General features: G+C 60.0%; 39 protein-coding genes. 27 read left to right on the forward strand and 12 right to left on the reverse strand.

All coding sequences use genetic code 11. The features are described 5' to 3' along the window. Positions 1-524: 524 nt before the first annotated feature. The 8 genes from P5540_01640 (at position 525) to P5540_01675 (ending at position 7,404) form a co-directional block, all read left to right on the forward strand. The gene (locus P5540_01640; GenBank protein HRT63502.1) at positions 525-1,553 is read left to right on the forward strand and encodes a hypothetical protein; all 1,029 of its coding nucleotides are present in this window, start codon (positions 525-527) and stop codon (positions 1,551-1,553) included. A gap of 259 nt (positions 1,554-1,812) precedes the next feature. Continuing rightward, a complete protein-coding gene (locus P5540_01645; protein HRT63503.1) occupies positions 1,813-2,520 on the forward strand; it encodes a hypothetical protein in 708 nt (235 codons plus the stop codon). Between the two features lie 15 nt (positions 2,521-2,535). Continuing rightward, positions 2,536-3,420 (forward strand): hypothetical protein, encoded by an 885-nt coding sequence (locus P5540_01650; GenBank protein ID HRT63504.1) that lies wholly within the window; start codon positions 2,536-2,538, stop codon positions 3,418-3,420. Between the two features lie 43 nt (positions 3,421-3,463). Then, positions 3,464-3,823: a PqqD family protein gene (locus P5540_01655; GenBank protein ID HRT63505.1), complete on the forward strand. Its 360-nt coding sequence runs from the start codon at positions 3,464-3,466 to the stop codon at positions 3,821-3,823. Continuing rightward, positions 3,813-4,448 carry an ABC transporter permease gene (locus P5540_01660; protein ID HRT63506.1) on the forward strand — a complete coding sequence of 212 codons (636 nt, stop codon included), beginning with the start codon at positions 3,813-3,815 and terminating at the stop codon, positions 4,446-4,448. Before P5540_01655 ends, P5540_01660 begins: the two co-directional genes overlap by 11 nt. A 10-nt stretch (positions 4,449-4,458) precedes the next feature. Further along, the gene (locus tag P5540_01665; protein HRT63507.1) at positions 4,459-5,217 is read left to right on the forward strand and encodes an ABC transporter ATP-binding protein; all 759 of its coding nucleotides are present in this window, start codon (positions 4,459-4,461) and stop codon (positions 5,215-5,217) included. Positions 5,218-5,287: 70 nt separating this feature from the next. Then, positions 5,288-6,019, forward strand: coding sequence for a platelet-activating factor acetylhydrolase IB subunit (locus P5540_01670; GenBank protein HRT63508.1), 732 nt, complete (start codon positions 5,288-5,290; stop codon positions 6,017-6,019). A gap of 14 nt (positions 6,020-6,033) precedes the next feature. Next, on the forward strand, positions 6,034-7,404 hold the full coding sequence (locus tag P5540_01675) for a hypothetical protein (GenBank protein HRT63509.1): 1,371 nt from the start codon (positions 6,034-6,036) through the stop codon (positions 7,402-7,404). A 58-nt stretch (positions 7,405-7,462) separates the two neighbouring features. Here the strand turns inward: P5540_01675 and P5540_01680 are convergent, their stop codons facing one another. The 4 genes from P5540_01680 to P5540_01695 all read right to left on the reverse strand — a co-directional run bounded on the left by P5540_01680 (position 7,463) and on the right by P5540_01695 (position 11,911). Beyond that, positions 7,463-8,404: a hypothetical protein gene (locus P5540_01680; GenBank protein ID HRT63510.1), complete on the reverse strand. Its 942-nt coding sequence runs from the start codon at positions 8,402-8,404 to the stop codon at positions 7,463-7,465. Then, positions 8,401-9,195 carry a glycerophosphodiester phosphodiesterase family protein gene (locus P5540_01685; GenBank protein ID HRT63511.1) on the reverse strand — a complete coding sequence of 265 codons (795 nt, stop codon included), beginning with the start codon at positions 9,193-9,195 and terminating at the stop codon, positions 8,401-8,403. The genes P5540_01680 and P5540_01685 overlap by 4 nt, the downstream gene beginning before the upstream one ends. Before the next feature lie 151 nt (positions 9,196-9,346). Next, entirely contained in the window at positions 9,347-10,528 is a 1,182-nt protein-coding gene (locus P5540_01690) for a Gfo/Idh/MocA family oxidoreductase (GenBank protein HRT63512.1), read from the reverse strand. A 102-nt stretch (positions 10,529-10,630) separates the two neighbouring features. Beyond that, positions 10,631-11,911 (reverse strand): cohesin domain-containing protein, encoded by a 1,281-nt coding sequence (locus tag P5540_01695; GenBank protein HRT63513.1) that lies wholly within the window; start codon positions 11,909-11,911, stop codon positions 10,631-10,633. A gap of 155 nt (positions 11,912-12,066) precedes the next feature. Here P5540_01695 and P5540_01700 point away from each other — a divergent pair, with 155 nt between their 5' ends. Next, positions 12,067-13,725, forward strand: coding sequence for a bifunctional serine/threonine-protein kinase/formylglycine-generating enzyme family protein (locus tag P5540_01700; protein HRT63514.1), 1,659 nt, complete (start codon positions 12,067-12,069; stop codon positions 13,723-13,725). A gap of 55 nt (positions 13,726-13,780) precedes the next feature. Here P5540_01700 and P5540_01705 read toward each other — a convergent pair whose 3' ends face one another. The 4 genes from P5540_01705 to P5540_01720 form a co-directional block, all read right to left on the reverse strand. Beyond that, positions 13,781-15,466 carry a hypothetical protein gene (locus P5540_01705; protein HRT63515.1) on the reverse strand — a complete coding sequence of 562 codons (1,686 nt, stop codon included), beginning with the start codon at positions 15,464-15,466 and terminating at the stop codon, positions 13,781-13,783. A 222-nt stretch (positions 15,467-15,688) separates the two neighbouring features. Beyond that, the gene (topA, locus tag P5540_01710; GenBank protein HRT63516.1) at positions 15,689-18,082 is read right to left on the reverse strand and encodes a type I DNA topoisomerase; all 2,394 of its coding nucleotides are present in this window, start codon (positions 18,080-18,082) and stop codon (positions 15,689-15,691) included. Positions 18,083-18,362: 280 nt separating this feature from the next. Continuing rightward, positions 18,363-18,821, reverse strand: coding sequence for a DUF494 family protein (locus P5540_01715; GenBank protein HRT63517.1), 459 nt, complete (start codon positions 18,819-18,821; stop codon positions 18,363-18,365). Between the two features lie 3 nt (positions 18,822-18,824). Beyond that, a complete protein-coding gene (locus P5540_01720; protein ID HRT63518.1) occupies positions 18,825-19,091 on the reverse strand; it encodes a hypothetical protein in 267 nt (88 codons plus the stop codon). A 229-nt stretch (positions 19,092-19,320) separates the two neighbouring features. Between P5540_01720 and P5540_01725 the strand changes: the two genes are divergently transcribed. The 13 genes from P5540_01725 (at position 19,321) to P5540_01785 (ending at position 38,905) form a co-directional block, all read left to right on the forward strand. Further along, on the forward strand, positions 19,321-21,726 hold the full coding sequence (locus tag P5540_01725) for a 3-hydroxyacyl-CoA dehydrogenase/enoyl-CoA hydratase family protein (GenBank protein HRT63519.1): 2,406 nt from the start codon (positions 19,321-19,323) through the stop codon (positions 21,724-21,726). Between the two features lie 67 nt (positions 21,727-21,793). Then, on the forward strand, positions 21,794-22,954 hold the full coding sequence (locus tag P5540_01730) for a thiolase family protein (protein ID HRT63520.1): 1,161 nt from the start codon (positions 21,794-21,796) through the stop codon (positions 22,952-22,954). 454 nt (positions 22,955-23,408) lie between these two features. Continuing rightward, positions 23,409-28,178, forward strand: a complete 4,770-nt coding sequence (locus tag P5540_01735) for an IPT/TIG domain-containing protein (GenBank protein HRT63521.1) — start codon at positions 23,409-23,411, stop codon at positions 28,176-28,178. 177 nt (positions 28,179-28,355) lie between these two features. Beyond that, positions 28,356-29,363: a uroporphyrinogen decarboxylase family protein gene (locus P5540_01740; GenBank protein HRT63522.1), complete on the forward strand. Its 1,008-nt coding sequence runs from the start codon at positions 28,356-28,358 to the stop codon at positions 29,361-29,363. Positions 29,364-29,492: 129 nt separating this feature from the next. Next, positions 29,493-30,317, forward strand: a complete 825-nt coding sequence (locus P5540_01745) for a glycosyltransferase family 9 protein (GenBank protein HRT63523.1) — start codon at positions 29,493-29,495, stop codon at positions 30,315-30,317. A 51-nt stretch (positions 30,318-30,368) separates the two neighbouring features. Further along, entirely contained in the window at positions 30,369-31,469 is a 1,101-nt protein-coding gene (locus tag P5540_01750; protein ID HRT63524.1) for a pyridoxal phosphate-dependent aminotransferase, read from the forward strand. 258 nt (positions 31,470-31,727) lie between these two features. Beyond that, positions 31,728-33,155 (forward strand): amidophosphoribosyltransferase, encoded by a 1,428-nt coding sequence (locus P5540_01755; protein ID HRT63525.1) that lies wholly within the window; start codon positions 31,728-31,730, stop codon positions 33,153-33,155. 216 nt (positions 33,156-33,371) lie between these two features. Beyond that, the gene (cysK, locus tag P5540_01760) at positions 33,372-34,259 is read left to right on the forward strand and encodes a cysteine synthase A (GenBank protein HRT63526.1); all 888 of its coding nucleotides are present in this window, start codon (positions 33,372-33,374) and stop codon (positions 34,257-34,259) included. Between the two features lie 19 nt (positions 34,260-34,278). Beyond that, complete coding sequence (locus P5540_01765; protein ID HRT63527.1) at positions 34,279-35,211, forward strand: carbon-nitrogen hydrolase family protein; 933 nt, start codon at positions 34,279-34,281, stop codon at positions 35,209-35,211. Between the two features lie 74 nt (positions 35,212-35,285). Continuing rightward, positions 35,286-35,585 (forward strand): ribosome assembly RNA-binding protein YhbY, encoded by a 300-nt coding sequence (gene yhbY / locus P5540_01770; GenBank protein ID HRT63528.1) that lies wholly within the window; start codon positions 35,286-35,288, stop codon positions 35,583-35,585. A gap of 104 nt (positions 35,586-35,689) precedes the next feature. Continuing rightward, positions 35,690-37,042 carry a hypothetical protein gene (locus P5540_01775; protein HRT63529.1) on the forward strand — a complete coding sequence of 451 codons (1,353 nt, stop codon included), beginning with the start codon at positions 35,690-35,692 and terminating at the stop codon, positions 37,040-37,042. Positions 37,043-37,115: 73 nt separating this feature from the next. Then, positions 37,116-38,048 (forward strand): 4-hydroxy-3-methylbut-2-enyl diphosphate reductase, encoded by a 933-nt coding sequence (gene ispH / locus P5540_01780; protein HRT63530.1) that lies wholly within the window; start codon positions 37,116-37,118, stop codon positions 38,046-38,048. Then, on the forward strand, positions 38,048-38,905 hold the full coding sequence (locus P5540_01785; GenBank protein HRT63531.1) for a hypothetical protein: 858 nt from the start codon (positions 38,048-38,050) through the stop codon (positions 38,903-38,905). Before ispH ends, P5540_01785 begins: the two co-directional genes overlap by 1 nt. Positions 38,906-38,934: 29 nt before the next feature. Here P5540_01785 and P5540_01790 read toward each other — a convergent pair whose 3' ends face one another. Next, complete coding sequence (locus P5540_01790) at positions 38,935-41,427, reverse strand: DUF4838 domain-containing protein (GenBank protein HRT63532.1); 2,493 nt, start codon at positions 41,425-41,427, stop codon at positions 38,935-38,937. A gap of 357 nt (positions 41,428-41,784) precedes the next feature. Here P5540_01790 and P5540_01795 point away from each other — a divergent pair, with 357 nt between their 5' ends. Continuing rightward, complete coding sequence (locus P5540_01795) at positions 41,785-42,513, forward strand: sugar phosphate nucleotidyltransferase (protein ID HRT63533.1); 729 nt, start codon at positions 41,785-41,787, stop codon at positions 42,511-42,513. Positions 42,514-42,600: 87 nt separating this feature from the next. After that, the gene (gene rpe, locus P5540_01800; protein HRT63534.1) at positions 42,601-43,245 is read left to right on the forward strand and encodes a ribulose-phosphate 3-epimerase; all 645 of its coding nucleotides are present in this window, start codon (positions 42,601-42,603) and stop codon (positions 43,243-43,245) included. 72 nt (positions 43,246-43,317) lie between these two features. Here the strand turns inward: rpe and P5540_01805 are convergent, their stop codons facing one another. Further along, positions 43,318-44,472 carry an MFS transporter gene (locus P5540_01805; GenBank protein HRT63535.1) on the reverse strand — a complete coding sequence of 385 codons (1,155 nt, stop codon included), beginning with the start codon at positions 44,470-44,472 and terminating at the stop codon, positions 43,318-43,320. Between the two features lie 126 nt (positions 44,473-44,598). Here P5540_01805 and P5540_01810 point away from each other — a divergent pair, with 126 nt between their 5' ends. Next, positions 44,599-45,117 carry a hypothetical protein gene (locus tag P5540_01810; GenBank protein ID HRT63536.1) on the forward strand — a complete coding sequence of 173 codons (519 nt, stop codon included), beginning with the start codon at positions 44,599-44,601 and terminating at the stop codon, positions 45,115-45,117. 69 nt (positions 45,118-45,186) lie between these two features. After that, positions 45,187-48,288: a glycoside hydrolase family 127 protein gene (locus P5540_01815; GenBank protein ID HRT63537.1), complete on the forward strand. Its 3,102-nt coding sequence runs from the start codon at positions 45,187-45,189 to the stop codon at positions 48,286-48,288. 116 nt (positions 48,289-48,404) lie between these two features. Here P5540_01815 and P5540_01820 read toward each other — a convergent pair whose 3' ends face one another. Next, positions 48,405-49,376: a DUF2804 domain-containing protein gene (locus P5540_01820; GenBank protein HRT63538.1), complete on the reverse strand. Its 972-nt coding sequence runs from the start codon at positions 49,374-49,376 to the stop codon at positions 48,405-48,407. A 772-nt stretch (positions 49,377-50,148) separates the two neighbouring features. Here P5540_01820 and P5540_01825 point away from each other — a divergent pair. Next, a complete protein-coding gene (locus P5540_01825; GenBank protein HRT63539.1) occupies positions 50,149-52,443 on the forward strand; it encodes a M20/M25/M40 family metallo-hydrolase in 2,295 nt (764 codons plus the stop codon). A gap of 186 nt (positions 52,444-52,629) precedes the next feature. On the opposite strand, the gene P5540_01830 is transcribed toward P5540_01825, so the two are convergent. Then, on the reverse strand, positions 52,630-57,561 hold the full coding sequence (locus P5540_01830) for a 2-oxoacid:acceptor oxidoreductase family protein (protein ID HRT63540.1): 4,932 nt from the start codon (positions 57,559-57,561) through the stop codon (positions 52,630-52,632). Between the last annotated feature and the right edge of the window lie 110 nt (positions 57,562-57,671).

Consider the following 57,671-nt stretch of genomic DNA (forward strand, 5'->3'; position numbering starts at 1 on the left):
TGTAACGCCGATTTCCAAATCGGCTTGCTGAAACACGATATGCCGATTTGGAAATTGGCGCTACAAAGCGGCCATTTTCAATTTCTCAACAAGATTTCGTTGCCCGATCCGACATGAAATGGCCCGGAAATGCCAATCTTCGTGGAAATTCTCATCTTTTTGTCTCAAGAATTCGCTACTCTCAAGAAATCAGGCTTCATAAAAAACAACAAGAAAGTCTTGGGCGATTTGTGCAACCAATTGAAGTTCCATGATTTAACGAGTGCGAAAATAGCGAGTTTTCAGTGCGAGCACGATGACGAGCAGGAAGAGAAACTGGGTTGTGGGCAAGGCCTACGTCAGTTTTTAGATTGCAACGTTCTCTCACTAAACGCAGATGCGTCTTGCAATTTTGGGAATAAAGCGGTAGTATGACATGCAAGGAAGTTGGGCGAGTTTGATTTGGGCACAAGGGAGGTATGCAGCAGGTGGATGCCCATCCACAAGATTTACGGGACAAGAGCCGGTTGTGTCCGGCGTGCCGCATGCCGATTAGCGCCCTGGCGACGAAATGCCGGTATTGCGGGGAGATGGTCACCCGCCCGATGGCGGAAGAGATTCGGCGCTTGAGCGTGTCGGATTTGGGCGGCGTTGAAGGCGCCCAGCCCGTTCTGAATGAATCCGTGGTGGACGCGCTCGACGCGTTTCGGCGGGAGGAACTCGAACGGGCGGCGGCCGAACGCCAGCAGCGCGAGGAGGAAATGTCCCGAAGTTGGTTCGCCCGCAAACATCCCACGGAAAAAACCGCGGCGCCCAAAGACGACATGCCGAAACTCGATGCGCGCAATCTCGAACTGTCCGAAATATCGCTGGCGCCGGCCCACAAGACGGTTCACAAGCGCCACGAACGGGTATGGACGAAAAAACTGGCGCTGGCCGCGTCGTTTGTGGCCGCAGTGCTGTTGATCTGGCTGGGCGGTGGTTTTGTAAAGGCGTACATAGACAGTTATTTGAATCGTGGCGCGCCCAAGCAGGAGGCCGCGTTGGAAAATCCGGCCGTAGCCCTGCTGTACCAGCCGGGGCGCACGCTCGACGCCTTGCAGGCGGCCGTGGATGCCGTGCGCAACGATCCGAACAACAGCGACAACCTCCGGGTGCTCGACCAGGCGCGCGAGCAGGTGCTGAAGGAAGCGGACGCATTGCTTACCGGCAATCCGTGGAGCCTGTCGCAGTTGGATCGCGCGTCCGCCCTGCTGGCAAGGGCTGTCGAAATTGACACCAAGAGTATGGCCATCAAGGAACTCAAAGCGGCGGTGGACGAGGAAGTCTATGCGTACAAAATGAATGTGCTGAGCGTCGATCCCGCCAGCGAATCGGCGACCATTCGCATCGTGTATCCCAACCGCCCCGAGGATCGCGTTATCAAGAAGAAAGACGAAATCGTCAATGGGCGGTTCAAAGTGAAACGGGTGGGGGAGCGCAGTGTCATCTTTGAGGACCCAAAGCGGAAGGACGCCGCCGGTCTGCCCCGCACCTTCTCGATTTCCCTTGACGGCATTGTCAGTGTACAATAGCCGTTCCCAATAGGATTTCCGAACGGGGATCACGGTGCAGCATGAGCAGCCGTGTTTTAGGCTGGAAGAGGGCTGGCGTTTGTTGGAAGGCGGTAAAGGCGGTTTTTGGGTTTCTTTGTCCGCAACTTCCGTGCAAGGCACACAGAAGCGGCGAACAATGAAATCATACCCTTGATTGGGACGTTGCGGCTGAGCCGCGTCAGGAATGGGTTTGTATTTCGGTATTGTGTTGTCGTCTCGGAGGATGATAGGAGCAGATATGCGCGCAATGAAGATAGCAGGGATATGGCTGTTTGCGGGGATTCTGTCGGTGAGTCTGTTGTCGTGCGCCCATGGCCGGGAATCCGCCGGGGCGCCGGTGTTCGAATCGAATGCCGCCGCCGATGCCGCCGGCAACGAGGCGATACTGCTTGATCTGGTGAAAGAGCATGTGGCCGCGACGGCCCGGAACGCCGGCGAACAAAAAAATCGCGTTGTCCGGCGCAAACCGTATTTCTTCAAACAATACGAGGTGTATCCGGAAGGGACAGAAGGCGCCAAGGCGATCGTGCAGGCCCAGGAATCGCGGAGCATTCCATGGGTGGGCGACGTCTCGCTGCCGAAACAGCGGTTTATTACCCGGTTTCACGCCAAACGCCGGGATGCGGAGAGCGACTCGAACTTTTTGCGCGAAACCGGCCGGGAGACGATCACATTCGAGTTGCGCAGCGGACGCTGGGTGCGCGTGGGAAGTCTGTTCTTGGCCGAAAAAAGCGAGGAAAATGTAAACGGCGAGTGGGTGCCCGTCAAGGAGACGGTGAAACGTACACCCGCGAGCGAAGATCGCCGCAAGGGATTCCTGGGCCGCACGTGGAACAAGCTTCTGGGGCGGCGTCCTTACGAGGAAGAACCCGCCAAGAAAGAAAAACCGGAGGAAAGCCCCGCAGCCCGACAGCAGCGAACCATCCAGCCCGGACGGGCTTTTTAGGTCCGGCGGCGCGCCATGGCCTTGACTCTGGCCCGATTCGGCTGGCAAGGCATCGAATTTTCCGTGCCTTCCGATTGGGAGCTCAACGCCTATCGCGGCGTTTACCCGGATGGGTTTGCCAGCCTCGACGACGGCCTTCACACGCGCCTGCGCGTCCGTTGGGAACCAGAAAAACGCCGGGCGGCCGATGTGAGGGCGGCGCGCGAGCTCTACATCCGCGCCCTTCAGAAGCGATTGGGCCGAAAAATGTCGTTGGAGAGTATCGGTCCGGAATTCCTGCCGAAACGATTCCGGGACAGGCACGACGCCTTGGTCTTTTCATGGCAGGCGCGGCAGGCCGCGATCGGCATGATTTGGCGCTGTCCCGAACGGCGCCTGCTGGGTTTGGTCGAAGTCCTTTTCCCCGGCGGGGACGTGGATCGCACCCTGTCTCGGCGGATTTTTTCGACCTTGGCCGACCATCGCGAGGATGGGCGGCAGTTATGGGCGGCATACGGGTTCCAATTTGAGATTCCCGGGCGATTCCGGCTTCAGCACGCCGAACTGGTTCCGGGCCGGCTGCGTTTTCATTTTCAAACGGGTCGCGACTGGCTACGGGTCGAACGATGGTCGGCCGCCTCGCAGTGGATGAAAGAAACGTCGTTGGATATCATGCCCGAAGAATGGCTCAAGACGTTGCGCACGGCGTTGTCCGTAACGCTTGAAAAGGCCGGGCACACGCTGCGCGCGCACGCCGCGGTGCGTTTCACATGCGAAACGCGGGAATATCTGCTGCGAAAATCGCATTTGAACGGTCTGATGTGGATATGCGCCGCCGAGGATCGCATGTATGTCGCCGCAGCCAACAATGCGTCCGAAAAAGAGGTCGAAGCCGTGGCCCGGACCATGGTTTGTGCGTGAGGCCGTTATGTTTTTCAGGCGAAAAAGACTGTCCCGATCCGACATGCTGGCATCGGCGCCGTGCGTCAATCCGGCCGTCCGCCTGACGGAATTGGACACGGGCGGGATCAGGATGGTATACGAGAAGGCCGGCGGGTTGCCGATTCGGGTGCTGCGGCATCTTTTTGCGATACCCCGGACGGCCGAGTTGGTGCTGGACGGCATCGGTTCGCGGATTGTGCGACAAATGGACGGCAAGCGGACCGTGCAGGATTTGATACGGTTTGTGTCCGGCGAATACAACCTGAGCCGCAAGGAAGCGGAAGTGGCGCTGCTTGCGTATCTGGACCGGTTGGGCCGCCGGAACCTGGTGGGATTTACAGTGGCTGCAAACATGGGTGAAACCGGCCGATATGACGAGTGAAATCAAGACGCGGGCGGGCATCAGGCGCCAGATCCGGCTGCCGAACCGGGAAGCCTTCAAGATTGCCCTGCGCAGCGTGCGGATACGCCTTTGGCGTTCGTGCATTACGATGGCGGGCATCGTGCTGACCATCGCGTTCCTTTCGAGTGTATTGACGTCGAATATCGCCGCGCAGGCGTTGCAGCCGTCCGGCGCCCAAACCATCATGGAGACGACCGGTAACCGCGCCACGCAGGTGTGGCTGGCCGCGATTTCGCTTCTGGTGTGCGTTGTCGGCATTACCAATGCCATGCTGATGAGCGTGACCGAGCGATACCGCGAGATCGGCACGATGAAATGCCTTGGCGCGTTGGACTGGTTCGTGGTCAAGTTGTTTCTTATCGAGGCGGGGGTGATTGGCCTGTTGGGGAGCCTGCTGGGCGCGGCGCTCGGTTTTATGTTTTCATTGCTGGCGTGGATGGCGCAATACGAGCACGTGTTTTCGGCCATGCCGTGGCGGGCGGTGTTCGCCCGGCTGGCGATGGCCGTTGTGGTCGGGGCTGTCCTGTCGGTGATTGGCGCCATTTATCCCGCGCGGCGGGCCGGCAAGATGCCCCCCGCCGACGCGATGCGAACCGAGGTGTAGGAGCCTGTCCATGACGGAAGCGGCGCTGCAAACCAGTCTCGAATACGCGGTCAAGACCCTCAACGTGACCAAAGAGTATGTCATGGGAAAACAAACCCTGATGGCGCTCAAGGGGGTCAGCATCGAAATCCGCGTCGGCGAGTATATTTCAATCATGGGACCGTCCGGTTCCGGGAAATCCACGCTGTTCAACATGATCGGCGGACTCGACAAGCCTTCGGGCGGCAAGGTGTTCATTGACGAGGTGGATATTTCGGGTTTGGACGCGTATGAACTGGCGTGGCTGCGCTGCCGCAAGATCGGCTATATTTTCCAGACCTTCAACCTGATCCCGGTGATGACCGCGCTCGAAAATTGCACGTTGCCGATGATCTTCGCCGGCATGAGCACGCAGGACGCCATGGACAAGGGCGCCGAACTCCTGAGCCTGGTCGGGCTTGGCGACCGCCTGCGCCACAAGCCGCTTGAACTGTCGGGCGGCCAGCAGCAGCGTGTCGCCATCGCGCGGTCGTTCGCGAACGATCCCACGATTATTCTCGCGGACGAACCGACCGGCAATCTCGACCTGAAAACCGGCAAGGAAATCATCGAACTGCTGCGTCGGCTCAACAAGGAAAAAAATGTCACCATCATCAGCGCCACGCACGACCTGAAAATGCTCGATGTGTCGGATCGCATTATCTGGATTCGCGACGGTTTGGTGGACAAGATCGAAAACCGCGCGGAGATTGACATAGATATTGGATCGCTCGAGGGCGAAGAGGCATAGCGCCGCCGGACGGCTGCCGTCCTGATACTCCGGCTGTCGAAAGGGCGCGAAAACGGATGGGAGACTTGAAATGAAGCACGTGGGCATGTGGCGCTTGCGCCGGGTTGTGTCGGGACTTTTCGTTGCGTTGTTCTGCGCGGGCGCGTTTGCGGAGAACGCCGCGATCAAGCCGGAACCGCGTCCCGACGATTGGTGGCAGACCCGCCACCGATCCATGAATGAACAGATCGCAAAGGGCGGGGTGGACATGATTCTCATCGGCGACTCCATCACCCATGGATGGGAAGGCGCCGGCAAGGCCGTGTGGGACAAATACTACGCGCCGCGCAAGGCCGTGAATCTCGGCATCAGCGGCGACCGGACTCAGCATGTGTTGTGGCGTTTGGACAACGGCAACATTGCCGGCATCTCGCCCAAATTGGCGGTCGTCATGATCGGCACCAATAATTGCGTCGCCAATACGCCGGAGGAAATCGCGGAAGGCATCGCGGCGATCGTGAAAAAACTACGCGATGGGCTTCCCTCCACCAAAATCCTGCTGCTGGCCGTTTTTCCGCGCGAGGAAAAGCCCGGCGAACTGCGCGCCAAACTGGGCAAGGTCAACGAAATCATCGCCCGGCTCGACGACGGCAAGATGATTCGTTTTCTCGATATCGGCCCGAAATTTCTTGAAGCGGACGGAACGCTGCCGAAATCCATCATGCCGGACGCGCTTCATCCCAATGAGAAGGGCTATGAGATTTGGGCGCAGGCCATCGAGCCGGTGGTTGCGGAACTGATGGGCGAGATTGAAAAGAAGTAACGGCGTGCGGACGCATGCCGTCATTGTGTAAGCGCGACATGAAACAGGATCCCCAGCCGAAAAAAGTTCCATCCCGTCGGGAACGCGAGTTCGCGGTGATGGAACTCATCATCCTGTGCGCGGCGGCGGTCAACGCCATGCTCGGCGCAGGCGACTACTCGAACAACGACGCGGAAAACAGCCGCCTCGCCACGGTGTACAGCCTTTCCAAATTCGGCTCGTGGAACATTGACCGCCCCGCGGGCGAGGCGCCCATACCATTCGAGCAGGGCACGATTGACAAAGTCATGGTCAACGGCCATCTATTGTCCAGCAAGCCGCCCATGATCACGCTGTGGATGACGGGGGAGTATCTGCTCCTGAACCGCGCCTTCGGCTGGGATCTCGACGACGACGAAAGCCTCGACAAGATCATGCGTTTTATGACGATGACCCTTGTCGGCGGCTCGTACCTGCTGGTGGGCCTTTTCTTCGCGAAGACGCAACGGCTGTTCAAGACGGATCCTCTGACCCGTGCGCTGTTGTTGTTTTGTGTCCTGTTTTGCACGCAGTTGTGGGGTTTTGCCACGCACCTGAACAACCATGTTCCCGCGGCGGCCATGCTGATGGTTGCGCTCTATTTTACGATAGGCCTGTTCAAAGGCATCCGCCGGCCCCGTCCCTGGCGGTTCGCCGCATTCGGTCTTGCGGGCGGACTCGTCCCTACGCTCGACATGCCCGCGACCATTTTCGTCGCCATCGCGGGGCTTTATCTGTTCGTGAAATTCCCCGCGAAAACGATCGCGATTGCAGGCATGGCGGCCGCGGCGCCGCTTTTGATTCACGCGGGCGCGATGTGGATGGCCACGGGCGATCTGCGTCCCGTGCAGATGCGCGACGACGTGTATTTGTACGAGGCGTCCTATTGGCGCAACCCGCAGGGGATTGACGCGCTGAACGAGCCCAAGGGAACGTACCTGTTTCACATGACGCTCGGCCGGTGCGGCCTTTTCTCGCTGTATCCCATCCTGTTGGCCGGGATGGCCGGGGCCGTGCGCGCGCTGGCCCGGCCGCGTATGCCCGCCCGTGAATTCATACTCGCGGGCGCGCTGGGCTTCGTAATACTCACCGCCTATTATGTGTTCAAAACCAACAACTACGGCGGCGAAGCCTACGGTTTTCGTTGGTACATCGTAGCCATGCCGCCGCTGCTGCTCATGGCCGAGCCGATTTTCGAGACCATGCGCGTTCGTTGGAAATGGTTGTTCGCCGGACTCATGATCGGCGTGTCGTTCTATTCCGCCTTTGAATGCGCACGGCAACCGTGGGGGGCGAATCGCGAGTGGACCTGCCGTCTCTTTTTGGGCCCCAGTTATGGCGTCGTCTGGCCGGAAAACCGAAAATAGCGGCATGCCGGGGGGGGAGGGGCAAACAATAGACTTGATGCGGATCGGAATCGAACTTTCACGATGCGCCCAATGCCGGCAGTAGAAGGGTGCGCGCCATGTGTTTGAAGCCCTCGTGGTTGAGGTGATCATGGTCGGCGAAGAACCGTGCCTCCTGCATCGTTTTCGACCAGTCGCAAAGCGTGAAGGGGTGCTGCGCGCGGCATTGTTCGAGAAATGCCAATGTTTTTCCGTGCCCCGGCTCCTCGCCAAGAAGCGTCGGCAGGATGACGACAAACGACCTGCTGCCATGACTCGCCGCCATGTCGAGAATCCGTACGACTTCCCGCGAGTACCGCTCGAAATTGGATGGATTTAGTCCTTCGGGATAGAGATTTTCCATGCGTTTGCGCAGCGCGGCGGGATCGGCGTGCGCCACGTCAACCACGCGGACGTCTCGATCCTTGACGAGCGGCCCGCGTTCGAACCAATAGCGCCCGAATTTCGAGCGGACATACGTCATGAGTCGTTCGGCGGGAAAACGATTGGCAATCAGTTTGGCCATGAAACGCATGCGGAACGGTTCGTAATAGACGAAGCGGTGCTCGCGGTTGAGGCGGTCCGAGAAGAGCACGAACGGATCGAGAAACAGCACGACGGCCTTGGCGCCGTTGCCGCGATCGAAAAAGTTTTCGAGAAAGAGGCGTTCGGGCAGGATGCCGCCGCCGAAGGGAATGGCCATGTTCAGAAAACGCAGGCCGAGATCGTTCACGATGAAATCATGATTGGCCTTGAATTCCGAAAAAATGCGCGTGCGCGAGGTCCCCAGCGACACAAAATCGAAAGGCGTGTTCCGTGGCGTCGCGTAGAGGATCGAATCGGTTTCCCATTGCGCGTAGGAACGATACGAACCGGTCGCCCACAGCGCCGCCCATGCCAGCGCAATGTTGACGATCGCGAGCATGCCCGCGCGGATGATGAATCGCCGCACATCGCGGCATTGGGCGGATTGTTCGCTCATGTTCGCTTCACTTTATTCGGGAAGAACGGCTCGAACACACTGTCAATCTGGAATCCCTCGATGCCTAGGGCGAGAAGGCGTTCAATGTCCTGCCGCGCGAGCGGCTCGACCGCATGCTTTGGATAGTGGAACGTATTGATGGATACGATGAGGAAGACGCCGAGCGCGTGCAGGCGCGCGACGGTCCGTTCGTCCAGTTCCGCGGCCCAGCCGAACCAGAATTCGCCCTTGACCGCCAGCGATTCGCCCGCCACGGCCAGCGCGACGTCGCCCTTGGGAATGGGAAACATGGCCACGCGCGCGAGATGTTTGCGGCGCCAGGACGAGTCCATGATGGATACCGTGGACGAAGCCAGAAAACGATCGCGCAGGAGCGTTTTCACGCGCTTCAGGCACGCTTCCGACATCTCGCCATTGGGCCTTGCGTCGTTGCCCAGTTTGTCGAGCATGACGCCGAGATTGCGTTCGGCGCAGACATCGAGCGCCTCTTCGAGGGTGATGATGTGCTCATCGCTGCCGCGATAACGGATGGCCGTCAGTTCCGCCGCTGTGAGATCCGCGATGCGCGCGCAAATGCCGCAGTTGATGTAGAGTCCGTCGTGCAGCAACACCGGAATGCCGTCGCGCGACTCGAACACGTCGAGTTCGACCATCGCATAACCGTGATCCGCCGCTTTTTCGATTGCGCGCCGTGAGTTTTCCGGCGCGTCCGCCTCGATGACGCCGCCGCGATGGGCCACGAGAAACGGCGCCCGCGCACGGACACTCTCTATATCATTTACGTCAAACATGGTTATTTTCTCTTAGAACGAGCACGGAAAAATTGTAGGACAGGCTGTCCAGCCTGTCAGGCGTTGTGCGTTTTGCGGTTCCACAAAGGAGACGCGACAGGCTGTCTCGCGAAATGCGATCAAGTGACCTTTCGTAAATGCTCTTATCCATTCAAAATGTCTGTACCGGCATTTCGGCGCCGCCGCGCTCGGCGGAGACGTAGGCGCTGTAGATGGTTGAGATGCTGTCTGCGGCGAGCCGGCTGTCGCTTTCGAGCGGCTCGCCGAAGGCGATGGTCCGATAGAACGCCTCGATTTCCTGGGGATAACCGGTGGACCAGTCCTCGTCGGCGGGCATGGCGGTCCAGCCCTGTTTCGTGCCGATTTTCTCGACGGTGTAGATGTCGGCGAAATTGGCGTCGATCGGGTTATACACTTGCATCGAAGTGTTCGGATTGATGTTGCAGAGGGTTCGGTGGTTGTTCGCGCAGACTTCGAGCCAGTTGTGAATGCCGCCGAGAACGATGTCGGAGGCGAATACGGTGGCAAGCGTGCCATCCTCGAATGTGACGTGCATCACCGAGAAGTCGTCAATATCGTGGTAGTCTCGGCGGATATGGCCCTCGTCGCGGAAATTGGGCATCCGTGTGATGGCATGCGTCCGTGCGCTTACGCTTTTCGGTCGGATGGGCTGTCCGTCGCGCGCACGGCCCTCGACGCGTTTCAGGTACAGGGCCGCCGTCAAGGGGTGGCAGCCTTTGCCGATCATCACGCCACCGCCGGAGTATTTCCAGTAGGCATAGGTCGGATTGTGCGATCCGGAATGCGATTCCTCGCCGTGGATCCATAGGATCTGCGCGCCGGTCTTTTCGATGATTTCGCGTTCTTTCTGGACAGAGGGCGCATAGACCCAGTTTTCCGCGTAGAGGATTCGGCCCGCGCTCTTCGCCTCGGCGTCGAGCATGCGTTCGACGCTGGCCATGCCGTGCCGGAGCGCGTCTTCCTTCGGGAAGCGATCGCCGTGAAAGCCTTCGGATCCGTCGCCGCAATACCCCGTCAACGGTTTTTCGACTATCGCGAACTTGTCCTGCTTCAGCGCCGCAACGGCCACTTCCTCGTGGGCGGCCACGAGCACGCAGCAATGAATGACGTCTACGTCGTCGAGCAAGGCGTCGAGTGAATCGTAGGCTCGGATGCCTCGTTCGGCGGCATATCCGGCCGCCTGTTCGCGGTCGAGCGCATATACGCCTTGCACATCGGCGTCAACGCTGTAAACCTTGCGGATCGCTTCCCAATGAAATCGCGCCGAGAAGCCGGCGCCGACGATGCCCACGCGCAAAGTTGGCTTTTTCATACGGGTTTTCCTCCGGGTTGCCTTTTCATGGATATACCCCATGCACGGGGCGCTGAGCAAGGAGGATAGTTATATCCGAAACGAAATGCCGGGATTTGGGAATCAGGCGCGCCGGTTTTTTCTCACACGGTGCAGGAACATGAGCAGGGCGCATGTTGCCGCGCATGCTACAAGGTTGCCCCGTTCGGGCAGGAGGCCCGCGGCTTCGGATTCCGGCAGGCCGCGGAATCCTTGGGCCGGTTCGCTTAGATCGCTTTCGCAGCCGTTGGCATGTCGGGCGGCGACCCAGTAGGTGTATTGGAAGAAATCGAGGACGAGCCGTCCCGAACAACCGGCGGCAATCCCGTACTGGGCCGCGGGCGTTGTCGTGTCCATGAAAGAAAACGTGGCCGGCATCCAATCCGAGATGGGCTGGCGCGTGGCGGGATCGCTGTTGTTGCTGCGGTAAATCCGGTACTCGGCGCCATTGGGCACGCCGTTCCACATCAGCAGGACGCCGTCGCTGTGTCCCCGCGTGGCGGTCAGGCCGGTCGGCGCATCCGGAATCTCGTTGATGACCAAGTCCACCGGTCCGCCGGGATCGCTGGCGCATTCCTCGGCGTTGCGCGCGCGCACCCAGTAGTACAGGCGGCAATAATTCGGAAGATTCGCCAAAATGGAAGTGTCCACATATTGCCGGGCGGTGGACGGCAACCAATCGGTGATAGCCTCGGCCACGGACGGGTCACTCGTTTCCCCGCGATAGATTTGGTAGGCTTCGGCGCCGGCCGATTCGCCCCATGTCAACCCGGCGCCTTCCTGCGCGTCGAACCACCCCGCGACGGGATTGGGGGTCGGCGGTCCGCTGCAGATAATCTCGATGGCGCCGGCTGTCGCGGACACGTCGATCCTGGCCGCCAACGGGTCTGCGGCGGAAAGCGCCCCGTCTCCACTGGGACAGGTCAACGGCACGATTGTGCCTTGCGGAGCGGTGCTCGACACATGAAAGACGACATTGAATAGAAGACCGTCATTCATGGCGTTGTCATTGAAACCGGCCACAACCACGTTCAACGAACCGGAAGGAAGTTCGAAGGCCGTCACCACCTTGTCGGCGCCCACGGCCGCGGCGCCGTCTTCCTCCTCTACATAGGACACATAGGTGGGATTGAATCGAATCGTCATTTTGATTACGGCGGGCTTCAGTCCATTGGTCTGAAGCGTAACGGGCACCGATACATCTTTCCCCGGACGGGCCTCGCGCGAAGCGACGGCGATATTGATGGCCGTCTTCGCTTTGGCCGATGCCGAATCGCCGGCGGCGACACAGACGGCCGGAACGGCCAGCGCCGCCATCAAAACCAGCCGCACGGCCGTCCCCCGGCCCGTTGCCCATTGCCTCATGCCATGACTCCTTATGCTGCCGGACTTGCCGGCCGCGAATGCCGGAAGGTCCAAGTCCTTATTCGTACAGTAACTTACATTGCATGCGCCTGTCAAGGCGAAAGGCGTTCACACATTGCGTCGCGTTCCGTGCGCGTGCTATCGTTTTCGCCGTCATGATTGGTGTCACCTGTTCAAATTGCGGGACGGAGATTCTCGTTCCCCCTACAGTACAAGGAAAGCCGGGCATTTGTTTCGGCTGCGGCGCCGCCTTGCGCGTGCCCGACTACTCGAATATCCCCCGGTTGAGGGAATTGGTCTTCTCGGCGGGCGACCGCATCGCGAATCGTTACAGCATCGAGGAACGCATCGGCCAGGGTGGCATGGGCGTCGTCTACCGCGCCAAGGACACGCTGGTGGACGAGGAAGTGGCGCTCAAATTCCTGAAGCCGCAATTGCTGCGGACGCAGCAGGGATTGGCGACCTTCATCCAGGAAGCCCAAATCGCGCGCCGTCTCCGGCACGACAACATCGTGGCCGTCCACGACATTTCGTGGACCAGCGAGGGGATTTTGTTCCTGTCCATGGAATTTCTACGCGGCCAGAGCCTGCGGGCGCTGCTGAGGCGGCATCGCTCCGAACGGCGGTTGCTGGATGTGCGTTTCGCGGTGCATGTCTCGGCGTGCATCCTCGATGCGCTGGCGCATGCGCACCGCACGGTCGTCCATCGCGATCTCAAGCCGGAAAACATCATGATCCTGCCCGGCGAACACGTGAAAGTCCTCGATTTCGGGCTTGCCATGGCCATCGAAGAAGAGTCGGCCCGCAATGCGCGCAACGGCACGGCGGCGGGCACCTTCGCCTACGCCGCCCCGGAACAAAAGCGGGGCCAAGCCGTGGATTTGCGGGCGGACTTGTACACGGTCGGGTTGATTTTTTATGAATTGCTGACGTTGCGAACGCCGATTGACGAACAAATACCCATCCCCAATATTCGCCGCGACGTTTCCCCTTCGCTCATGGACATTCTGGCCCGCGCCCTGACCCTTGACCGGGCGGAACGATGGCCTTCCGCGTCGGCGTTTCGCCGGGCGCTGCTGCAGGCGTTCGAGCAGTCGTACCGCGCGGCCGCGACGACGCCGTCCGCCTATACGCCGAGCGGCAAGGCCTCGACCGAGGGGATGGTCTATCTCGAAGGCGGCAGTTTTCTCATGGGCAACGATCTCATTGTGGAAGAGGCGCCGCAATTCGAGGCGCATGTCGAACCCTTTTACATGGACATTTACCCGGTCACGGTAAAACAGTACAGGGCTTTCCTGGAGGCGACCGGTCGTCCAGCGCCCCGTTCGCTCGAGGATCCCAATTACAGCGGCCCGAACCAGCCCGTTGTCGGCGTGACGTGGGACGACGCCAATGCCTATGCGGCATGGGCCGGCAAGCGCCTGCCGACCGAGGCGCAATGGGAATTCGCGGCGCGCGGCAAGGAAAACAGGCCCTATCCATGGGGACATTTGGAGCCGGACACCAACCACTGCAATTTTCGCGACTACCTCAGTATGCCGTCCATCGTCACGATGCACGCCGAAGGCCGGACGCCGGATGGCATTTATGATATGGGGGGGAACGTATACGAATGGACCCTCGACGCCTTTGTGCCCTACAAGACGGCCATCGAGGGGCGGATGGAGGAATCCAGGACTCCCCTGCGTTCGGTGCGCGGCGGATGCTGGAACAGTCCCGCGCAGGACATCCGCTGCACGCACCGCAAGGGACTCTTCCCCGAATCGCGCCTAAATACCGTCGGGTTCCGTTGCGTGCTGCCCGCGCAGTCCTGAACAAACCGGATGCGGGTATTTTCTGGAAATATCAAGCCGGTAACACCGTCTTGGCTTAATTTCCGCCGACAGCCTGGATATAGTCCTTTTTCCTAATTTTATAGAGGATCGCCCCATCGTTTTCATCCCGGCGGTAGGCCCGTTCCGCGAGAAGCCGGATATCTTCCGGAATCGGTGGACCGCTTTTCGCCAGCACGATGTTGACGGTGTATTCGCCGGCAACGTGGTCGAGCGCGCCGCAGATGTCTTTCATCGCGTGCGCGGGGTAGACCTGCTTGAGCGAATAGGCGAGAGGCAGCGGTGGTTGCGAGGGCATGGCCAGGATTTCGCAGGAGGGATGCGGTGTGAAGCAGACATCCGCGAATCCGGTGCGATCGTGAATGAAACGCCCGTAGACGACGGGGTCTTCTTTCGGCGGCGGCAGGAATTGTCTGCGCGCCTGCGGCCACAACGTTCCTGTGTATGCAACCGCCGCGATCAGCAGAAGCGGGGCCAGCATGCGCAGCGTCCATGCGCGCCAGGGGGACGCGTTCCACGCCAGCACCGTCGCGGGCAACAGCGCCAACGGGATCATTGCCAGGGGAATCGCGAACCGTGCCGCGGCGAAGAAATGAAACACATGGGACGCATGCTGGGGAAAGACGCACACCTGCATCACGCAAGGCGCGATGGCAAGGAACATGACGGCGATTCCGCCGCGTACCGGCGCGCCCGGCGGTTTTCGCCAAGCGGCGCGAACCGCGGCGTACATCAGCAGCAAGGCGACGGCGGCCAGACAGGCGATTGCGGCGTATCGGCCCGCGGGACCGAATCCGCGCACCAGATGGAAATTCCAGAAGTGGTTGTCGAAGGAGAAATGGCTGAATTGTCCATGCTGCATGCCCGCGCGTTCCTGGAAGCGCCCCGCGATGACGGTGAATTGCCGGAATCCATGCAACTGCGCGGCGAACAGCCCCAGGGCCAAGGCCGCCGGCCATCCGAAAGCAAGGCTTCCGAACAGGAAACGTTTTGCGCGGGCGCCCATTGCGCAGGCCTGTTCGCAGCGGGTCATTTCGCCGCCCGCGACTCGTTTCAGGTACAGGCAGAACACGGCAAACGCAAAAAGCCAATCGGTCAACAGGCCGAGGAAGGACAAAACGCCCTGTGCGGCGGAACAAAGTCGGCGGATTCCCTTTCGATCCGATGCGTCGCGGACGGCCTCGAACAGGATATACAGCGCAAACAGCGGGATCGCCGCGACATCGTGCAGATAGCCCATTTGAAATTCGAAAAACGGCGACGGCAGAAAGAGGATGCCGACCGCTGGGATGATGGCGAGAAGCGTTGCCGCGAACAGGCCGCCGCGCATTCGCCGCGCCACGAGCAAGACCGTCAATGATGCCGCCGTGGCTGCGACCCATTGGCCGATCAATCCGTAGGCCATGACCATTTTCAGCGAGGGATCGCGATGCAGCAATGTGCTTATGGCGTGAATCGGCAGAACGACGCCCGGCGGGTACGAACTGTAGATTGCCCGGGATTCGAGTGTGGGCCTTTCGATGGAAGCCGGTTCCCAGAACAAGCCGAACCGCAGGTTGATTGCGCCTTCGCGATACCATGTCCGCGCCCAAAGGACCGACGCGGCCTGCAGCCAGGTGTCCGGACACACGGGGCTCGTTCCAAACCATGGGGAGCGCAGCATGACGCTGTGCGCAAACAGGCCGGACGATATAACGACAAGCAGCACTACCGCCGCACGCATCCGGCGTCCGTTTCCGCGTTGCGGGGAAGCCGGTTGCCCATTTTCCCCTTGAGGGGATACGAGAGGAGGGTTCGTCGAAACATCCGCCGGCGTTGCGTCATGCGAAGATTGTCCGTTGGCAACGCCATCCCTGTGCTTGTGCCCTTCGCTCATGGAACGCGATTTCCCATGTGACCCGCGGCCGGCAACGCGGTCTTTCCACCGCCGTATTGCTTTGCCTTGCTATTCAGACGCATCGCTTGATGCGAGAACGACCGCCTCATGCTTGCACACCGGACATTTGCGGATCGGCGTTTTGTCTTTGGACTTGACAAGGGTGGTCCATGCGTGGCCGCACTGATCGCAGGACGTCTTCAGGTCGAGTTGGCCGAATACGGTAAAATCGCATGCCGGATACTTGTCGCATCCGATAAAGCGGCGGCCTTTTCCCCGCTTGGACACGAGTTTGCCGTCGCAACCGGTCCTCGGACACGCCAAGTCGAGTTCCTTCGGTTTCGTGAATCGGCACTTGGGGTATTTCTCGCAGCCGTAGAACGGCTCGCCGGTCCGGTTGCAGCGAATTTCCAGAAACGCGCCGCAGGTCGGACATACTTGATCGGTTTTTACCGGCGCTTCGCGCTTGGGACGCTCGACCTTTTTGCCTTCGGCGTTGAGGCGATGCGTATTTTTGCATTGGGGGTAGGTCGAGCAGGCGAGAAACTTGCCGAACCGTCCATTGCGGATAACCATCGGCGCCCCGCATTTGTCGCAGATTTCATCCGTCGGTTGGGCTTCGGCCTTTTTCGACAGGCGGCGCGTCGTCTTGCATTTCGGGTAGTTTGCGCAGGCCATGAAGATTCCAAAGCGGCCCTCGCGCATCTCGAAGGGCGATCCGCATTCGGGGCATTGCGTTTCGCCGCCGAGCAATTCGCGCCCGATGCGTTCCTGGGCCATGCGCAAATCCTTCATGAAGTTGCCGTAGAACTCGCGCAGAAGGTCGTGCCATTCGCGGCGCCCTTCCTCGACATGATCGAGATCCTCTTCGAGATGGGCCGTGAAATTGATGTTGAGGATGTCCGGGAAATCGCGGATCAACAGCGCATTGACGTCCTCGCCGAGTTGGGTCGGCTTGAGCCGGTTCTTTTCGCGTTCGACGTAGCCGCGTTCCTGGATCGTGTTCAGCGTCGGGGCATAGGTGCTGGGGCGCCCGATGCCGTTTTCCTCGAGGGCGCGGATGAGCATGGCCTCGGTGTAGCGCGGCGGCGGCTTGGTGAAATGCTGTTCCGGCTTCAATTCGCGCATGGCGAGCGTTTCGCCCTCGGCCACGGCGGGCAGCGGTTGCGCGGCGTCGCCGTTGCCGTCGTCTTCGACGCTTTCCTCGTACAGTTTGGTGAAGCCGGGGAATTTTACAAGCGATCCGGTGGCGCGGAACACGCAATTGGCCGCGGCTACATCAATGGTCATCTGATCGAGGATGCACGGGGTCATCTGGCTGGCCACGAATCGTTTCCAGATCAGGGTGTATAACTTGAACTGATCATCCGACAGATAGGGGCGGATGGATTCCGGCGTGCGCGATGGCATGGTGGGCCGGATGGCTTCGTGTGCGTCTTGGGCGCCGCGTTTGCTGGCGTAAAAATTGGGCTTTTCGGGAAGCATCCCGTCCTCGAAGGCTTCGGCGATGTACCGGCGGACCTCGCCGATGGCTTCCGAATCTATTCGCGTCGAGTCCGTGCGCATGTAGGTAATCAGACCGGCAAGGCCCTCGCCGCCCAGCGCGATGCCCTCGTACAGGTTCTGCGCGATTGACATTGTCTTGCGCGGACTGAAGCCCAGTTTTCGCGATGCTTCCTGTTGAAGCGTGCTGGTGATGAAGGGCGGATAGGGATTTCGGCGGACGTCCTTGCGTTCGATGGCCGTCACGGCGTACGTTGCGCCCTCGAGCGACCGCATGACTTCTCCGACGGCGTCTTCCGTGGGCAATAGGGGCTTTTCGCCGCCGATCCGAAACAGACGCGCCGTCATCATTTCGCCGGCGGCGGTTTCGAGCAGGGCGTCGAGCGTCCAGTATTCCTCCACCACAAAAGCCCGGATTTCGGCCTCGCGTTCGCAGACCATCCGCACGGCGACGGATTGTACGCGGCCCGCGCTGAGTCCCTTGCGCACGCCGAACTGGAGCAGCGGGCTGATTTTGTAGCCCACGAGACGGTCGAGGATGCGACGCGCCTGTTGGGCATTGACGAGATTGATATCAATGGGCCGCGGCTGCCGGACCGCCTCGAGAATATTACGTTTCGTGATGGCATTGAACACAATGCGTTCGATGGGTTTGTTGAATGACTTGAGCAATTCGGCCACATGCCACCCGATGGCTTCCCCCTCGCGGTCGGGATCGGAGGCCAGAAGGATGCGATCCACCTTTTTCGCCGTTTCCCTCAGGTCTTTGACGGCCTTCGAAGACTCTTTCAGGGTCTGATAGGTCGGTGTGAAATCATGTTCGACGTCCACGCCGAGTTCGTTTTTGGGCAGGTCGCGCACATGGCCGAAACTGGCCTTGACCACGTACTGGGGCCCCAGAATTTTATTGATGGTTTTCGCCTTGGCGGGCGATTCCACCACAACGAGCGATTTTGCCATGAAAAGTCATTCCTAAGGCGGTCTGGCCGCACTGTCCAAGTCAAGACTATGATTTCTTTCTTCGCGCCTTCCATGCATGGAGCGAAAAAGGCGCGAACACTGAAACTATCGAGCCGGGACGCCGCACATGCCCGATGGTTCCGCCTTGGGGCCAGCCGACGCGGCCTGGAAAAACACAGAGCCGAATGGATACGGCTCCGTTTTCCCCGCGCGGTCTTTTTTCCCAAGACTGCGCGTCTATCAGCGTTCCGGCCAACAGGACACCGAATGTCCCGGCCGGCTAGTGCAACGTCTTGTCTTTGTCTTCAAACAGGTCAAAAAGGGTCTGCTGGAATCCAATATCCCGGCCACCGCAGACCATCCACGCCACGAGATAATCGAGTTCATCCACGCCCACTTCACCCTCGAAATGGCCGAGATGATCCAAAATCATCTCGCGTTCCATCGGATTTATCATACCGTATAACTCAAGCCGTAGAAGGATGTTTCGGGCTTCCGGCGACAGTTTGTATTCTTCCTGCGGCGACAACAGCCGAACCGACAGGTGGGGGTTGCCGTCCTGCTTCGCATTGTCTGGAAACCGGGGGCGCATCAATTTCATGGCCGCGTCAATTTCGTGTTTCTTGAAACCTTGACGGGCGAGCCATGATCGCAACCCTTTTTCCGAGGGGGTGGCGTCGGGACGTTCCTGAATCCTGCGTATGATTGCGTTGACCAATTCCACGAGGGACGGTTTCATCTATTACTCCATATATAATTGATCGCGAAAATTTCGCGGAACAGGCGCTTCGATCTTTTTGAATTCAATCAATACCGCGCTTGAAGAAGAGATGATAATCCATCCTTCCTGCGAGGCGGTTTTCCAAAGTTCTTTTTTCTTCATTGCAAGACATATTGTAAAGGGGCGGATGCCGCGAGTCAACTGGAAGAGATAAATTTTCTTTTTCTTCGCGTTGATTCGAGCTCCGGAACGGGTTGCCTTGGCATGTCGAGTCCATGTGATCGCCATGCGCCTTGGCCGGGAGGTGTTGCGGCCGGGTTGTTCAAATGATCGAAAAGCGCGTTGTGCGGCGGACCTTGTTTCGGCCGACCGAATACGGACCATTTTATGCGCTTGACGGCTTTGCGGCGAGTGTGTACAATGAAGAACCTCCATGCAGTATGGGGTTGTGTTATAGTGTGGCGCAAGTAGTTGGAAAGTTGTGGAAGGGTCAGTATTTGGAAGGAGAAACCAAACCATGAGGGACATCAAGCGTGTAGCAGTACTGGGTTCGGGCGTGATGGGGGGCGCGATTGCGGCGCACCTCGCGAATTGCGGTATCCCGACATTGATGTTGGATATCGTGCCGCCGAATCTGTCCGACAAGGACAAGACAAATCCGGACAAGCGCAACGGTTTCGCGGCGGCGAGCAAGGCCGCGTTGCTGAAGGCAAAACCGTCGCCGTTGTATTCGAAGTCGTGGATTGACCTGATCACGATCGGAAACTTCGAGGACGATTTCGCGAAGATTGCCGATTGCGACTGGATCTGCGAAGTCGTGAAGGAAGACCTGAACATCAAATCGAAGGTGTTCGAGCAAGTGGCGAAGCATCGCGCGAAAGGATCCATCGTCAGCACGAACACGAGCGGCATCCCGATTGCCTCGATGTTGGGTCCGATGGACGAGGATATGCGCAAGCATTTTGTCGGCACGCATTTCTTCAACCCGCCGCGGTACCTGAAATTGCTCGAAATCATTCCCGGCCCGGACACGCTTCCCGAAGTCGTCGAGACCATGGCGGCGTTCGGCGAGAACGTGCTCGGCAAGGGCATCGTGTATGCGAAAGACACGCCGAACTTCGTCGCGAACCGCATTCTCACCTTCATGATGTCGTATATCATGCATGAAATGACGAAGGACGAGTTCAAACTGACGTTCGAGGAAGTGGACGCGCTGACGGGTCCGATCATCGGGCATGCGTCGTCCGCGACGTTCCGCACGGGCGATCTGGTCGGGATGGACACGTTCGTGCACGTCGTGGCGAACGTCTACAACGGCTGCCCGAACGATGAGCAGCGCGATCTGCTCGTGTCGCCGCCGTGGCTGACGAAGATGCTCGAAAAGGGCTACTACGGTGCGAAGTCGGGTTCGGGTTTCTTCAAGAAGACCGCCGAGAAGGATGAAAAGGGCAAGCCGATCATCCTCTCGCTGAACCCGGAAACGCTCGAATACGTTCCGCAGGTGAAGCCGATGTTTGATTGTATCGGCGCCGCCAAGAAGGCCAAGACGCTCGCGGACAAAGTTCGGATCATGCACTCCGGCGAGGACAAGGGGTCGAAGTTCCTGTGGAAGGTCTTCTCGAATTCGGCCATCTACGCGGCCAACCGCATTCCGGAAATCGCGGACGACATCGTCAACATTGACAATGCGCTGAAATGGGGTTTTGCGTGGGAACAGGGCATTTTCGAGGCGTGGGACACGCTTGGATTCGCCTCCGTGTGCGATCGCATGGAGAAGGACGGTCTGACACTTCCGCCGATAGCCGTGGCGATGAAGAAAGCCAAGGCCGAATCCTTCTACAAGACGGAGAACGGTAAAAAACTGTATTTCGATCTCGGATCGAAGTCCTATAAGCCGGTTCCGTTGCCCTCGACGTTCATCGTATTGGACAGCCTTCGCGAAACCGGGAAGGAAATCGCACGAAACGATGATGCCAGCCTGATTGACCTCGGTGACGGCATTGTGTGCTGCGAATTCCATTGCAAGATGAACGCGATCGGCCAAGGCATCGTCGAGATGCTGGCCGAAGGCACGCGGCTGGTCAACGAGGGCCAGTTCCAAGGCATGGTCGTCGGCAACCAAGGCCCGCACTTCTCGGCGGGCGCCAACCTGATGTTGATCCTGATGTTCATCAACGACAAGAACTGGGACGCCATTCGGCAGATGATAGGCGGATTGCAGGGCGCGAACATGGCGATGCGGTTCTGCCGGGGTCCGGTTGTGTCGGCTCCGCATCATTACACGTTCGGCGGGGGTATCGAGGTTGCCCAGCATGCCGCGCGCTCGGTTATCGCAGGCGAGACGTATGGCGGCCTGGTCGAGGCGGGCGTGGGCCTGATCCCGGCCGGCGGCGGCACAAAGGAAATGCTGCGGCGCGCGATGACCTATGTGCCGGTCGGCCTTCCTGAACCCAATCCGATGCCCTACCTCCGCCGCGCCTTCGAAAGCATCGCGACCGCCAAGGTCAGCACGAGCGGCGCGGAATTGATCGAGTACGGTTATTTCCTGGAGAGCGATCTCATCGTGACCAATTGGGACCAACAAATCAAACGCGCCAAGGATGTGTGCCTTGGCCTGATTGCCGCTGGTTACAAACCGCCGCTGCCGGCGCGCCTGACGGCTTTCGGCGAACCGGCGCGGGCGGTGTTCGGCGCGGCGCTGTTCAACATGCAGCAGGCCGGATGGGCGTCTGAACACGACGCGACCATCGCCATGAAAGTGGCGCATATCCTGACCGGCGGCGACCGGGCGCCCGGCACGCCGATTACCGAGCAAGACTTGCTCGATCTCGAATGTGAAGCGTTCCTGAGTCTTTGCGGTATGGAGAAGACCCAGGCCCGTATCCAGCATATGCTGCTTAACAATAAACCGTTGCGGAACTAGGAGTATGCGGACCCGGCGGCGCCGGCAAGGCGCCGGGGTCCGCGGGTGGCCAAGGAGGAAGTGAATTATGCGTGATGTATATGTGGTTTCAGCGGTTCGCACGGCGATCGGAAAAGCCAAGCGTACGCTGTCGCAAGTCAATCCCGTCCAGATGGGCATGCTGGTGGTCAAGGAAGCCGTCAAACGGGCGGGTGTGCCCGGGGAACGCATCGAGGACATTTGTTTCGGTTGCGCGTTTCCCGAAGGCGAGCAGGGCATGAATATCGCTCGTGTGGTGGGTTTGGTGGCCGGTCTTCCGGAAACGGTCCCGGCTTTTACAATCAACCGGTACTGTTCGTCTGGTTTGGAGTCCATCATGTTGACCGCCGCCAAGATCAAAACCGGCATCTTGGACGTGGCGATTGCCGGCGGTGTCGAATCCATGAGCATGATTCCGATGGGCGGCGTGAAGTTTGCCCCGGATGCGGTTGCGGTGCGTGAACATCCGGATGTATATATCGGAATGGGCAACTGCGCCGACAACGTGGCGCGCGACTTCAACATTTCGCGGCAGGAATGCGACGAGTTCGCCCTGCTCAGCAATCAGCGCGCCGTTGCCGCGATCGATGCGGGCAAGTTTAAGGAGCAAATTGTGCCGGTGCCGGTGCCGACGCCCAATGGCGTGATAATGTTCGATGTGGACGAAGGTCCGCGGCGCGACACGACGCTCGAGGGTCTTGCCAAGTTGAAGCCGGCCTTCGCGGGCCCCGGTCGCAAGGGCGCGGTTTCCACGGCGGGCAATTCGAGCCAGATGAGCGACGGCGCGTCGGCCGTGTGCCTGATGAGCGAAGATGCCATGAAGGAGTTCGGCGCGACGCCGTTGGCGAAAGTGCGCGGCTATAAGGTGGCGGCGGCGTCGTGCATGTATCTTGGGCCGGCCCAATTGGTCGCGATTCCAAAGGCGTGCGAACTTTCGGGCATCAAGATTGAGGACGTGGGGCTTTTCGAAGCGAACGAGGCGTTCGCATCGCAGTGCCTGTATGTTCGCCGGGAACTCAACCTCGACCCCGAGAAAGTCAACGTGAACGGCGGCGCGATCGCGCTGGGCCATCCGCTGGGCTGCACGGGCGCCAAACTGACCACGCAGGTCATCTACGAGATGCGGGCGCGTGGCGTCAAGTACGGCATGGTGACCATGTGCATCGGCGGCGGCATGGGCGCGGCCGGCGTGTTCGAACTTTGCGAATAAAAAGTGGCGGCAATCCCCGGCTCCGGGTAAAAATCCGGGGCCGGGGAGGCCTTTGTCGTGCGAAAGATTGGCAATCCTTGATGATGCGCGAAAGATACGAAAATAGGCTTGCATTTGGGCGGGCTTCATGGTATAGTATCTTTGGTTGCAGCAAGGGGAGGGTGAGCGGGTGTTTTCCGTTCCCTTTTTCCCAAATTGGATAAAAGCAGTTGACATTGTCGGCATGGAAGTATATAATTCAGCCGTATTGTCAAGAGTTGTGGCGTTGTGTCCATGATAGGCAGGCAAGGAATGGGCACGACGGGCAACGGGGTAACGGACGTGTGAAGTAAGCGGAACCGGATTCCCCGGGCTATGAAGGTGTGGCACAGATGTAACAGGGCACTACATCCCTATAGTGTAGTGAAGTGTTGAAACAAACGGACGGAACGTTAGACGCTAAGGAGAATGGAAGATGGGGAGCAGAAAGAAGCTGGTACTTGCGTCGCTTGTTAGCCTGATGATGGCGCTTGCTTTCGTGATCGGACTCGTTCCGGATCACGCAACGTTGGGCGCGCGGGCGGCGAGCGGCAGCGGTGGACGCATCGACATGGTCGACCTGCTGAACGCGGTGCTCGATCTCAAGTCGGAAAAGGACATCGCCCTGATTACGGTTTCCGACCCGCGGAGCGGCGCCATTATCAAGGTGCCTACCGATACCATCCAAGCGTCGCTTGCATTGCGCGCTGTCACGTTGGGCGGCGACGGCGTAGCCGGCAACGTGGCTTATGGCATTGACGGCACGTGGGGCGGCGAGGCATGGGTCGGCGACTGGTTCTCCGGCGTCGCCAACGTCAAGCCGTACCGCAGCGCGATCGATCTGGTGCCCGTCATTGATGGCGCCGCGGAAGGCGTGCAGGTGGCGCATTACATTTATGCGTTCGCCGGCGCGACGGTACTTCCGCAGGGTCTCCAAGCGGAAATCACGTACACCGTCCGGTCGGGCGGCCCCTATGACGAGGATGGCCGCACGCCCAAGCAAATCTGGCTCGAAGCGGTCAGCCCGACGGTGGACAACAACAAGAACGGCATTCCGGACGATATCGTGAATGCCGTATTCGATGGCGAGACATGGCTCGTGACGTATCGTGTGCCGTTGCTCGACGACCTCGGCGTCGAGATTGGCGAGGCGATTCGCCAGACCGTGGTGGCCAGCCTCGACGATCTGAGCCCCGGCAAGTCTTCTTCCGTCATTACCGTTTCGCCCGATCCGTTCGTTTCCGTCACCGCGCCGACGTCCAATTCCCTGTTGTCGGCCGGCATGCTGGTTGCGGGCGAAACCGCCTACGTCATCGTGTCGGTGGTTGACGATCTCAAGATTCTGTTGACTTCCGCCAATGGCGCGGTCACACCGGCCGCACTCAATGCATGGGGGAACGCCGTGAGCGGGAAAGCCCCGAGCGGCGGATTGATCACGCTTGCGTCGCCGGCGGGCGCCAAACGTTATGTGGCCATTTCATTGGTGGCCGCGAAGGGTGATGGCACCTTCCGCGAACTAAATGGCGAACTGCCCGAAGGCATGTCCATTGATGTGGACTTCCGCGGCCTTGACATTCCTGGCGACGGCGATGTCCAGTTGTCGGCGTATCCGGTCAAGTTGGTGAAGGATCCGTCCACCGGTTATGAATTCACCAATGTGGGCGCCGCGCAGGATGCCGTCCAATATTGGGAACTCAAGGCGGTCCGCAACCCGGCGCTGGCCAATCAGGATGCGGATGAATTCCTCGCGTCGCTGACTAGCGCGTCGGCGGTATTGGCTCCATACAAGGCCACGATGGCCATTGACTCCCTGACCCCCGAGGCCGGCGCAGTAAAGAAGCAGACCGCCACGGTCATTCGCGGTGAATTCGGCGCCGTGTTGCCCATGACGCCCGAGCAGGTTGCCGCGGCTTATGCGGTGTACTTTGGTTCGTGGCCGACGCCGGCGGTGGTTGGACCGGCCGGGTTGGTCCTCGAAAAAGCCGGCCAGGCCATGCAGGTGTATGCGCCGCCCATTACGGCGCCGGGCTTCGTGGACGTGACAGTCGTCAGTCTGGTTTCGCCGTCCGATATGGCCGTCAAGAGCAACGGGTTTAAATACCAGTACCAGTTGACCCGGGAGACGATTGGCAGCGGCATAATTGACGTTTCGCCGACACCCGACGATTTCCTGTACGATCCGGGTTCTTCGGTGGATCTGTTGGCCACGGCCGCGGCCGGTTACACCTTCCGTGAATGGCAGATTGACAAGGAAGGTGTGATCGAAACGATCACGAATGCCGCGACGACGGTCATTATGGACAGCAATGTGACGGCCACGGCAATCTTCGATGCCAATCAGTTTACGTTGACCACATCGGTGACTCCGCCGGGTTCCGGTACGATTACCAAAGATCCGGATCAGGAAACGTATGCGCTCAACTCGGTGGTCAACCTTACGGCGACAGCTGTAGCCGGATCCGGATACACCTTCAAGCAGTGGGAACTGGACGCCAGTGGCACGACGCCGACCACCAGCGTCGTTATGACCGGCAACAAGAATGTGCGCGCGGTCTTCGAGGTGGCCCCGCTGTACAATTTGACGATTGTAATTTCGCCCGATGGCGCGGGCAACGTGGTCGCGGACATCCCCGGTCCGTATTTGGCCGACACGGTCGTCACGCTTACCGCAACGCCGAATCCCGGCTACACCTTCTCCAGTTGGACGGGCGCGGTTCCCGTGCCGGGCAATCCGACCTCGGCGACCGTGACCATGGTGGCCGACACGACTGTGACGGCGAACTTTGTGCCGTCCCTGCCGGGCCAAGTCACGCTGACGACGCTCGTTTCTCCAGCGGGTACCGGTACGGTTACGCCGCCCGGACAGACGCTGTGGGATGTCGGCTCGACGGTCGACTTGGTTGCCGCGGCCAACGCCGGTTATGTCTTTGATTACTGGGCGGGCAATGTGGCGAACACCCTCTCGCCCGAGACCACGATTTACATGGCCCAAAACGAGACCGTTACGGCGAACTTCCGTCCGTTGACGACTTGGACGGTTACCTTGCTTTCCTCCATCGGCGGGCATGTCGAGGATGAAGAGGGCACGACCGTGGACCCGGGTGTCTTCGAGAATGTTCCTGACGGGACGGAAGTCACGCTGGTGGCTGTGGCGGAATCGGGGTATAGCTTCGTCGAATGGCAGGACGGCGCGGGCAACCGCCTGAGCGGCAATGCCACGTACACGTTCGTCGTGAATTCCAATTTGACTATCAAGCCGTATTTTGCGTACAACCAGACGCTCATCAACAGCATCACGCCCGACAGCGCGTGGCTGTTCGGCGGCGTGGTGGCCAAGATTGAAGGCCAGGGATTCAAGCCCACCACCACACTGACCTTCAACGGCCAGCCGATTACGGGCGCCGACAAGATCAAGATCACGCCGACGGTCATCACCTTCGTGGTGCCGCCGTTAGCCGATATCTTGAATCAAACCTCGCTCGATGAAAAGCCCGCGAGCGCGCCTTCGCAGGTTACGGACGCGCAGCCGAGCACAAGTGTGCCGGTGGTGGTGAGCAGTGGTCCGGATCCGGGCGACACGGCCTCGACCGACTTTGTCTACAAGCGCTATGAAGTGGGCTTGGACAGCGTGGTAACGACGGCCTTCCACGTAACGTACAATTCTAAAGCGGGAACCAAGTACATCCCGTTTGCGTTGGATGCAACCGCCGGCAACCTTGGTATCTTCCCGACGACGACAAACGGCGCGGACTTCATTTTGCCGTTGCCGAACACGCCGCCCATCGGGTCCTACTACGGTTTGATTCGCGCGGCCAAACGCACGAAGACCGGAACGACCTACAATCCGTCGCCGTTGTTGACAGAGCGGATTGACAGCGTGGCCGGCGCGAAGGCCAAGCCCGTTGACAACGCATGGGACTTCTCGGTCCACTTCTACAAGACGACCCCGAATACCGTTGCGTTGCAGGCCGGACTCAATCAGACCGGCGCGGCAGCGGGCTTCTATGACGAAGTCGGCGCATGGCTCTACAATCGCGGCGCGACCTCGGGCAAGATTGCCTTCCCGACAGCCGACACGGCGCTTACGGTCGAGACCATGGCCAAGGGCGTGACCATGTGGGCTACGGAGACACTGTACGACTATGGCGCGCAACCGGCGGCCGAACAACCCGGCTCGACCCTCAACACGCCGTATCAGTCCACGCTGTTGCGTACTGAATATGTGACCGGCACCGGGACCGACGCTCGGAAAGTCAAGCAGTTGACGGCTCGCGTCTACGACTTCAGCGCATTCAGCCTGCGGATGGGCCGTAGCGCGATCGAATCGGCTGTAAACCAAGATAATGTCACTTACATCGAGGGTCAAACCGATGCCGAGCCGACGGGCGGCAGCCTGCTGCGCATCCGTTCACTCAACGGCGGCTTGGCGTGGACGCGCGTCGGATTCCATCGTTGGACCACCAGCAAGGCGGGCGAAACGGCCGCGACCGAATACGCCATTGTCAAGCAGTGGGATCCCGCGACGGGCCAGGAAATCGAGGGCGGACGCGACGAATTCGAAATTTACGTCCGTATTCCGAAATTCCCGGACAGTGAAGTCGAGGCAGGCACCAAGGCCGGCGTATCCATCTACGCCATCTCTGACCTGTTCCCGAATACCGACGACTTGACCGGTAATCCCGACGGCACGGCGACCCCGATATTGGTCATGAAGGATCCCGTGACCTACAAGGCGAGCCCGGTCGGCCCCAATATCCTGCCGATTCTCCTTGCGCTGGCGGCGCTGATAGCGGCGATTGCCACGGGCATCTGGATTGCCAGCCAGATTGGCGAGGGTGAAGGCGAGGGTGAAGGCGAGGGTGAAGGCGAAGGCGGCGGTGGCGGCGGCGGCCCGTGCTTCATCGCGACGGCGGCCTACGGCACGCCGATGGCGGCCCAGATTGGCGCCTTGCGCGTCCTGCGCGACACGGTCCTGTTGGGCAGCGGCATCGGCACGGCGTTTGTCGAGGGTTACTATCAAGTGAGCCCGTACATTGCCGACATCGTGGCCAAGAGTCCGGTTCTGGCGGCCATGGTGCGCGTGGCCTTGGCGCCGATCGTCATGATGTCACAAGTGGCGGTGGCGGCGCCCGTATGGACAATTAGCCTCGGCGTGGCCGGCATAGCGATTTTGATTGCGCGCCGCGCGCTTCGCCGCAAGGCCTAACAACCGGCAACACACGCAGTTCCTTCCGGCGGGAGTCGCAAGACTCCCGCCGGAGTCTTTATTATGGGGCGGTCGTTTCAATTTTGCCGTCTTTACCGCGAAAGGACATGGCTTATGTCTCCGATGACTTCATACGAACGTTTCCGCCGAATGTACGCGCACGAGGAAGCCGATCGCGTGCCCATAATTGATGGACCATGGGGAGCAACGATTGAACGTTGGCAGCGGGAAGGCATGCCGGAAGACGCGAACTACGTCGAATTTTTCGATTTGGATCGCGTCGAACACATCGGGGCGGACAACAGCCCTCGATTCGAAAGCAAGATCATCGAGGAAACAGACGCCTACGTGATTCACAAGACCGCTTGGGGCGCGACGCTCAAGAATTGGAAACATGCCGCGTCCACGCCGGAATTCCTCGATTTCACCATCGTGGACTGGGATTCGTGGCGATCCGCAAAGGCCCGCATGACGCCCACGCCCGACCGTGTTGACTGGACCCGTCTGCAAACGCATTACCGTGCGTGGCGCGAGAACGGGGCATGGATTGAAGCCGGCTTGTGGTTCGGATTCGACGTGACCCATTCGTGGACCGTCGGCACGCAACGCCTGCTCGAAGCGATCATCGTGGACCCCGAATGGTGTCTCGACATGTTCAACCATTTTCTCGATGTCGGCCTTGCGCTGCTCGATCGAGTGTGGGAGGAAGGCTATACGTTCGATGCCGTGGCATGGCCCGACGACATGGGATTCAAACACAACCAGTTCTTTTCGCTCGACACGTATCGCGCGTTGCTGAAACCGGTGCAGAAGCGCGCGGTGGACTGGGCGCACGCGAAAGGGGTGAAGACCCGCTTGCACTCGTGCGGCGACGTGAACCCCTTTGTGCCCGAATTCGTCGAAATCGGCATTGACGCGCTCAACCCGCTCGAAGTCAAGGCCGGCATGGATCCTGTCGCGCTGAAACGACGATATGGAAACGATCTTGTTCTGCACGGCGGCATCAACGCCGTATTGTGGGACGATGTCGAGGCGATTACCGAAGAGATGCGGCGGGTTGTGCCGGTTCTCAAGGAATCCGGCGGCTATATTTTCTCCTCGGATCATTCGGTGCCGTCGAGCGTAAGCCTGGAGAATTTCCGACATATTACGAACCTTGCGAAAACATTGGGTTCATACGATTGAGGCGGGCGGCGTGAAGCGGCGGCTAAACAGGATGCTATGGCGGGAATCATGCGCTGTCGGCCTTGTGGAAGCCGAGCATGCCCTTTGCGCGCTGTGCATTCGTGTGATGGACCGTCGCGAGGGTCGGCCATGAACACGCTGATCGTGCATACGGGCGGCTTGGGGGACTTTCTGCTGGCATGTCCGGCCATGGCCGCGCTGGCAGACGAGGGACCGATCGAATTGTTGGGTCGTCCGGAACGGCTTGCGCTGGCGGTGGAAGGGGGGATTGCTGCGGCGGCGCACGATATCGAGACGTCCGGGTTCGATTCGCTTTTCAGCGTTTCCAATTCCATCATTCAAGAATTTCTCGTCCGCTTTGACCGATGCATTGTCTGGATGCGCGACGACGGCACGCTTGAGCACGCGATCCGCGCGTGCGGCTTAGATGATGTCCGCTGTATTCCCGGCCTTCCCCCGGGCGACTGGTCCGCACATGCAAGCGCCTATTATTCGATGGCGCTGGGCTTCCGCAATCTTCCGCCGTTTCGCCCGCGGGTGGCTGCCACGCGGGAATATGATATCGTTATTCATCCAGGCAGCGGTGGGAGGAACAAGAATTGGCCGTGGGAGCGGTTCAAGATGCTGGCCGACGCCTTGGCCGAGAGGGGCCGGGAGGTTGTCTGGTGTCTTGGTCCCGCGGAAGAGCAGGGGCCATGGAACGCCGCATCACCGTTGTTGCGTCCTGCCACGCCCATGGAACTGGCCCGGCATCTTGCGGGCGCCGCGTTGTACATTGGCAACGACAGCGGCGTCACACATCTCGCGGCGGTGGTCGGCGTGCCGGTCGTGGCGATATTCGGGCCGACGGACCCGGCGATCTGGGCGCCGCAAGGAACCAACGTGCATGTCGTGAAGGGCAAGCCATGGCCCGAAGTGGGGGCCGTGCTGGATAGGGTATTGTCGCGCGCTTGAGCAGGAACGGAGCGCCACGATAAAATCGCGGTGAAACAAGGAGAACATCGCATGGATTATATCGCCGATCGCATGAACTGTATTGACGCCAGCGGCATCCGCAAGGTGTTTGCCCTTGCCGCCCACATGAAGAATCCCATCAACCTGAGCATCGGCCAGCCCGATTACGACGTGGATGAACCCGTCAAAGAAATCGCGATTCAGGCGATACGTTCCGGATTCAACACCTATACCCAGACGTGGGGCGTGCAAGAATTGCGCGACGAGGCGTCGGCCTATTACACACGCCGGTTCGGCTTTCCCTTGCAGAACGTGATGGTGACATGCGGGGTGTCCGGAGGATTGTTTCTCGGCTTGATGGCGACGGTCAATCCCGGCGACGAAGTCATCTGCGCCGACCCGTACTTTGTGATGTACAAGCACCTTGTCACCCTGCTCGGCGGGGTGAGTGTGCCCGTGGACACTTATCCCGATTTCAAGCTCAGACCGGAGGCCGTCGAGGCGGCCATTACGCCCAAGACGAAAATTCTCATCGTCAACAGTCCCGCGAATCCAACCGGCGTTACATTGTCCCGGAACGAATTGGCGGCGCTGGCCGATGTGGCGCGCCGGCACCATTTGCTGGTGTTTTCGGACGAGATTTACGAGCAGCTTCAGTACGACGGGGAACCGTGCAGCATCGCGGCCTTCTATGACAACGTGCTTCTGTTGAACGGTTTTTCGAAAATGGCGGGCATGCCCGGCTGGCGCGTCGGATTCGCGGCGGGGCCGGAGGCGATTATCCAGCAGATGAACACGTTGCAACAATACTCGTTCGTGTGCGCGCCGTCGTTCGCGCAGAAGGCCGCCATTCATGCATTGCGCATGGATGTTTCCGTCCACACCCATGCATACCGCCGCAAGCGCGATATAGTCTACGAGGGATTGAAGGACACGTTCAATTGCGTCAGACCGACCGGTGCGTTCTACATGTTTCCCGAAGCGCCCGGCGGCGATGGCGACGCCTTTGTCGCCAAGGCCATCGAGAACAATATCCTCATCATTCCCGGTAGCGTCTTCAGCGAGCGAAAGACCCACTTCCGCATCAGTTTTGCCGCGCCCGACGACGTGCTTGAACGCGGCGTCGAGGCCCTCAGGCGGCTCGCGGAATAAACGGCCCGGCGCCGCCGGAAAACCGGCGTGGGATCGACCTTTTTCCGCCCGCGCCATTCCGGGAAATGCCGATACCGCTAACGACAACGAGGTGGCCGATGGGTGCGCGGGGCGCGACAACAATCGCTCCACTCAAGCAGTACGGCATTTTTGCCGGGTTGTCCTTTGCGCCCGATTCGATCTAGCATGCAGGCAATCAATGTAAACCGGCTGGCGGCGCCCGGTACGGGGCGCGCCGCACGAGGAGGACCTTTCGGAATGGGCGGTTTGTTTGGCGTGGTGTCCAAGGACGACTGTGTTCACGACTTGTTTTACGGGACGGATTATCATTCGCATCTCGGCACCTGCCGCGGCGGCCTTGCCGTGCTGGACGGATCCGAATTCATGCGGCACATTCACGATATATCGAATGCGCAGTTTCGGTCGAAATTCGAAGACGACATTCGGACCATGCACGGCGGGGCCGGCATCGGGGTTATTAGCGACAATGAATCGCAGCCGCTGCTCATCAATTCGCATCTGGGCGCCTATGCCATCGCGACTGTCGGTGTCATCAAAAACAGCGATCAACTCGCGCGCGAGGCGTTCCGAAAACGATCGGCGCACTTTTCGGAAATGAGTGGGGGAGGGATCAATCCCACCGAACTGGTGGCCTCCATGATCAACGAGGAAGCGACCTTTGCGGACGGCATTCGGAATGCGCAGTCGCGCATCGAGGGTTCCTGCTCGATGCTGCTCCTGACAGAGCAGGGCATTTACGCCGCGCGCGACCGGTTGGGCCGGACGCCGATCGTCATTGGCCGGAAAGACGGCGCCTATGCCGCCACGTTCGAGACGGCCTCGTTTCCGAATCTGGGCTATGAAATCGATCGGTATGTGGGACCCGCCGAGACGCTTCTGCTTACGCCCGACGGAATCGAACAGGTGAATGCGCCGGGCGAACAGATGCAGATCTGCGCTTTCCTCTGGGTGTACTACGGATTTCCCGCATCGTGTTACGAGGGGATCAGCGTGGAGGCGTCGCGCTATCGCTGCGGCGCGGCGCTGGCGCGCAAAGACACGGTCAGGGTTGACTTGGTGGCGGGCGTGCCCGATTCAGGCACGGGCCACGCCATTGGTTACGCGAACGAGGCCCGTGTTCCCTACGGTCGGCCCTTCGCAAAATACACGCCGACATGGCCCCGAAGTTTCATGCCGCAGGTTCAGGAAGTCCGCGACCTTGTCGCGCGCATGAAACTGCTTCCGATCCGGGAACTGATCCAGGGCCGCCGGTTGCTGTTCTGTGAGGACTCGATCGTGCGGGGTACGCAACTGCGCGATACGGTTCAGCGATTGTATGATTGCGGCGCGCTCGAAGTGCACATGCGGCCGGCGTGCCCGCCGCTCATTTACGGTTGCAAATTCCTGCATTTTTCGCGTTCCCGATCGGATCTCGACCTTGCCGGCCGCCGCACCGTCAAGGAACTCGAAGGCGATGCCGATGCGCATCTCGACGAATACACCGATCCGAAATCGGACCGTTATGCCGCGATGGTTGACCGAATCCGGCAACGCCTGTCGCTTACCACGCTGCAATATCAGGAACTCGGCGATCTCGTCGAAGCCATTGGTCTTCCGAAAGAGAAACTCTGCACCTATTGCTGGGACGGTTGCGAGGGTTGCGGACCCCAATGCGAGATGTGGTGAGGGGGATTCGGGAAGGGTGGGACAACCTGCCCTTGGCCAAGCCGCAGAATTCCTGGTTGGGTTTTCGGTTTTTCCCCGATCATCCCGGGCCGTACGCTTGTATAAACATCCTTACGCCCCGACATCGAACCGGGATTTAATGGGTGCAATGTCGTATACTTTGGCGGAAGCAAACAGTATTCGCGTTACTAAAGCAGGAAGGTGGCGAGGCATTCCATGCTGACCGACAATATTCTTACGCTGATTGGCAACACGCCGCTTATTCGCCTGAAGGAAGAACCCATTTTTGCCAAGGCGGAATTTCTGAATCCGGGCGGCAGCATCAAGGACCGCGTGGCCTTGGCCATGATAGAGGGCGCCGAGGCGAGGGGCCTGCTCAAACCTGATTCAATCATTGTGGAGCCCACATCGGGCAACACGGGCATAGGCGTGGCATTGGTCGGGCGTTTGAAAGGGTACCGCGTCCGCATCGTCATGCCGGAGAACATGAGCGAGGAGCGCAAGCGTCTTATTCGCGCGCTGGGCGCCGAACTCGTGTTGACGCCGGCGATCGAGAGCATAGCCGGCGCCGTGGCCCGTGTGAACCGGTTCAAGGCGGAAGATCCGAGGGTGTTCGTGTTGCAACAGTTTGAGAATCCCGACAATCCGCGCGTGCATTACGAGGAGACCGCCCACGAACTTTGGCGGCAAATGAATGGTGACGTGTCCTGTTTTGTGGCGGGTGTGGGCAGTGGCGGCACCCTGCAGGGCGTGGGCCGTTTTCTCCGGGAACACAAGCCCGGCGTGAAACTCGTGGCCGTTGAGCCGAAGAACGTTTCCGCGCTGCTCGGCCACGAACCGGGACTTCACCAGATTCAGGGTATTGGCGACGGGTTTATCCCCGCCATCCTTGATGTAAGCATGATAGACGACGTGATTGAGGTGACCGATGAACAAGCCGTCGAAACAACCCGGCAATTGAGCAGGGATCACGGTCTTCTGGTGGGCATTTCGTCCGGCGCCAATGTGTGGGCGGCCCGGCAGTTGAGCCGGATAGTACACGGCCCTATCGCGACGGTTTTGCCCGATCGCGCGGAACGGTATTTCAGCACCTCGCTTATGTAAAAACAGGGAGGATCCGGCAATGGCGCGAATCGTTCGAGTGGCCGCATTCACTGACCTGTTGGAGAAGTCGCCGAGAACTGTACAGGACAATCTCGACTGGACCTGCGGCATCCTCGACCGCATGGCCTGCGAAAAACCGGACATCGTCTGCCTGACGGAGGTGTTCGACACCATCGGGACCGGGCTGAAACACGCCGAAATGGCGCAGAGCCTCGAAGGTCCGACCTTTCCCCGCATGATGGAAAAGGCGCGCGAGCACGGGTTCAATATTGTCTGCGCATTCACCGAACAACGCGAAAACGGCATCTACAACGTCGCCGCCGTCATAGATCGGCAAGGCTCGCTTGCGGGCCGTTACGACAAAATTCATCCCACAAACAGTGAAATCGAGGACGGCGTCCTTCCTGGAAAGACCGGGCCGACGGTCATACCGACCGACGTGGCCCGAATTGGCTGCCAGATTTGCTTCGACGCGAACTGGCACGCGGACTGGGGCGCGCTCAAACAGGCCGGCGCGGAAATCGTCTTTTTCCCTTCCGCCTTTTCCGGCGGTCGCATTGTTCAGGCGATCGCCACACTTTATCATCTTCCGGTCGTTGCCGCCTGCTGCCGCCAATGCTGCCGCATCGTTGACCGTGACGGCTTGATTCTCAACCGGCAGGGCGTTTATCAGCCATGGGTTTTAGCGTCGCTCGATCTCGACACGCCGCTTTTTCACCTGGATTACCAGTTCGAAAAACTCGAAGCCATCCGCAAGGACTTCGGCCCCGCCGTGACGATCCGCGTCTACGAAGAGGAAGGCTGGTGGCGCATTCTGCCCAACGCGCCGGACGTAAATGTTTCCCAAATTGTCGCGGACTATCACCTCGAAACGCTCGACGATTACATTGCGCGCAGCGAGGCATTCCAAAAGGCGCATCGCCTGCCGGTTGACGCAAACCCCGGCGCCTGACGATTTCGCGGCCTTGCGAAGCACCGGGCGGTTGCGGCATGCTGGATACGCCACCTTGTGGAAAGGAAAAAGCCATGACAACCCTGACCGGCGCGCAACGCCGCCACCTCCGATCCTTGGCGCATCATCTCGACCCCGTGTGTTTCGTGGGCAAGAACGGTCTGACGGACGCCGTCGTGCAGGCCTGCGCCGCCGCCCTCGATTCGCACGAACTGATCAAGGTCAAATTCATAGACGGCAAGAAAGAAAAACGCGAATGGTCCGAATCCATCGCAGATCGCACCGACAGCGCCGTCGTCGGACTTATCGGCAACATCGCCATTCTGTACCGCGAAAATCCTGATACGGAAAAACGCCGCATTCAACTGCCTTGAGAGGAGGACTGGCCATGTGTTCATCTTGTGATCGTTCGTCGCTGTCTGTCTCGCGTCGCGGATTTCTTCAAACGGCCGCCGTGGTCGCGGCCGGAGCACCCTGGGTGCAATCTGTGGAGGCCGTCGCGACGCCCTTGACCTTGCGCAATAAGTCGAAGGCCGTTGTGCAATGCGTGTTCCTGTATCCGAGCACGGCATCGCTCGAAGAATCCGGCTACTACAGTTGGCCGGGTTCCGGTTTTGACGCCGAAGGCCGGCAGCGGGAGTATACGCAACGTCTCGAAGCGTTTGGCCGCAAACTGGACATGCGGATCACCGTGGAGAACGATCCGATTCGTTCCGAAGAACAGGCGGCCGCGTTCATCGCGCGCGTCAGGCAGACTCCGCCCGATGGACTCCTGCTGATGCCGTTTGCGAAGGCGCAATGGGGCAATGCTGCCCGGATTGCACAGGAAAGCGGGTATCCGTCTGTGGTGTTTGCGCCGCTGGGCGTGGCGCTCGTGGGCCACATCAATCAACTGCGGACAAAGCCGGGCGTATACCTCGTGAACTCGCTCGAAGAGTCCGGCATCGAATCGGGTCTTCGCGCGATTCGCGCCCGGCGGCGGATGCGTGATGCGCTACTGCTCAATATCGTGGGCAAGGAAGCGCCTGAAACAACCGTCCCGTTTTGGGGAACCACAATCCGCACCATCCCGCATCGGCAATTTTACGATGTATTCAAAAACACGGCGATTGATGAAGCCGTTCGGAAACTGGCGCGGAACTATCGCCGGCAGGCGAAGGAAATTGTCGAACCCACCGGCGAGGACATCCTTGAAGCCGCGCGCGCCTATTATGCGCTGAGACGGATCATCGAAGAAGAAAAGGCTGACGCGATCATGATGGACTGCCTGCCGGGTCTCAAGCGTCCACACCGGCATGTCCCCCCGTGCATGGGCTTCATGACCCTGCGCGACGAGGGCATTCCCGCCGGCTGCCAAGCCGATCTGAATCCGACGCTGACACTCATGCTCGTGCAGGAACTGTTCGGTCTGCCCGGATTCCAGCAAAATGCCTCGATGGACACCGAGCGTAATTTGTATTTCGGCGCACATTGCACCTGCCCTTCACGCATGAGCGGTCCGGACCAAGGGCCCGAACCCTATATCCTGCGCAGTCATGCCGAAGCGGGATGGGGCTGCGTGCCGCGCGTCCTGCTCAAGGAGGGCCAGCCCGTTACCATGGCGCTTTACAAGCCGGGCGAAAAGCCGCAAATGCTGGTGTATACCGGCTCCATCGTGGATTGTCCGAACATACCGCCCGCCGGCGGTTGCCGCACGAACGTCACAGTGGCTTTCGACGAAGTCAAGGACGCTTGCGACGTGAAGGGCATGCACCAGATCATCTTCTATGGGAACCACGGCCGCGCCTTGCGCGCCTTCTGTCAACTCCACGGAATCGAGGCCATCGCGTGAACGAGGGACCGATCAAACCACACAGTCCGATTAAAGTGGCAATGGGGTTTACCTAAGGACATTCTATCTTCCCATGAAGCGAATCATCCTTGCCAAGCCGCGCGGGTTTTGCGCGGGTGTCGAACGCGCGATACGGAGCGTCGAGCAGGCGCTGGCTGTGTACGGTCCGCCGGTGTATGTGCTGAATGCGATTGTGCACAATGAAACCGTCGTGCAGGGATTGCGCGGCAAAGGCGCGGTGTTCGTGCGCGATCTGAACGACGTGCCGCACGGTTCGCATCTGCTGTTCAGCGCGCACGGCGTGGGGCTGGCGCAATGGGCGGCCGCGCGCGAACGGGGGCTGCATGTCATTGACGCGACTTGTCCGCTGGTCGAGAAGGTCCACCGCGAAGCGCGGCGTTTTGCGGAGGACGGCTGCGCAATCATCCTGATTGGCGAAAAGGGCCACGATGAAGTCGTCGGCACTGCGGGCTGGGCGCCGGACCATATCCAGGTCGTTTTCTCCGAAGAGGAAGCGGCGACGGTTTCCGTGCCCGATCCGGATCGCGTGGCGTACCTGACGCAAACGACACTCAGTGTCGAGGACGCATCCCGCGTGATCGAAGCGTTGCGCCGCCGTTTTCCCGCCATACGCGGACCGCAGGCGGACGACATCTGTTATGCCACGCAGAACCGGCAACGGGCCGTGATCGAACTGGCGCCGCAGGCGGACCTAGTGCTGGTCGTGGGGGATCCGGCCAGCGCAAACTCAAAACGGCTCGCTGAAATCTGCGGCAAAAAAGGCAAACCGAGCCACTTGATCGCGTCGGCGTTGTTGATCCAAGATGCGTGGCTGCAAGACGCTGAAACGGTGCTGGTCACGTCCGGCGCATCGGTGCCGGAGTCGTTGGTGCGAGGCGTGGTCGAGCATTTGGCCGGCAAGGGTTTCCTCGCGGTCGAGGAACACGAAGTGGCGCACGAAAACGTCCATTTCGGATTGCCGGAAGCATTCAAGGAGGATCATTGATGAGTAGTTTTCCCCGGACAATGGTGGGCGGCGTGTCTTTGTCGCGCATGATCGTCGGCACGAACTGGTTTCTCGGATTCAGTCACACGACGCCGTCGAAGGATCAGTACATCTGCGATCATGTGCGCGACCGCAAGAAGATGGCCGATATCATCGAGGTCTTTCTGCGATCCGGCGTGGACACGATCATGGGGCTCATCGCAATGCCGCCACTGGCCGACGCCGTCAAAGAAGCCGAGGACCGCACCGGCGTCGGCGCGATCGTCGTTTCGACGCCCGCGTTTCCCGTTGGGCCGGAGACGCCTGAGAAGGGACTCGACCAAGGGGCCGTGGACGCCATCGTCGAGGAGCAGGCGAAGAAAGGCGCGCGATTCTGTTTTCCGCACACGTCCACCACGGATGCGCTCGTGGACCGCTGCACGCGCACGATCAGGCATATCGGCCAAATCACGGAATCGGTCCGTGCGCACGGGATGATTCCCGGTCTCAGCACGCACATGCCCGAAGCCATCGTTTATGCCGACGAATCCGGAATAGACATCGAAACGTATATTTCGCTCTACAACTCGATGGGGTATCTGATGCAGATGGAAGTGGATTGGGTCGCGCGCATCATTCATGAGGCGAAGAAGCCCGTCATGACGATCAAGCCCATGGCCGCCGGCCAGATCCGGCCGTTTCAGGGCCTCGCCTTCGCATGGAGCACCCTGCGCGACATGGACATGGTCACCGTCGGCACCATGGCGCCCGGGGAAGCCGCTGAGGTCATCGAAATCTCGCTGAACATCCTCGAAAAACGCGGCAGCACCCTGCCGCTCCAGGAAACGCGGTCGAAGGCGTCCGTGAAAAAAGCCTGATCCGGCGAGAATCCCTTTCCTGCCGTTTGTTACCGGGGCGGTTCGCCCAGGAAGCGGTAGGTGTATTCAAGCGACAGCGATTCGCCCGGTTTCAGTTCCTTGGCGGGTGTGAAGAGTTCCAGGTTGATTTGGGACCATTCCGGGTTCCAAAAGAGGTACGGTTCGCCAATCTTCGCGGGATCGTAGGACACGTTCACGCCGAATTTTTCCTTGTGATTGAAGAAGGCGAATCCGCCGCCTTGGGCCTGTTTGAGCAAACCGGCGTCCGGCCCCTTGTCCATGATCCAATGGCGGTTGATCTTCTTCCATTCGGCGTCCTTGATGTAGGCCGTCACGATGTCGCTGTCGGCGGTATTCGTGGCGGCATCGAATTCGGGATGCGCCTTGAACTGGTATTCTTTCGGCTGGGCCGTTGCGTTTGTGAGTTTTGACGCAAAGGCAATGGCATCGCCGTCAAGCGCAATCCGGCGCTCGAACGTCGAACCATCCTCAAGTGTCTTCGCAAGGACGATGCTTTGTCCCTCGATGGCGCCCGTGAACGCGAGCGGTTTCGCGTCGGAATACCCTTTCAGGGCGATATCCTCGTGCGAACTTTTGCCAAGCCCGGCGTCCGTCATGCCGGCGATCAGATTGCGCCCGGAAGGCTTGTGCAGCATCTCGATGAGCCGGCCGTTGGCGCTTGGAAGCGCGAGCAGGCGCCATGTGTCGTTTTCGATGCGCAACGCCGGCACGCCGTACTGCGATTTCAACGTCTCCACGTACTGCGGGAACGGAACCGTCTCCGCGGCCATCGTCAGGCGATACCGCGTCGCCAGTTCGATATACCGATCCACGATGTTCGCGAAACGCGGCTCGGACCATTGCCGTTTGCACACGCCGTCCTCGTATTTCCACGATCCGCCCCCCGCCAGGATCATTGCCTTGTACGCGCAGATGGATGCCTTTTCGATGCGCGCGCGGACCTCGTCGCTTCCGGCCTTCGCCAGCGCATCCTGGAAATAGTCGAAGGCCTTTTGCGAGACTTCCGGTGTCAATCCCACGCCTATCGCCGTCGGGAAACAGCCGGGATGCACTTTTTTCTTTTCGGCGTTGTCGTGGAGCATCGTTAGATAGTCGAGGATGGGTTGGGCGGATTCCTTGTAGTGGAGTCGGCAGAATTCCTCGACGAGCGGCCAACTTTCCTGTCCGGGATGCCACAGGCAGCGCGACATGACGTAATTGCGCAGGTCCGACATTTCGCCCGACGTGCCGTTTCCATTGGCCTGCATGAACACGCCCTTGACGTTGTTCTTGAGGAAGAACCGGACGTTTGCGCCGATGCTGCGCAGGTTTGGAAACGGCAGATCGTAACACGCGAAATCCGTGTTGTAATTCCAGATCCAAATGTCCTTGCAGATGGCCTTCCACGCGCTCATGTCCCTGCAGAACTCGCGGTTTTTCCGGCAGGACGGATCGTCTAGGGCGTGTAACGTGCAACACTCGATGCTACACAGTTGGATCTGGATGTTGTCGCGCGGCTTGATGGTTTTGGGCGCGCGGCGCGTGTACCAATAGGCGAGCGTGCCCACCTTGACGTTGGGATGAACCTTTTCGACGCGTTCGGCCACGGCGTTGATGAACGCGAGATGCGATCCCATCGGCGTGCCCTCGCGTTTGTTGATGGCCTCGCAACGATCGCACCGGCAGTAGTCGGCATTGTCGTTCTGGCTCACGGGAATATTGCGGACATTCGGGTTGGCGTCCAGTTCCTTGATGACGCCTTCCGCGACGATGTCGAGCACCTCCGGATTCGTCACGCAGGGTTCCGGGCCGCCGCCGCCGACATCCAGTTTACGTTCCCCGCCGACCAGCGCGAAATACTCCGGATGCGTCTTGCCGAACAATTCGGGGTTGATCCATTTGTAGAGGCTGTGGCCGATGAGACCCTGCGGCGTGGCGCCGCCGAGTTTCTCGTCGTTTGTGACGGTATTGACGCGCAACCGCGCCGCGAATGCCGGCTGCTCGCTGTTTTCCCGGTAAAAACTCCAGCGAAACGAAAACGGCGGCACGAAGGAGTAATTGTCCCTCGGCAGCGGTTTCAGCGAGGCGCGATCGGGAAAATGGGTGTGGTCGAAGGTCAGAAAGCGAACGCCAAAATAGCGTTCAAAAAATTCGTACACGCCGTACAGCGTGCCGCGCGGACGTCCGCCCGCGATGGCGATATTGTTCTTTCTGATTCGGATGCGTAATCCCTCGTCGCCCAGTTTTTCGATGCCGAAACCGACCGGACTCGACGCCATGGCCGCGTTGTGTCCGATAAAAATATTGTGGTCCGGGGCGGGCGGCGCGGACACGATGGGCAACTCAATGCCCGTGGCTTGCCGGAACAGCGACTGGAATTCCGAAGCGGCGTATTTCTCGCTCGCAATGGCGTCGTCCGCCACGACAATGGCCCAGCCGTTCATTGAATCCGGGGCAATCCCGCTGGCGGCCGCCGCATGGCAGGCCAGCGTCAATCCCGCGATCAACATCAGTCTTTCCATGGAGGTGTCTCCTTCCGTGAATTAGTTTCTTTGTCCGCAACTGCTGTGCATGGTACACAGAAGTTGCGGACAAAGAAATCATATCCTTGATTGAAGCATTGCGGCTGAGCCGCGTTAGTTTCTTTGTCCGCAACTGCTGTGCATGGTACACAGAAGTTGCGGACAAAGAAATCATATCCTTGATTGAGGCATTGCGGCTGAGCCGCGTTAGGACACGCGTACGCGAACGTCCATGCCCATGCGCCAGCGTAGCACGGCCGCCCGTTGCAGTCAAAAACTGGATAATGGGTTGCGAAACGCCGGCGGCGCGGGCATAATGGGAACGCAACGGCAAACAACGACCGGGGAGTGCGGCGTATGAAAGGTGTGGTATTGGCAGGCGGCATGGGGACGCGGCTGCGTCCTTTGACGCGCGTCACGAACAAGCATCTGTTGCCCGTATACGACAAGCCGATGGTGTTTTACCCGATCCAGACCCTCGTCGAAGCGGGTATCACGGAAATCATGCTGGTTACCGGAGGCAACAATGCCGGCGATTTCCTGCGCTTGATTGGCAACGGCGAGGAATTCGGCCTCAAGCACATGAATTACGCCTATCAGAAAACGGAAGGCGGCATTGCGGACGCGCTCCGGCTGGCGCGGCATTTTGTCGGCGACGACAAGGTCGCTGTGATACTGGGCGACAATTTCGTGCAGGGCAGCGTGCGCAAGGCCGTGCAGGATTTTATGAAGCAGCCGCGCGGCGCCAAAATCTTCCTGAAGGAAGTGTCCAACCCGCAGGATTTCGGCGTGGCCGTCCTCGAAGGCGAAAAGGTCGTGCGTGTCATTGAAAAGCCCCCGGTGCCGCCGTCCAATCTGGCCGTCATCGGCATCTACCTCTACGACGCCTCCGTCTTTGAGATCTGCGAGACGCTTGTTCCCAGCGACCGCGGCGAACTTGAAATTACCGATGTGAACAACGAGTATATCCGCCGCGGCGTCATGACCTACGAGGTCATCGAAGGCTGGTGGGCCGATTGCGGCAGTTTCGAGGCCCTGCTGCGATCGAACATACTTGTCGCCCGCGAACGCGGCGTGGATGTCTGAACCGGAATACGGCAATCGGCGGCAGGCAGGCGGCATGCGCGCCACGACGCCGAACCCGGCCCCGGAATGGAACGCAAGGATTCTGAAATGAACATCAAGATAGCCCCCTCGATTCTGGCGAGCGACTTCGGGCGGCTGGCCGAGGAAGTCCGCGCGGTGGCCGATGCCGGCGCGGACCTCATCCATATTGACGTCATGGACGGCCATTTCGTCCCGAACATCACGATCGGCCCGCCCGTGATTGCCGCGTTGCGACAGTATTGTCCTGTGCCGATGGACGTCCATCTCATGCTGGACGAACCGGATCGGTTCGTCGAGGATTTCGCCAACGCCGGCGCGGACATCATCAGTTTCCATGTCGAGGCGGCGCGGCATCCCCACCGCCTGATCGATTCCATTCGGGAGATGGGCTGCAAGGCGGGGATCGTGCTCAATCCCGGCACCTCGGAAGACGACATCGAATTTCTTGCCGATGCGGTGGACATGGTATTGATCATGTCCGTCAATCCGGGGTTCGGCGGCCAGGCTTTCATCCCGGAAGCCGTCCGGAAAATCCAGAACGTCCGCGCGATGATTGGCGATCGGGACATCGAAGTGGACGGCGGCATTGACGAGACCACCGCGCCGATGGTCATCGAGGCCGGCGCGAACATACTCGTTGCCGGCTCCTACATTTTCCGAAGCGAGTCCTATCTCGAAGCCATCGAATCGCTCCGTAATGCCGTGAAATGACGGCGTGTGACGTGGAATAAGGGGACGGGGAGATAGAGGGATACAAAGGGGATAAAGCGAAAGCGAGGTCCGTCAGCGGCGTATGGCGGCGAGGAGGACGATGATTGCAAGCGGGCAGAGGACGGTTGTGGCGAGACCGAGGCGCAGTTGACTGTGTTCGGCGACGAAGCCGATGACCCAGGGCATCACGATGCAGCCGCTGTTTCCCAGACCCGCCAAGAGCGCGAACATGGATGCGCCACCGTGCGGGAAACGGTCGGCGACGAGTCCGAGGGTGGTGGGCCAGAGGCAACTGACCGCCCATCCCGTGAGGATGCATGCCGCCAATGCAACGCCGCGCGGCGCGAAGCAGGCAACCAGAATGCAGGCGGCAAGGAGCGCGCAGGCCCCGCGCATGAGGGGCACGGCGCGGATGCGGCGCGCCGCGACGGCCGCCAGCATGCGCCCGGCGATCATCAGGACGGAATAGGCGGCCAATGTCACGCCGCCCACGGTTTTACTGAAGCCGAGACCGCGTTCGGCGTAGGCGGGGAGCCATTGGACGATTCCCTGTTCGGCGGCGCCCGCGAGGAAAATGATCGCAAGGCCGGCCACGAATCCCGCCGATGAGAACAGGCGGCGTAGCGGCGTTCGCTCGGCGTCCTCATGCACGAGCGCGGGCACGTGCAAGGGGAGGAAGCCGGCAAATACGATGGCGGGCGCCGCGATCATGAGCAGCGTAATCGTTCGCCACGTCATGCCAAAATGCAGCCCCGCCGAGCAGAACAAGACCGTTGCGACGGATCCGACGCAGTAGAATGCATGAAGCCAGTTGAGCGCTTCCGTGCGCCGGTCGGGCCGCAAGGCGGACACGATCGGACTCATCACCATATCGAGCACGCCCGCGCCGAGTCCAAGCAGCACGGATGCAGCCAGCAATGCTCCGTAACTGTGGGCCGCCGCCGTGACGGCGAGTCCGCCCATGGTCAATGCGGCGCCCAGCAAGGCGAATCCCTTTGCGCCCCATCGGTCGGCCAGCGGGCCGCCGCCCAAAATGCCCGCCGTGAACCCCGCGAACATGATGGCCGAGATCCGGCCGAGTTGCTCGTCCGTCAGGCCGGCCCCGCCGCCGAAGGCGTCGCTGAAACTCGTGAGGAAGACCGGGATCAGGCTCGTGCCGATGGCGATGCACATCATGCCCCCGTAACAGAGGGCCAGCGCGCGGCGGTTCGAGGCGGATTCGTTCACGGTTCGGGTGTCCTGTTTGTTCCGGGGCGGTGGTTCCGGTATACACTGTGTCCCATGCGCGTGCACCGCCACAGACGAAAGAAAGAATGGTATAGGAAGCGCAGACCGCATGCCAAGCGCCGCATCATGCCCGTTTCATTGGGCGGCGGCGGACGGCTCTACTATCTGCTGATTGGACTTGGGGTGTTGCTGCTTGCCGCGTACATCGGCTATGGGCGCCTGACTGAAAATTCCGACGAGAAACGGCTCCGGCAGCTTGTCCGCGTGGCGCAGAAGGCCGTCGAGGCCAAGGACGTCGCCACGTGCATGTCACTGTTGGATGAAACCTACACCGACAACCAGCGCAATGACTACAAGACCGTACAGCGCCATGCGCTGCGCGAATTGGATCATGTGCGCGATGTGCGGCTGGGGATTCGGAACGTCTCGGTTCAGGTCGATCCCGGAGCCGCCCGCGCGAACATGGAGTTCGAGATTCGGTTCCGGGCGCAGGTGGACGATGGGTCGGGACGGAGTTTTCCCGTGATTGGCGTGCTCAACAATCGCGTGCCGATAGGCGCGGTGTGGGAGCGCGTCCGGCTGGTGTGCGTCAAGCGCGGCGACGACTGGCGCATTTCCTACGCCGCCATCGAATCGTTGAAATAAGGATCTTGCGGCATGGCGATGATGTTTGCTTGCCGAAATTCCGGGTGAACGACAATGGAGGAAACGGACATGGGCGGAATCGGGTTGGTGTGCATGATGGCGTGCGCGGCGGGCGCGGATGCGTGGTGGAATCCGGAGTGGGCGTTCCGGCAGCGTGTGTCGCTTGCCGCCGCCGAACTGACGGAAGACCTCGTTGATTTTCCCGTGACAATCCTTCTGGACGATGGGCTGTTTGCCTTTTCACGCGCACAGGCTGACGGCCGCGACCTGCGCGTTGTCTCTTCGGACGGATCGCTGCTCGATTTCGAGATGGTCAAGTGGTCGTCCGACAAAGCCGAAATACATGTCTTTGTGCCGAGAATTGCCGCGGGCGTCTCCGGCCAGTATTTCGACCTCTACTACGGCAATCCGACGGCCGCCGCGCTGCCTTCGGCTCCACGATGGGATTCGCGCTACCGTCTGGTCATGCACCTGAACGGCGATCTCGACGATGCCGCGCGCGGCGGCGTAGCCGCGACCGCCGAAGGCAACGTCGCCATCGGCGAGGCGGCGCGTTTCCAGGGCGATCCGGCGTTTCTGCGGGTCGTGCCGGAAAAGATCGCGGGGCTGGGCGAACAGATTACGGTAGTGGTGCGCTTTCGCGTGGACGGCGGCCCAAGCGTGCAGACGCTCGCGTCGGGGAAACGTTTCCAGGAACCGCAGGACTGGTTCAACTTCGGATTGAAAACGCCGCGCATCGTTCACACGAACGCGGTCAGCCGCGACCGGCAAGCGCCGGAGTTGAATCCCGAAGGCATTTCCGCGGGCGCGTGGCATTCGGCCATCGTCGTGTACGATGCGCGCAACAACTCGCGGACGATCTGCATTGACGGCACGGTCTTGCAGCGCGACAGCGCGTTGCCCGGCCCGCTCGAAATCCAGGAAATGCGGATTGGACGCGGTGTGCTGCATTTCGACCCGTGGCAATTCAGCGGCGCGATGGACGAGGTCCGGCTGAGCGACATCGCCCGTTCCGATTCGTGGATTCGCGCCGAGGCGGCGTGTCTCGCCGGGGGCGTGAACAGTTTCTTGGCCATAGGCGCGCCGGAGGCATTCGGCAAGCCGAAACCCGCGCCGCCGCCCTTCGACTTGGTTGCGCCGCCGGACGGCATGGCGTCGCGCGCCCGAAAGGCCATCTCGGTGCAATGGCGGCCGTCCGCGGGCGCAACGGGCTATGCCATTCTTCTATATGATGCGGCGGACGCCCCCTCGCCCTTTGCAACCATCGAGGTAGGCGCCAAAACGCAAGGCGCCATCCCGTTGGAACTCGTGAATGGAAGAACTTTTTATTGGAGCGTGACGGCGCGATCCGAAACCGGGGAAACCCATGCAAAGGAGCGGCGAAAAATGACCTTTTATGATTGGAATATGCCCATAGTCAAGCCGGAGAAGACGGTTCGGCCCGCGTTGCAGCCCGTGCGCGGCGCATTTGGCGATTTGCGCGGCTATCTGCGCAAACGCATTGACAAATCCATCCAGCGGTATTTCCTGGAAACCCCCGAATCGAGCCCGGCCATCCTGCAGGTCCTGCGGGACCGTGATCGAACGCCCGTGCGCGATCCGCTCGTGCCGTGGGCGGGCGAGTTCGCGGGCAAGTACCTGACCGGCGGTGAACTCGTCTGGCGCGTCACGCACGACGCGGCCCTGCGTGCAACGCTCGATGGGTTCGTTCGCGATCTCATCGCGTGCCAGGGGCCGGACGGTTATCTCGGCCCGTTTCCGGCGTCTTCGCGCTTGACTGGCGGCAACTGGGACGTGTGGGGGCATTACCATTGCATGCTCGGCCTGCTCCTGCACCACGAAAACACGGCCTACGAACCCGCACTCGAAACCTGCCGGAAGGCGGCGGATCTTTTGTTCGAAACGTTTGGACCGGGCGGCCCGACATTGACTTGCGACGGGGCCGGCGGCCAGATGAACATGGCCGTTTGCCATGCCATGATGCTGCTGTACGAAAAGACCGGCGTGCCGCGCTATCTTGAACTGGCGAAATATATCGTTCACGAGGCATGGAACGAGGACGGCGCGGGCAAATACCTAGATTCGGCGTTGGCCGGCGTGCCCATGCACGAGTTCCCGCAACACCGCTGGGAAGCGCTGCACGACTACCAAGCCCTGCCCGAACTCTACTGGCTGACCGGCGACGAAAAATACCGTAAGGCGTTCGAGCACATGTTCAAGACCGGTCTCGCGGGCGATCGACACAACACCGGCGGCGTTACTTCGGGCGAAGGGTTCTGCGGATCGCCGTACAATTTGGGCGCGATAGAAACATGCTGCACCGTCGCGTGGATTGCCATGTCGGTGGATGTGCTGCGCATGACCGGCGACAGCCGTGTGGCCGACGAGATCGAATGGAGCACCCTCAACAGCGCGCTCGGCGCGGTCCCGTACAGCGGCCGTGTCTGCGCGTACAATGTCCCCATGGACGGGACGCGCGTATTCGGCGTCGAACTGCCGTGGCAATCGCCCAAGGCGGGGCCCGACCTCAACTGCTGCGCGGTCAACGCCTACCGTCCGATGGGCATGATCGCGGAATGGGCGCTCATGGATGGCGCGGACGGGCTGACGCTGAACTTCTACGGCCCCTCGGATCTCCGCGCGCTGTTGCCGTCGGGCAATTCCGTCGTCCTTTCGCAGGACACGAACTATCCCGTCGGAAACCGGGTTACGATACGCGTGCAACCGAACCGCAAGGAGTCGTTTCCGTTGCGGTTGCGCATTCCCGAATGGTCGAAGCGGACGGAGGTGCGCGTGGCCGGACAGGTTTTCGACGCCGTGGCCGGAACGTATTTACGCATCGAACGCGCATGGCAGGAAGGCGATCTTATCGAAATGGCCTTCGATTTCACGCCACGATTCTGGAAAGGCGAGCAGGAATGCGACGGGAAGACATCCATTTACCGCGGCCCGCTCCTCTATGCCTATGACGCGCGGTACAACGAACTGAACCCGGACGAACTTCCCGCGATGGATTGGGCTTCGGTGCAATTCGAGGATATCGAATGGGACGGCCCTATCGAACCGTGGGCGCTGGCAACGTTGAAAGACGCCAAAGGCGCGTCGTACCGCGTCTGCGACTTTTCAAGCGCCGGCCAGACCGGCAACCATTACCGCTCTTGGCTTCCATGATCCCAAGGGATTTTTGGGAAGAGGAGCCTCTAAGTCCCGGGTTTCATGCTTGTTGTCGTAACCGCGCTTTTTCTTCTCCCGCATGCGCCGTCTTCGTTTGTGGCATGCGGCCGTTACTACCACCGTGCGACATGTTCCTCGGCCCAGCCGAGGCCGTCCACGATGATGGTCTCCACCCCCTCCGCGCGAACGCGGCCATTGAAACGCCCGAACATCTGATGCACCGACGATGCGGCCACGAGCAGATGGGTCTTGAGTTTGCGTTCGTAAAACGGCACAAACGAGAGGTCAACGTCTTCGGAATCCTCCGTCCGAATCCGCCACGGCTTCATGAAATCCGCGCTATCGTAATCGAACCGGACGGGTTCCTGAATCTTCGACAGGCGTCCGTCGCGGCAGATGCCGTTTTCGGTTGCGCCGGTTCGATCGGTCCATTGGCCGCCGAAGTTCAGGCCAATGACGCTGGCATCGGATCGCGCGGTGCATGCCGCCCAGTTCCACACAGTCCGCCAGGGCCAAATGCCGCGCCCAAAATCCAATACGGCAAACGATTCCGTTTCCGGCAGGTCGTAGTCGCGTGCGCCCAGCCTAATGCGTCCGGCGGCAGGCAGGGCCGTCTGTTTCGATGTGAACTGGAAACGGCGCGTGTCCCACGGCACGACCACATTGAGCGTCTCGTGGCCGGGCGGACGGCGGACGATAATACCGGCCTCCAATCCCTGCCGGGCCAATCCAGGCCAGCGGACATCCATCCGCACCTCGGCGCCGGTATCCTCGATTTCGACGCGAATGGCCCGTGCCGAAAACCGGACCGGTTCGCCCACCCGTTCGCCCGGATGAATACCGCGGCCCGCGGGCGTTGCCCTCACCGCCTCGAAACAGCGGTTCTCCTGAAAATCCAGCAAATACACGCCGACAATTCCCAGGTAGTCTATCGAGGCCACCGTCACGGAAAACGCGAAGGCCGGCGACATCACGCACCAGTAATCCCACCGCTTCTTGCGCGGCCAACGTCCCGACAAATTGCACCGGTGCAGCGGATGGCGCGACCATCCCACAGCGGCGGGATTCAATACCCCGCCCTTCAAGCATAAATCCACGGGGCTTGTAATTTCAGGCGATGCGTACGGCATGCGTGGATTGTGGCACACCAGGGTAAAATCTGCAAGGCGGGCAGCCCGCGGACTTTGGCGCGGGTCTATCCCGCCGACAGGATCCGGCGATCATTACGGCCAAGTAGATGCAAGTTGTCCTCTGAGGTAAAATGAAGTTGAAAATCGGCGTCGAACGAGATCGTGTGAATTTAATCGCGCAATCAAAAATGTAATACCGAATACTCCTTCGGCCGGGTTGCCAAAGTTTGTGCCGAATCTGAATGCGGCGCTGCCGTTTGATGGGCCGAGAGTGTTCATGCTATCTGTGTTGCGTTGTCGTGCCGGTAAAACGAAGGGAAGGCGGGGCATGTTTACGAGGAGTTTCCTGTCGTTGGCCATGGTTGCGGGGCATGGTCGTGTTCAATATTCTGCCGCCTGTGCCGCTTCCCGAACCGCCTGAACCGCGCCGCCCGTTCAAGAGTCCATACCCCAGGCGGCCATGCCCGTCCGGTATACCTGCGCGCTGGAAACCGGCCTCCAAGCGTCCAATGGCATTGCCCCGATCCGTCGGTCCTTCCACCGCGAACCTGTCGCGGCTACGGCAAAAAGTATTTAGGACCCTGATCCCACCTTGTCTAAATTACGGTTCGGCAAGGTCATTTCAGCGTTGAATGTCTTGATAGTCCGTCGGCCCGCCCGTTGCCTTGCGCGGCGTGCATGGGTATCATGCCGGTATTTGGATAGCGGCGCATGCTGGAGGTTTTGCATGATTTCCCGGCAAGTGGTGTGGGTCAAAGGCGTTGTCATTCTTCTGGCCGGTTTTGCCGGCTTGTCGGTTTATCTTCATCAACCGCCCCGCGTGGTTTCGGAAAAGGCTTCCCCGGCCGTTTTTTCCGCCGCGCGCGCGATGAAAATCGTTCAGGCCATCGCGCAGAAGCCGCATCCGGCGGGATCGGCGGCCAACGATGCGGTACGGCAGGAAATCATGCGTGAAATCCGGCAGTGCGGCATCAATCCGGAATTGCAGGAAACGATGGTTTGCCGTGCGCCGGGCACGGCGGCAACGGTGCGCAACATCCTCGCGCGCGTGCCGGGCACGGCAAACACAAAGGCCGTAGCGCTGGTGGCGCATTACGACAGCGTGTTGTACGGACCGGGCGCGGCGGACGACGGATCGGGCGTCGCGGCGCTGATCGAAACGCTGCGGGCGTTGAAAGCCGGGCCGCCGTTGCGAAACGATATATTGTTCATCTTTACCGATGGTGAAGAGGGCGTACAGCCGGGCAAGGGCCTGCGGGGGGCCTATGCATTTGTCCAACAGCATCCGTGGGCACACGGGATTGGCCTTGCGCTCAACTTCGATGCACGCGGCACGGCGGGGCCTTCTTATCTGTACCGGGCCAGTCCGAACAATGGATGGTTGATCCGCCAAGTAGTTGCCGCGGGCTGTCCCATCATTGCGAATTCGTGCATGGGGGCGATTTCGGATCGCATGCCGACGGACAGCGACCTTACAGCGTTTCTGGAGGCCGGCATCCCCGGCCTCGACTTTGCCTTCACCGGCAACCTCATGCGATATCACACGAGTCTGGATTCGCCGGGCAACCTGGATCCGCGCTCGTTGCAGCATCATGGCGAATATGCGCTCCGGCTTGCGCGCCATTTTGGCAATCTGCCGCTCGACAATCCGGAAGCCCCTCCCGCCGTGTTCTTCAACACGCTTGGCACGGGGATGGCGGTATATCCGATTGCGTGGGCGTTGCCCATGAGCCTCGCGGTTTTGATCGGTCTGGCCGCGTTGATCGGTCTGGGTATCAGGCGCGGCGCGCTCGGTGGAGCGGACCTTGTACGCGGAACGGCTTTCTTCATGGGTTTCGCGATCGCCGCGGTATTCGGGGCGTTGGCCGTCGTTGCCGTGGGATATGCACAGCGCGGCTATTACCTGATTTACAGCGGCGACCGGCTGGCGCTGGCCTTGATGGGCCTGGCCTTCTGGGCCTTTTTCTCGGCAGTGGGACGATTCCGAAGGCTGGTTTCCCTGCCGGGATTGTCGGCGGGCGTCTTGGTGGTCTGGGCGGCGCTTTTGATGGCCACGGCCATCGGATACCCCGGCGCCGGTTTTATGTTCTTCTGGCCGCTGGCATTTGCCATGGCGGGATTTGCCTTGATCATCATTTGCCAGGATGCCATGCACAATCCGCCGTGGTGGATTTGCGTTGCGCCGGGCTTGGCGGCTCTTCCCGGCGTGGCGATCATGGCGCCCATTCTTTACGATATCCATCTGGCGGCGACGGTGCTGTTCGCGCCTGTGACCATTGCGTTGCTTATATTGCTTCTGGGACTGGCCGCCGCGCCGATATACTGGCTTGCGTCGGCCGACCGGCGGCTGTTTTCCATAACGGCGCTGACGTTCGGCCTCGCCTTGCTGCTGGCGGTTGTCTTCTGGCCAGGCTTTAGTCCTTTGCAACCCCAATTCACCAGCCTGTCGTACGCCCTCGACGCCGATGCCAATCAGGCGTATTGGCTGAGTTGCGACGAAAAACCGGACGAATGGACCTCGTCCATGATACCGACAAATGTCCGGCCTGAATCCTTTCCGGAATTGCTGGGCGGCGATAGGCAAAAGGTATTGAAGGCGCCCGCCCCGGTTGCCGACTTGGCGCCCGCTTCCATCGAAGTGTTGGAAGATGCGCCCGTCGAACACGGTCGGCGGCTGAAATTGTGGGTAACGTCTCCCCGGCACGCGCCGCGCGTCGTGCTGCTTGCCGATCCCGGCGCGCGCATTCGATCGGCGGCTGTGGATGAGAAAACGTTGACGCTCGTCGAGGGGCCGTGGTATTTGAACTATGACATTTTCCTGCCGCGCGGCATCAAGTTGACACTGGAAATCGAAGGCGCCGATCCCCTGCGCCTCACCGTCATCGAGCATTCGCCGGAATTGCCGGAACTGGAACAGCCGTCGCGCCCTCCGCATTTGATTGTGAAACCCAACACGCCCGATTTCAACAAGGGTTGGCTCAAGAGCAACGTGACGCTTGTGAAAAAGACGTTTGAATTATAGTGATTTTTTGGGGGCGCCGATTCGTTTTGCCTGTTGCAAACATACAAGAAACGCGGAACAGCCTGTTGGGCAAAACGGAAGCGGGCAGTTCCGTTTTGTACAAGCACGCATTGGTTGCATGAATAAACGCCGAGGCGCGGCCGTGACATGGCCGCGCCTCGGATGGATGCGTCTATCGCGGACGGTTTAGTTGTACTTCTGGGCGCGCGCGATGAGGGCGTCGAGATCCGCCTCGCCGGGATCCGCGGGGGTGCCGGGATGAATGACGCGCGCCGGGCATTTCTCGGCCGCCTTGACGATATCCTTGAAGGGGCCGCCCTTCGGATCGATCACGGTGGCCAGTTTCTCGTCGTTCCATCCGAAAATCTTCGGATTGACTTCGATGCATTCGCCGCAGGCGGTGCAATCTTCGCTGTCAATGGTTGCCGGAGTAAATCCGCCACAACCGCAACCGCAATCCGCCGGAGCCTTCAATTCGTTTGCAGGAGTCACTTTCATGTTTTTCCCTTTCGTTGGTTCATCTCCGGCCAGCGCCAGCAGGTTGGCCGTGAGATTGTTCATGATTTCGGCACGAGCCTGTGCCCGCGCGTCGCTGGCAATTTTTTCGACATCAATGGTTTCCTTGTCCACTTCGGCCAGGGCCTTGAGCTGCGTCCAGAACATCAGGCGCTCCTCGCAGGCCTTGACCAACGGTTCCGCCACGATCAACCGCCCCAGGGTGTGATCCTTGTTTACCACCCATACAAACGGGAACTTGCCCTTGCGATCTTCGGGCGACAGGTCCAGAAAATCGGCGATGGGAACCATGTTTTCGTTCCATGTGCTTGCCGGGGCCTTTTTGAATTGCTTGCGGAAGCGACCTTCGGTAACCGCGAAGTCCGCGAAGGTCATGGGGAGTGTCATCTTCGCCGGTTTCTTGTCCGCGTCCACGTAATTGAGCGTATAGGTGGGCCATTTTTGCTTGATGGCGGGATTGCCGTCGAGTTCGATGCATTCGGCGAAGGTTGTGCCTTTGTCGGGGTTGAAACGGTACAACGGGAAGGCGCGGCCTTCGACCGCCAGTTTGGCCTGCTGTCGTCCGATGTCGTCCGCGATGCCGTGTTCCGGCATGCAGGGCGTGTAGACCGTGAAGATGGCTGGGCGTCGTGCGTTCAGGCCGCGAATGAACCCCTCGATAAGGTGCGAGGGATTGCTGATGCTGCCGTTCATGACATAACTGGTCCGGTGCGCCATCGCGATAAGGCCCATTTCCTTGCGGATTTCTTCCTTGCCCTGGAAGGCCTTTCCGTACTCGGCCATGTCCGAAATCTGGCCGGTCCAGCCGGAAGTGCAGGCTTGGCCGCCCGTGTTCGAGTAGACTTGCGTGTCCACGATGAAAATGCGGATCGGCTTGCCCGTCATCAGCGCGCGCGACACATTCTGGAAGCCGATGTCGAACATGGCGCCGTCGCCGCCCACCGCCACCACCGGCGGACACAGCAGAAATTCCTCGTCGGAGAAGTTCCGCCAGTTGAAATACGTGAAAAAGGCGTCGTGCGTTTTCGGGTCGTATTGGTCCTCGATTTCGAGTTCGGCGATGCGCAGGGCCTTGAATCCTTCGGCCATTTTGACCATGTGCCCCTCGAAAATGCCGATGGCCACCGAGGAACTGTCCTGGAACAAATGGTTGGTCCATGGGAACGGATAGGGGTTGAAGGGCCAGGTTGATCCCCAAACCGAGGTGCAGCCGGTCGAATTGACCATGCCCATTCGGGCGCGGCCGGTGGTCGAAACGCCCGACGTGTAACACCATTTCAGATGCTTCAATTTGGCGAGCGTCTTCGTTACCCGCGCAAGCCACGCCGAATCAATCGGATGTTCGATATTTGCGGCGGCCAGTGCGGCCTGGAGATTGGCCAGCGTCAGGTCTTTGCCTTCGAGCGATTGCATGGCCTGCTCGAAGGCGGGGGTATCGGCCGTATCCATCATGTGCGCGAGTTTCTCGCGGATATGCGCTTCAAGGCGGGTGGTCAGTTCGTCAATTTTGGCGACATGCGCCGCAATGCGCGGTTGCATGAGCGCCTCAACCGTCGCGGTGAACAGGTGCAAGGCGGTTTTTTCACCACAACCCACGCATGCGCCGTCGCCGCCGGTCATGGCCGTGTAATTTTTCTTGTCGAGCAAAAGTGTTTCGAGCGCGCCGATGCCGGCATTCAGATCCTCGAACAGCATGTATTCCGGCCTCGTGGTTGGCAGGGACAGCCAGTATTCCCACGCTTTCCGCATTTTCTCGATGGTTTCCGGCGTCTGCGTGACCGGGCGCAAGGCGTATTCGGGGCATACGCGGACGCATTCCATGCAGCCCTTGCACGCATAGGGATTGACGGTGATGGACAGCAGGCCGCCGCTGCCGGGCGATCGCTTTTCTTTGACTTTGAAATACGGTTTGACGTTGGACCATTTGAAACAGCCGATTTCCGCTTGGAACAGGGCGATTTCCTTGGCCAGCGCCGCTTTGTCCGCTTCGGGCAGCGTGCATGCCGCGAATGTGTCGGCGAGGGCTTTGTCGAGCGCCGCCATGACGCTGTCCCGTTCCTTGCCGGCGGCAATCAGCGCACGGAAGGCCGGTTCGACCTGTTTGAGGAACGACCGTAAATGGACCGGTTCGTGTCCGGCGTTGGCTAGGCGTTTTGTCGTCGTTTCAAAGATTTCGTCAATGGTATTGACAAGTCCGGGAAGGGCGCTATCCGGGCAGACGGTCCAGCAGGCCGCGCAGCCGATGCACTTTTCGGCATCCCATTCGGGATGTTCGAAGCGAATCTGGGTCATGTCGCGAATCAGGCCGCTGAGCGCCGGCATGCAACTCAGGCCGATGAATGGATCGGCCAGATTGTCGCCGCCTTTTCCGGTAAGATAAAAGTTGCCTGTCTGCTCCCAAAAACGTTGAAGATTCGTGTTGGGCTCGAGGCTCGAAGGCTGAATCCGGAGCGGCAGCGGCGGTTCGGCGATAAGCGGCGGATCCGCCACCGTGGATTTGCCGACGACCTTATTCTTGATTTCCTTCACTTCCATGTAGCCGCGGCGCACGACGCGGACGTTGTCCTCGACGATCCGCGCGCCTTTCGCGCCGAACTTGTGCTGCAACTGATCCGTAATCGCCTTGAACAGCGTTTCTTCGTCCAATTTGTTGTTTTCCATTACGGGCGAAGCCGCAAAGAAGGCGCCTTGGAACGCGTTGCCCTGCATGCGGAACTGGAGTTCGGGATCGCTGGCTTCTTCCCGCGCGATCTTGAACGCGTCGAGGTAGAAGACCCGGATGTCGTTGTCCACGATGATCTTCTGGAAACGCGGCGGAATGCGGCCCCATACGTCGTCGGGCGTCGGCAGATCGCTCTGAATGACGAAAACGCCGCCCTTCTTGAGACCGGCCAGCGGATTCGAGTGGCTGAAGACATTCGGATCGGGCGACAGCACAACATCCACATAGAAATACTCGCAATTGATCCGGATGGGTTCCGGCGCCGCCGACAGATAATAGGTGGTTGGCTGGCCCTTCTTTTCGGAACCGTATTTCGGATTCGCCTTGATGTGGTAATTCAACAATTCGAACAGGGTCACCGCCAGATTCTTGCCTGTCGTGATGGCGCCCCAGCCGCCAATCGAATGGAAACGGACCGTAATCGCGCCCTTCGGCATGAGATTGGGGTTCTCGCTTCCGTGGACGGCGAGTTCCTTGACATTCGGGTAGCCCGCGAGAATTTGTTTCTGATATTCGGCCTGTTGTTCGCTGAAGGGATTGTCGCGAATGAAATCTATGCCGAGGTAGAAAAATTTTTTCTTGGGACCGTCCGGCAGCATGTTCTCGATTGCGCCGATGATCCCTTCGGCCTGCAGGTCGCGGCTGCCCATGCCGAAACAGCCCGAATACAGCGGCGGAACGTCCTTTGCCGCGAAACTGGCCAGATTCGGATACGGTTTCGCGCCTTTGCCCGCCGCGCCATTTTCAAGGCACTTGCTGATGGTCGCGCGCACCTCGCGCGCCAGCGGCAATTCAACCGACAGCGGTTGATCCGTCCGTTCGAGCAGCACAATGCCCTTGCGGCCTTTGATATATTTGCCGATCAAATCGGCCGGGAAGGGACGAAACATGGTCATGTTGAGCACGCCGATTTTCAGGCCGCGCGTCTCGCGCAAGTAATCGGCCACGACTTCGGCGCTGCTGACCACGCTGCCCTGGGCAATGATGAGATAATCCGCGTCGTCAATGGCATACGGCGTCACCCGGTAGTAACGGCGGCCCGTCAAGGCGTGGAACTCGTCGAAGCATTGATCGGCGATTTCGGCGATGTGATCGAAGAAGAACGGGCGTTGCGCGGCAACACCCTGCATGTACGAGTCCTGGTTCTGGACCACGCCGGCCATGACGGGATTGTCCACGTCCCACAGCTCCGGGATGCGGCGGCGCTTGTCGCCGAACATGAGCCGCTGCGCGGGCGTCGGCGTGTCAATGATGTCCTCCGGACTGCCGAGATATTCCGCGATGAGTTCGCGCTCGGGAACCATCAGCGATTCGATCAGGTGCGTGGTCAGGAACCCGTCCTGGCCGACCGCGCCCGGATTCAGCGACAACTCCGCGATTTTGTGCGCGATGATGTTGAGATCACAGGTTTCCTGCGCGCTTTTGCCGAACACCTGGAACATGCCCGTGTCGTCTATGCAGTGGTAATCATCGTGGCCCGCGTGCACATTGAGCGAGTGCTTCGTGATCGCGCGGCAGCCGATGTTGAGGATGTAGGTCAGGCGCTTGCCGACGTCGCAATACAACGATTCGTGCATGTACGCGATGCCTTGGCCGGACGAAAAGTTCGCCGCGCGCAGACCCGTCATGGACATGCCCGCCGTCACCGCCGCCGCCGCGTGTTCGCCTTCCGGCTCCACAAAAATCAACGGACGCCCCGACACGTTCACGTGACCCTTTGCGGTTTCCTGCGCCCAATACTCGCCCATCTGCGTCGAGGGCGTAATTGGATACGCGCCCGCCGCGTCCGTGGATTCCCGCTCGCACATAATTACGGCCGTGTTGCCGTCCATCGCGTCGCGAATCCCCGGATATTTGACCTTTGCCTTCTCCTCTTTCATTGCGCGATTACTCCACTCTCGTGCCGGATTCTTCGGAAGGAACCTTCCATCCGGCGCCGCCTGCGTCGAAACGCCCCGCGGGGGACGTTCCGGCCAACCTGCCCGCGGCC

This window comes from Candidatus Hydrogenedentota bacterium, assembly GCA_035450225.1.
Lineage (GTDB): Bacteria > Hydrogenedentota > Hydrogenedentia > Hydrogenedentales > SLHB01 > DSVR01.

Bases quoted from the DNA above. Each gene is read 5' to 3' on its own strand.
- P5540_01705 (HRT63515.1), bottom strand. From the start codon at position 15,466: ATGCGTGCGGCGGTAGTGCTGCTTGTCGTTATATCGTCCGGCCTGTTT.
- P5540_01810 (HRT63536.1), top strand. From the start codon at position 44,599: ATGCCCGTTTCATTGGGCGGCGGCGGACGGCTCTACTATCTGCTGATT.
- P5540_01700 (HRT63514.1), top strand. From the start codon at position 12,067: ATGATTGGTGTCACCTGTTCAAATTGCGGGACGGAGATTCTCGTTCCC.
- P5540_01670 (HRT63508.1), top strand. From the start codon at position 5,288: ATGAAGCACGTGGGCATGTGGCGCTTGCGCCGGGTTGTGTCGGGACTT.
- cysK (HRT63526.1), top strand. From the start codon at position 33,372: ATGCTGACCGACAATATTCTTACGCTGATTGGCAACACGCCGCTTATT.
- P5540_01765 (HRT63527.1), top strand. From the start codon at position 34,279: ATGGCGCGAATCGTTCGAGTGGCCGCATTCACTGACCTGTTGGAGAAG.
- P5540_01640 (HRT63502.1), top strand. From the start codon at position 525: ATGCCGATTAGCGCCCTGGCGACGAAATGCCGGTATTGCGGGGAGATG.
- P5540_01795 (HRT63533.1), top strand. From the start codon at position 41,785: ATGAAAGGTGTGGTATTGGCAGGCGGCATGGGGACGCGGCTGCGTCCT.
- P5540_01830 (HRT63540.1), bottom strand. From the start codon at position 57,561: ATGAAAGAGGAGAAGGCAAAGGTCAAATATCCGGGGATTCGCGACGCG.
- yhbY (HRT63528.1), top strand. From the start codon at position 35,286: ATGACAACCCTGACCGGCGCGCAACGCCGCCACCTCCGATCCTTGGCG.
- P5540_01755 (HRT63525.1), top strand. From the start codon at position 31,728: ATGGGCGGTTTGTTTGGCGTGGTGTCCAAGGACGACTGTGTTCACGAC.
- P5540_01745 (HRT63523.1), top strand. From the start codon at position 29,493: ATGAACACGCTGATCGTGCATACGGGCGGCTTGGGGGACTTTCTGCTG.
- P5540_01675 (HRT63509.1), top strand. From the start codon at position 6,034: ATGCCGTCATTGTGTAAGCGCGACATGAAACAGGATCCCCAGCCGAAA.
- P5540_01660 (HRT63506.1), top strand. From the start codon at position 3,813: ATGACGAGTGAAATCAAGACGCGGGCGGGCATCAGGCGCCAGATCCGG.
- P5540_01655 (HRT63505.1), top strand. From the start codon at position 3,464: ATGCTGGCATCGGCGCCGTGCGTCAATCCGGCCGTCCGCCTGACGGAA.
- P5540_01695 (HRT63513.1), bottom strand. From the start codon at position 11,911: ATGAGGCAATGGGCAACGGGCCGGGGGACGGCCGTGCGGCTGGTTTTG.
- P5540_01665 (HRT63507.1), top strand. From the start codon at position 4,459: ATGACGGAAGCGGCGCTGCAAACCAGTCTCGAATACGCGGTCAAGACC.
- P5540_01680 (HRT63510.1), bottom strand. From the start codon at position 8,404: ATGAGCGAACAATCCGCCCAATGCCGCGATGTGCGGCGATTCATCATC.
- P5540_01825 (HRT63539.1), top strand. From the start codon at position 50,149: ATGATTTCCCGGCAAGTGGTGTGGGTCAAAGGCGTTGTCATTCTTCTG.
- P5540_01690 (HRT63512.1), bottom strand. From the start codon at position 10,528: ATGAAAAAGCCAACTTTGCGCGTGGGCATCGTCGGCGCCGGCTTCTCG.
- ispH (HRT63530.1), top strand. From the start codon at position 37,116: ATGAAGCGAATCATCCTTGCCAAGCCGCGCGGGTTTTGCGCGGGTGTC.
- P5540_01720 (HRT63518.1), bottom strand. From the start codon at position 19,091: ATGGCGATCACATGGACTCGACATGCCAAGGCAACCCGTTCCGGAGCT.
- P5540_01735 (HRT63521.1), top strand. From the start codon at position 23,409: ATGGGGAGCAGAAAGAAGCTGGTACTTGCGTCGCTTGTTAGCCTGATG.
- P5540_01790 (HRT63532.1), bottom strand. From the start codon at position 41,427: ATGGAAAGACTGATGTTGATCGCGGGATTGACGCTGGCCTGCCATGCG.
- P5540_01685 (HRT63511.1), bottom strand. From the start codon at position 9,195: ATGTTTGACGTAAATGATATAGAGAGTGTCCGTGCGCGGGCGCCGTTT.
- P5540_01650 (HRT63504.1), top strand. From the start codon at position 2,536: ATGGCCTTGACTCTGGCCCGATTCGGCTGGCAAGGCATCGAATTTTCC.
- P5540_01715 (HRT63517.1), bottom strand. From the start codon at position 18,821: ATGAAACCGTCCCTCGTGGAATTGGTCAACGCAATCATACGCAGGATT.
- rpe (HRT63534.1), top strand. From the start codon at position 42,601: ATGAACATCAAGATAGCCCCCTCGATTCTGGCGAGCGACTTCGGGCGG.
- P5540_01645 (HRT63503.1), top strand. From the start codon at position 1,813: ATGCGCGCAATGAAGATAGCAGGGATATGGCTGTTTGCGGGGATTCTG.
- P5540_01785 (HRT63531.1), top strand. From the start codon at position 38,048: ATGAGTAGTTTTCCCCGGACAATGGTGGGCGGCGTGTCTTTGTCGCGC.
- P5540_01730 (HRT63520.1), top strand. From the start codon at position 21,794: ATGCGTGATGTATATGTGGTTTCAGCGGTTCGCACGGCGATCGGAAAA.
- topA (HRT63516.1), bottom strand. From the start codon at position 18,082: ATGGCAAAATCGCTCGTTGTGGTGGAATCGCCCGCCAAGGCGAAAACC.
- P5540_01750 (HRT63524.1), top strand. From the start codon at position 30,369: ATGGATTATATCGCCGATCGCATGAACTGTATTGACGCCAGCGGCATC.
- P5540_01725 (HRT63519.1), top strand. From the start codon at position 19,321: ATGAGGGACATCAAGCGTGTAGCAGTACTGGGTTCGGGCGTGATGGGG.
- P5540_01815 (HRT63537.1), top strand. From the start codon at position 45,187: ATGGGCGGAATCGGGTTGGTGTGCATGATGGCGTGCGCGGCGGGCGCG.